Origin of the sequence: Pseudomonas congelans, from assembly GCF_900103225.1 — a bacterium.
GTDB lineage: Bacteria > Pseudomonadota > Gammaproteobacteria > Pseudomonadales > Pseudomonadaceae > Aquipseudomonas > Aquipseudomonas congelans.
This window is the reverse complement of record NZ_FNJH01000002.1, coordinates 845828-902368: the sequence shown is the minus strand read 5'-3', so window position 1 is coordinate 902368 and position 56541 is coordinate 845828. Positions and strand designations below refer to the sequence as shown.

At 59.2% G+C, this 56541-nt stretch carries 53 protein-coding genes, 1 tRNA gene and 4 pseudogenes (2 of these 58 only partly in view); 25 read left to right on the top strand and 33 right to left on the bottom strand.

Features of this window, described 5'->3' with window-relative positions; genetic code table 11:
• The 3 genes in view from mksF to mksB are tightly spaced (each overlapping or abutting the next) and all read right to left on the bottom strand, a layout consistent with a single transcriptional unit that may run on beyond the window.
• A protein-coding gene (gene mksF / locus BLR20_RS11195; protein WP_003391215.1) for an Mks condensin complex protein MksF crosses the window boundary here: on the bottom strand, window positions 1–1185 show its beginning. Its footprint begins 1635 nt before the window's first position; the window shows 1185 of its 2820 coding nt (coding positions 1–1185); the start codon lies at window positions 1183–1185; the stop codon falls past the left edge of the window.
• On the bottom strand, window positions 1182–1889 hold the full coding sequence (gene mksE / locus BLR20_RS11190) for an Mks condensin complex protein MksE (RefSeq protein ID WP_054992789.1): 708 nt from the start codon (window positions 1887–1889) through the stop codon (window positions 1182–1184). The genes mksF and mksE overlap by 4 nt, the downstream gene beginning before the upstream one ends.
• Complete coding sequence (mksB, locus tag BLR20_RS11185; protein WP_010430423.1) at window positions 1879–3156, bottom strand: Mks condensin complex protein MksB; 1278 nt, start codon at window positions 3154–3156, stop codon at window positions 1879–1881. The genes mksE and mksB overlap by 11 nt, the downstream gene beginning before the upstream one ends.
• Window positions 3157–3300: 144 nt before the next feature.
• Here mksB and BLR20_RS11180 point away from each other — a divergent pair, with 144 nt between their 5' ends.
• Both BLR20_RS11180 and rimI read left to right on the top strand, forming a co-directional pair.
• A complete protein-coding gene (locus BLR20_RS11180) occupies window positions 3301–4107 on the top strand; it encodes a hypothetical protein (RefSeq protein WP_032613361.1) in 807 nt (268 codons plus the stop codon).
• The gene (gene rimI / locus BLR20_RS11175) at window positions 4100–4552 is read left to right on the top strand and encodes a ribosomal protein S18-alanine N-acetyltransferase (RefSeq protein ID WP_054992790.1); all 453 of its coding nucleotides are present in this window, start codon (window positions 4100–4102) and stop codon (window positions 4550–4552) included. The genes BLR20_RS11180 and rimI overlap by 8 nt, the downstream gene beginning before the upstream one ends.
• Before the next feature lie 9 nt (window positions 4553–4561).
• On the opposite strand, the gene BLR20_RS11170 is transcribed toward rimI, so the two are convergent.
• Window positions 4562–4969 carry a hypothetical protein gene (locus BLR20_RS11170; RefSeq protein WP_054992791.1) on the bottom strand — a complete coding sequence of 136 codons (408 nt, stop codon included), beginning with the start codon at window positions 4967–4969 and terminating at the stop codon, window positions 4562–4564.
• A gap of 171 nt (window positions 4970–5140) precedes the next feature.
• Here BLR20_RS11170 and can point away from each other — a divergent pair, with 171 nt between their 5' ends.
• A complete protein-coding gene (gene can, locus BLR20_RS11165) occupies window positions 5141–5779 on the top strand; it encodes a carbonate dehydratase (protein WP_003345939.1) in 639 nt (212 codons plus the stop codon).
• Between the two features lie 57 nt (window positions 5780–5836).
• On the opposite strand, the gene BLR20_RS28455 is transcribed toward can, so the two are convergent.
• From BLR20_RS28455 to BLR20_RS11150, 4 genes and pseudogenes are all read right to left on the bottom strand, one after another.
• Window positions 5837–6541: a methyl-accepting chemotaxis protein gene (locus BLR20_RS28455; RefSeq protein WP_420875065.1), complete on the bottom strand. Its 705-nt coding sequence runs from the start codon at window positions 6539–6541 to the stop codon at window positions 5837–5839.
• A 381-nt stretch (window positions 6542–6922) separates the two neighbouring features.
• Window positions 6923–7501 (bottom strand): annotated as a pseudogene (locus tag BLR20_RS28450) (MCP four helix bundle domain-containing protein); the annotation flags it as partial.
• Between the two features lie 119 nt (window positions 7502–7620).
• Window positions 7621–8280 carry an HD domain-containing protein gene (locus BLR20_RS11155; protein WP_054992793.1) on the bottom strand — a complete coding sequence of 220 codons (660 nt, stop codon included), beginning with the start codon at window positions 8278–8280 and terminating at the stop codon, window positions 7621–7623.
• A 64-nt stretch (window positions 8281–8344) separates the two neighbouring features.
• Window positions 8345–10366, bottom strand: coding sequence for an acyltransferase family protein (locus BLR20_RS11150; protein WP_054992794.1), 2022 nt, complete (start codon window positions 10364–10366; stop codon window positions 8345–8347).
• A gap of 258 nt (window positions 10367–10624) precedes the next feature.
• Here BLR20_RS11150 and BLR20_RS11145 point away from each other — a divergent pair, with 258 nt between their 5' ends.
• The 3 genes from BLR20_RS11145 (at window position 10625) to BLR20_RS11135 (ending at window position 12988) form a co-directional block, all read left to right on the top strand.
• Entirely contained in the window at window positions 10625–10969 is a 345-nt protein-coding gene (locus BLR20_RS11145; RefSeq protein WP_032613429.1) for a zinc ribbon domain-containing protein YjdM, read from the top strand.
• 108 nt (window positions 10970–11077) lie between these two features.
• On the top strand, window positions 11078–11509 hold the full coding sequence (locus BLR20_RS11140; RefSeq protein WP_054992795.1) for a thiol-disulfide oxidoreductase DCC family protein: 432 nt from the start codon (window positions 11078–11080) through the stop codon (window positions 11507–11509).
• Window positions 11510–11779: 270 nt separating this feature from the next.
• Window positions 11780–12988, top strand: a complete 1209-nt coding sequence (locus BLR20_RS11135; RefSeq protein WP_054992796.1) for a sugar transporter — start codon at window positions 11780–11782, stop codon at window positions 12986–12988.
• A 66-nt stretch (window positions 12989–13054) separates the two neighbouring features.
• Here BLR20_RS11135 and pcsA read toward each other — a convergent pair whose 3' ends face one another.
• Window positions 13055–13774, bottom strand: coding sequence for a phosphatidylcholine synthase (pcsA, locus tag BLR20_RS11130; protein WP_003421621.1), 720 nt, complete (start codon window positions 13772–13774; stop codon window positions 13055–13057).
• Between the two features lie 87 nt (window positions 13775–13861).
• A complete protein-coding gene (locus BLR20_RS11125) occupies window positions 13862–15874 on the bottom strand; it encodes an alkaline phosphatase D family protein (protein WP_054992797.1) in 2013 nt (670 codons plus the stop codon).
• 228 nt (window positions 15875–16102) lie between these two features.
• Here BLR20_RS11125 and BLR20_RS11120 point away from each other — a divergent pair, with 228 nt between their 5' ends.
• The gene (locus BLR20_RS11120) at window positions 16103–17773 is read left to right on the top strand and encodes a methyl-accepting chemotaxis protein (RefSeq protein WP_420875064.1); all 1671 of its coding nucleotides are present in this window, start codon (window positions 16103–16105) and stop codon (window positions 17771–17773) included.
• An 8-nt stretch (window positions 17774–17781) separates the two neighbouring features.
• Here BLR20_RS11120 and BLR20_RS11115 read toward each other — a convergent pair whose 3' ends face one another.
• Together BLR20_RS11115 and BLR20_RS11110 are read right to left on the bottom strand one after the other, a co-directional pair.
• Entirely contained in the window at window positions 17782–18219 is a 438-nt protein-coding gene (locus tag BLR20_RS11115) for a GNAT family N-acetyltransferase (RefSeq protein WP_054992798.1), read from the bottom strand.
• 81 nt (window positions 18220–18300) lie between these two features.
• Window positions 18301–19494, bottom strand: coding sequence for a GGDEF domain-containing protein (locus tag BLR20_RS11110; RefSeq protein ID WP_010430389.1), 1194 nt, complete (start codon window positions 19492–19494; stop codon window positions 18301–18303).
• Window positions 19495–19883: 389 nt separating this feature from the next.
• On the opposite strand from BLR20_RS11110, the gene gmd reads away from it, so the two are divergent.
• On the top strand, window positions 19884–20930 hold the full coding sequence (gene gmd / locus BLR20_RS11105; protein ID WP_010430387.1) for a GDP-mannose 4,6-dehydratase: 1047 nt from the start codon (window positions 19884–19886) through the stop codon (window positions 20928–20930).
• Window positions 20931–21008: 78 nt separating this feature from the next.
• On the opposite strand, the gene BLR20_RS11100 is transcribed toward gmd, so the two are convergent.
• Window positions 21009–21968 carry a GDP-mannose 4,6-dehydratase gene (locus tag BLR20_RS11100; protein ID WP_054992799.1) on the bottom strand — a complete coding sequence of 320 codons (960 nt, stop codon included), beginning with the start codon at window positions 21966–21968 and terminating at the stop codon, window positions 21009–21011.
• 244 nt (window positions 21969–22212) lie between these two features.
• Between BLR20_RS11100 and BLR20_RS28610 the strand changes: the two are divergent.
• Both BLR20_RS28610 and BLR20_RS28605 read left to right on the top strand, forming a co-directional pair.
• Window positions 22213–22953, top strand: a pseudogene (locus BLR20_RS28610) (PAS domain-containing protein); the annotation flags it as partial.
• A 27-nt stretch (window positions 22954–22980) separates the two neighbouring features.
• Window positions 22981–23538 carry a methyl-accepting chemotaxis protein gene (locus BLR20_RS28605; protein ID WP_477749717.1) on the top strand — a complete coding sequence of 186 codons (558 nt, stop codon included), beginning with the start codon at window positions 22981–22983 and terminating at the stop codon, window positions 23536–23538.
• Window positions 23539–23626: 88 nt separating this feature from the next.
• On the opposite strand, the gene BLR20_RS11090 is transcribed toward BLR20_RS28605, so the two are convergent.
• Together BLR20_RS11090 and BLR20_RS11085 are read right to left on the bottom strand one after the other, a co-directional pair.
• Window positions 23627–25198, bottom strand: a complete 1572-nt coding sequence (locus tag BLR20_RS11090) for an alkaline phosphatase D family protein (protein WP_054992800.1) — start codon at window positions 25196–25198, stop codon at window positions 23627–23629.
• The gene (locus tag BLR20_RS11085) at window positions 25195–25758 is read right to left on the bottom strand and encodes a GNAT family N-acetyltransferase (RefSeq protein WP_054992801.1); all 564 of its coding nucleotides are present in this window, start codon (window positions 25756–25758) and stop codon (window positions 25195–25197) included. The genes BLR20_RS11090 and BLR20_RS11085 overlap by 4 nt, the downstream gene beginning before the upstream one ends.
• Window positions 25759–25959: 201 nt before the next feature.
• Between BLR20_RS11085 and BLR20_RS11080 the strand changes: the two genes are divergently transcribed.
• The 7 genes from BLR20_RS11080 (at window position 25960) to mltA (ending at window position 33417) form a co-directional block, all read left to right on the top strand.
• Window positions 25960–26367, top strand: coding sequence for an ExbD/TolR family protein (locus BLR20_RS11080; protein ID WP_003380333.1), 408 nt, complete (start codon window positions 25960–25962; stop codon window positions 26365–26367).
• 2 nt (window positions 26368–26369) lie between these two features.
• On the top strand, window positions 26370–27137 hold the full coding sequence (locus BLR20_RS11075; RefSeq protein WP_054992802.1) for an energy transducer TonB family protein: 768 nt from the start codon (window positions 26370–26372) through the stop codon (window positions 27135–27137).
• Between the two features lie 20 nt (window positions 27138–27157).
• Entirely contained in the window at window positions 27158–29440 is a 2283-nt protein-coding gene (locus tag BLR20_RS11070; RefSeq protein WP_054992803.1) for a TonB-dependent receptor, read from the top strand.
• A 25-nt stretch (window positions 29441–29465) separates the two neighbouring features.
• Window positions 29466–30116 carry a MotA/TolQ/ExbB proton channel family protein gene (locus BLR20_RS11065; RefSeq protein ID WP_054992804.1) on the top strand — a complete coding sequence of 217 codons (651 nt, stop codon included), beginning with the start codon at window positions 29466–29468 and terminating at the stop codon, window positions 30114–30116.
• A 64-nt stretch (window positions 30117–30180) separates the two neighbouring features.
• Window positions 30181–31422, top strand: coding sequence for a phospholipase D-like domain-containing protein (locus BLR20_RS11060; protein ID WP_054992805.1), 1242 nt, complete (start codon window positions 30181–30183; stop codon window positions 31420–31422).
• Between the two features lie 54 nt (window positions 31423–31476).
• On the top strand, window positions 31477–31962 hold the full coding sequence (locus BLR20_RS11055) for a GNAT family N-acetyltransferase (protein ID WP_054992806.1): 486 nt from the start codon (window positions 31477–31479) through the stop codon (window positions 31960–31962).
• A gap of 252 nt (window positions 31963–32214) precedes the next feature.
• The gene (gene mltA / locus BLR20_RS11050) at window positions 32215–33417 is read left to right on the top strand and encodes a murein transglycosylase A (protein ID WP_010430353.1); all 1203 of its coding nucleotides are present in this window, start codon (window positions 32215–32217) and stop codon (window positions 33415–33417) included.
• 333 nt (window positions 33418–33750) lie between these two features.
• Here the strand turns inward: mltA and BLR20_RS11040 are convergent, their stop codons facing one another.
• Together BLR20_RS11040 and BLR20_RS11035 are read right to left on the bottom strand one after the other, a co-directional pair.
• Window positions 33751–34212 carry an RES family NAD+ phosphorylase gene (locus BLR20_RS11040; RefSeq protein WP_054992807.1) on the bottom strand — a complete coding sequence of 154 codons (462 nt, stop codon included), beginning with the start codon at window positions 34210–34212 and terminating at the stop codon, window positions 33751–33753.
• Entirely contained in the window at window positions 34209–34658 is a 450-nt protein-coding gene (locus BLR20_RS11035; RefSeq protein WP_003408523.1) for a DUF2384 domain-containing protein, read from the bottom strand. The genes BLR20_RS11040 and BLR20_RS11035 overlap by 4 nt, the downstream gene beginning before the upstream one ends.
• A gap of 265 nt (window positions 34659–34923) precedes the next feature.
• On the opposite strand from BLR20_RS11035, the gene BLR20_RS11030 reads away from it, so the two are divergent.
• The 3 genes from BLR20_RS11030 (at window position 34924) to aroA (ending at window position 37767) form a co-directional block, all read left to right on the top strand.
• Complete coding sequence (locus tag BLR20_RS11030; RefSeq protein WP_003433765.1) at window positions 34924–35928, top strand: response regulator; 1005 nt, start codon at window positions 34924–34926, stop codon at window positions 35926–35928.
• 3 nt (window positions 35929–35931) lie between these two features.
• Window positions 35932–36414: a PAS domain-containing protein gene (locus BLR20_RS11025; RefSeq protein WP_010430341.1), complete on the top strand. Its 483-nt coding sequence runs from the start codon at window positions 35932–35934 to the stop codon at window positions 36412–36414.
• A gap of 96 nt (window positions 36415–36510) precedes the next feature.
• Window positions 36511–37767, top strand: a complete 1257-nt coding sequence (aroA, locus tag BLR20_RS11020; RefSeq protein ID WP_010430339.1) for a 3-phosphoshikimate 1-carboxyvinyltransferase — start codon at window positions 36511–36513, stop codon at window positions 37765–37767.
• A gap of 22 nt (window positions 37768–37789) precedes the next feature.
• Here aroA and BLR20_RS11015 read toward each other — a convergent pair whose 3' ends face one another.
• From BLR20_RS11015 to BLR20_RS28230, 11 genes are all read right to left on the bottom strand, one after another.
• Window positions 37790–38452: a ChrR family anti-sigma-E factor gene (locus tag BLR20_RS11015; protein WP_025990921.1), complete on the bottom strand. Its 663-nt coding sequence runs from the start codon at window positions 38450–38452 to the stop codon at window positions 37790–37792.
• A gap of 2 nt (window positions 38453–38454) precedes the next feature.
• Window positions 38455–38964 carry a sigma-70 family RNA polymerase sigma factor gene (locus tag BLR20_RS11010; protein WP_032613391.1) on the bottom strand — a complete coding sequence of 170 codons (510 nt, stop codon included), beginning with the start codon at window positions 38962–38964 and terminating at the stop codon, window positions 38455–38457.
• A 248-nt stretch (window positions 38965–39212) separates the two neighbouring features.
• Window positions 39213–40094 (bottom strand): aldose 1-epimerase, encoded by an 882-nt coding sequence (locus BLR20_RS11005; RefSeq protein WP_054992452.1) that lies wholly within the window; start codon window positions 40092–40094, stop codon window positions 39213–39215.
• Window positions 40069–41040 (bottom strand): EamA family transporter, encoded by a 972-nt coding sequence (locus BLR20_RS11000; RefSeq protein ID WP_054992451.1) that lies wholly within the window; start codon window positions 41038–41040, stop codon window positions 40069–40071. Before BLR20_RS11000 ends, BLR20_RS11005 begins: the two co-directional genes overlap by 26 nt.
• An 83-nt stretch (window positions 41041–41123) precedes the next feature.
• Window positions 41124–42404 (bottom strand): TRAP transporter large permease, encoded by a 1281-nt coding sequence (locus tag BLR20_RS10995; RefSeq protein ID WP_054992450.1) that lies wholly within the window; start codon window positions 42402–42404, stop codon window positions 41124–41126.
• Window positions 42405–42932, bottom strand: coding sequence for a TRAP transporter small permease (locus BLR20_RS10990; protein WP_054992449.1), 528 nt, complete (start codon window positions 42930–42932; stop codon window positions 42405–42407).
• Window positions 42933–42995: 63 nt separating this feature from the next.
• A complete protein-coding gene (locus tag BLR20_RS10985; RefSeq protein ID WP_054992448.1) occupies window positions 42996–44021 on the bottom strand; it encodes a TRAP transporter substrate-binding protein in 1026 nt (341 codons plus the stop codon).
• Between the two features lie 57 nt (window positions 44022–44078).
• Entirely contained in the window at window positions 44079–44963 is an 885-nt protein-coding gene (locus BLR20_RS10980; protein WP_054992447.1) for a glucurono-1,5-lactonase, read from the bottom strand.
• Window positions 44964–45005: 42 nt separating this feature from the next.
• Window positions 45006–45833, bottom strand: a complete 828-nt coding sequence (locus BLR20_RS10975; protein ID WP_010430315.1) for an NAD-dependent epimerase/dehydratase family protein — start codon at window positions 45831–45833, stop codon at window positions 45006–45008.
• Window positions 45834–46012: 179 nt separating this feature from the next.
• Window positions 46013–47281 carry an OprD family porin gene (locus tag BLR20_RS10970; RefSeq protein WP_054992446.1) on the bottom strand — a complete coding sequence of 423 codons (1269 nt, stop codon included), beginning with the start codon at window positions 47279–47281 and terminating at the stop codon, window positions 46013–46015.
• A 142-nt stretch (window positions 47282–47423) separates the two neighbouring features.
• Window positions 47424–47552 (bottom strand): hypothetical protein, encoded by a 129-nt coding sequence (locus BLR20_RS28230; RefSeq protein WP_010430311.1) that lies wholly within the window; start codon window positions 47550–47552, stop codon window positions 47424–47426.
• A gap of 227 nt (window positions 47553–47779) precedes the next feature.
• Here BLR20_RS28230 and budC point away from each other — a divergent pair, with 227 nt between their 5' ends.
• Window positions 47780–48544 (top strand): meso-2,3-butanediol dehydrogenase, encoded by a 765-nt coding sequence (gene budC, locus BLR20_RS10960; protein WP_054992445.1) that lies wholly within the window; start codon window positions 47780–47782, stop codon window positions 48542–48544.
• A 59-nt stretch (window positions 48545–48603) separates the two neighbouring features.
• Here budC and BLR20_RS28445 read toward each other — a convergent pair whose 3' ends face one another.
• Complete coding sequence (locus BLR20_RS28445; protein WP_412778612.1) at window positions 48604–49308, bottom strand: methyl-accepting chemotaxis protein; 705 nt, start codon at window positions 49306–49308, stop codon at window positions 48604–48606.
• Window positions 49309–49506: 198 nt separating this feature from the next.
• Window positions 49507–50391, bottom strand: a pseudogene (locus tag BLR20_RS28440) (methyl-accepting chemotaxis protein); the annotation flags it as partial.
• A 514-nt stretch (window positions 50392–50905) separates the two neighbouring features.
• Here BLR20_RS28440 and BLR20_RS28435 point away from each other — a divergent pair.
• A pseudogene (locus BLR20_RS28435) lies at window positions 50906–51880 on the top strand (cache domain-containing protein); the annotation flags it as partial.
• A 45-nt stretch (window positions 51881–51925) separates the two neighbouring features.
• Window positions 51926–52786, top strand: coding sequence for a methyl-accepting chemotaxis protein (locus tag BLR20_RS28430; RefSeq protein ID WP_411378467.1), 861 nt, complete (start codon window positions 51926–51928; stop codon window positions 52784–52786).
• Window positions 52787–52940: 154 nt separating this feature from the next.
• Here the strand turns inward: BLR20_RS28430 and BLR20_RS10945 are convergent, their stop codons facing one another.
• Entirely contained in the window at window positions 52941–53204 is a 264-nt protein-coding gene (locus BLR20_RS10945) for a hypothetical protein (RefSeq protein ID WP_010430304.1), read from the bottom strand.
• A 131-nt stretch (window positions 53205–53335) separates the two neighbouring features.
• Window positions 53336–54478, bottom strand: coding sequence for an FMN-dependent L-lactate dehydrogenase LldD (gene lldD / locus BLR20_RS10940; RefSeq protein ID WP_054992442.1), 1143 nt, complete (start codon window positions 54476–54478; stop codon window positions 53336–53338).
• 131 nt (window positions 54479–54609) lie between these two features.
• Here lldD and BLR20_RS10935 point away from each other — a divergent pair, with 131 nt between their 5' ends.
• Complete coding sequence (locus BLR20_RS10935; RefSeq protein ID WP_054992441.1) at window positions 54610–55506, top strand: LysR family transcriptional regulator; 897 nt, start codon at window positions 54610–54612, stop codon at window positions 55504–55506.
• Between the two features lie 172 nt (window positions 55507–55678).
• Here the strand turns inward: BLR20_RS10935 and BLR20_RS10930 are convergent.
• Window positions 55679–55755: transfer RNA gene (locus BLR20_RS10930), tRNA-Met, on the bottom strand.
• Between the two features lie 404 nt (window positions 55756–56159).
• On the opposite strand from BLR20_RS10930, the gene BLR20_RS10925 reads away from it, so the two are divergent.
• Window positions 56160–56541: the 5' end (the start) of a methyl-accepting chemotaxis protein gene (locus BLR20_RS10925; RefSeq protein WP_054992440.1), read on the top strand. It continues 1676 nt past the right edge of the window; the window shows 382 of its 2058 coding nt (coding positions 1–382); it begins with the start codon at window positions 56160–56162; its stop codon lies beyond the right edge, outside the window.

The window sequence follows — 56541 nt, the reverse complement described above, 5'->3', positions numbered from 1 at the left end:
ATCGAGCTGTTGCTTGACCGACTTGAGGCGTTTTTCCAGATCGCGCAAACGCTCGTCCAGGTCTTCGGCGCTGAACTGCCGGGACTGGGCCAGCGCACCGGCCAGCTCATCGTGAGCGTCCTTGGCGGCGAGCAGTTGTTGCTCCAGCACCTTGACGTCATCGACCAGCGCAAAACGATTCTTCAGCACCGACAGCTCGCCCACCCAGCGCTGGATGCTGCTGATTTCGCGCTCCAGTCGCATCAGTTCCTGAGTGCTGCTGCGCTGATCGTTCTGCATCTCATCCTGCTGAGCACGATAATGCTCGGCCTGAATGACCAGTTCTTCCTTGCGTGCACCGGAGTAATCCGACCAGGTGCCGAGCAGTGAGTCGAGGATCGGTGACAGACGATGCAGCTTGCCGCGCAACACATCGCGCTGCTTGACGCCAGCGGCCAGCGCCTCGACCAGTGGACCCGCCAGCACCAGCGAGTTGTAGTCCTGTTCCATACGCCGCACATCGCGGAAGGCTTCTTCGCAGGCGGCAATGTAGTCGACGCTGCCCGAACGCAGGCTGTGCTCGAAGGCATCCAGAAACAGCTGCTTGAGTTTGGCGGCCGTGATTTCACGCATGTGCAGCAGGTTGATGAACAGTGCGCGGAAGGTCTTGAGGCTCTGCTCGCTGGTGGAGCGCAGCGGGATCAAGGTCAGGTCCAGCGGGATCGACGTGTGGCCGCCGACCAGCAGACGGCGCAGTTCGTCAGGTTTCAGTTCGTAGGCTTTCAGGCCCTGGCTTTCCAGGTTGCTGAACAGCTCTTTCTGACGCAGGCAGGTGTCGTTCTTCTGGTAATGACCCAGATCCAGCTCGCCGGCATAGGCGAAGAACTGATGGCCGAAGCCGCCGCCCGGACCGCGACCCACGACGCCGATGACATGCGGGCCGTGAGGCAGGGAAACTTCCACCAGAATGTAGCTGGTGTCGGAGGCGAAGTAGAAGCGCCGCGATTGTTCCAGGCTGTATTTGCCGAAGCTCATGTCCGACATGCGCGCCAGAATCGGGAACTGCAGGGCGTTGATCGAGGCGCTTTTGCCGAGGTTGTTCGCGCCATATACCGACAACGGGTTTTCCAGCGGGAACAGGCCGAGGCTGTAGCCGGCAGTGTTCAACAGGGCAAAGCGGCGGATGCCATAACGTTCCTGGCTCATGTGTCCATCTCCTGTTGTTGCTCATCGGCGATTGCCCGGGCCAGTGCCTCTTCTTCGGTCTCTTCGCCGAATTCAGCCAGGTCCAGCGGGTCATCGGTTTCCAGCAGCTTCTCGTCGCTGTCGTCATCGATGAGCACTGGCGTCGGCAGGGGCAGGGCGCTATGCAGGCTGGCTGCCAGATCGCGGTCCTGTTGCACCGACAGGCACACATCGAGAAAACGATGCATCGGTGGCAGGAAGCGGTAAATACCCACTTCCTCACTGGCGAAGCCCAACTGCGTCATGCGGCGCATGATCTTTTCTTCAAGCTCTTCCGGGGTCTGTACTTCAGCCTGGAGAAACAGGTCGCGGTACTTTTCCAGCATCGAAGGCAGCTCGTCGCGGCCCAGGCTGCCACCGTCGAGCACGGACATGGGATCACGGCCCTGATCTGCCAGATGTTCCACGAGGATGAAGGTAAACAGTGCCAGGCGCTGGGCGGTCTTGTTCACCTGCGCGGCAGCCAGTTCCGGTACGAAGTAATAAAAGCCACGCGTGTCGCAGACCAGTTCGAAGCCCAGCGCCTTGAACAGTGTGCGGTACTGGTCCTGGCAGTTGGAGAGCTGGGTGTACAGCTCCGGGTCGCGGCGGCTGATGTGATAGCCCTTGAACAGCTCGCGAAAGATCGGCGCGAGCTGGGACATTTCGGATAGATCAAGATGCATGAACGGTGCTCTCGGAAGGCTCGGCCTGCTCGTCTTTTGCAGCGAGCAGGGCAAAGGAGCGCAGGCTGACGCGGTGCTCCCGGGTGAAATATTCGCGACGCTCGAGGCGTTCACGGGCGAAGCGCTTGTCGCGCGACAGGCGTGAGAACCAGTAGAGCAGCTCGTCGGTCTCGCCGGTCGGCTCCTGCTCCAGCAACCAGACCATCAGGTCAGGCATCGGCAAGGCGTCTTCGCAGCGCTCGAGCATCTCCTTGACGGTGCGCGGTGCGCGTGGCGCCTGGCCCTTGCGGGTGCCGCTGGCCTTGGGGAATCTCGCGGGCTTGGGTTCAAAGCGCGCCAAGGCATACACGTAGGCCTCGACCTGACTTGCACTGCCCAGGAACGTACTTTGCGGACGGGTAAACAACGGCATGGCCGCCTGAGGCACTGCATCCAGCCCCTTGCGGCGAATGGCAGACAAGGCCAGCGCTGCACCGCGTGTCACCGCGTTGTGGCGACGCGCTTCTTCACGCAGTGGCAGCAGCAGTTCGCGCGCATGGCGCAAGGTCAGCTGGGCACTGGTCTGCATTTCGAGGATGCGCGCGTGGGTGCGCAGCAGCATGTCGTCGTCGACCAGATGACCGAGACGTTGTTGCTCGGTCAACAGACGCAGCAGGACGTTCTCGACCTTGCGGACACCCTGCTCGAACGCACCGTCGGCGTTGACCAGCTGAATCATCGGCTCGACGTATTCGTCCCACGTCGCCAGGACTTCGGCATAGCGCTGGCGCAACGGGATCTGCCGGTCACTGGTCTTGGCCCGGTCGGCTACGGCGACCAGCGCCTGTTCATCGTTGGCAAGTTTCTTGAGTACGTCGCGCACACGCATGTCCAGCAGCCGCAGCTGTCTGGCCAGGTCGTTGGCGTCGCGAACATCGAACGCGTCCTGAATGTAGCCGGCCAGTCGCTCAAGGTGGCGCAGGTAGGCCTCGATTTCCAGGCACAGACCCAGGCGGTGCTCGCGGCGCAGGTACGACAGGAAGTCATGGATCTGTGCATTGAGCTCGAAACGGTTCGGGCTTTTCGCGACGGGCACCAGAATGTCCAGACGGATCCACACGTCCAGCAGATTGGTGATGTCTTGCGGAGTGCTGTCCTGCTGCTGAGCGCCCAATTGCAGGCGCAGCTCGCTCAGGCTCAACGTACCCTGGTCGAAATGTTCGCATAAGGGCTCAAGGAGCGCCCAGTGCTCGGCAAGGGCGCGCAGAACGCGCTTGGGTTCGATCATCGTTAGGCCGACTGTTGGCAAGTGAAAAGCGGCAATTGTACTGCATCAGCCGACTGATATTTCACCTGCGGGCGATATGCTGCAGCGCAAAAAGGCGAACAACGCTAGAATTGCGCGCTTAACTTATCCACAGGTGGCCGACCCTTGCTCAACGAGTCCCGTCGCCGCGCTTATTTGACTGCCATGCAGGTGGTCAACTGGCTGCCGCGCACAGAACTGCCATTCGCCGCGCCGTCGCGTCCGCAACTGCTTGTACCGTTGCCGCCGCCGGTCGAGGTGCAGCGTGTCGCGCCTGCTGCTTCGCCAGCGGAGCACGCTGCGCCTGCCGAAACGTCGAACGTCGAGCCGGTGGCACGGCAGCCCGAGCGCCCGAAGGTCGAGGTGCCGCGCCCTTCATTGGCCAGCACGCGCACAGCCACCCCTGCCGCCGAAGAAGCCGAGCCGGCGCCACCCAAGGCGCCGGTGGTACCGCCACCGCGCTTTGCCCTGCAATTGTTGCGCGCCGGACGCTGCCTGTTACTGGTCGAACTCACCACCGGTCAGCCGTTTCAGAGCCGCGACCCTTCTTATCTGCTGCTCAAGGACATGCTGCGCGCCGCCGGTCTGCCCGACAGCCCGCAGATCATCGGCGAGCCCGTGCGCTGGCCGTTGCTGGTCCGCGGCCAGATGGACCAGGGCCCGGAGGCCGCGCGCGACTTCGTGCAGGGCTTCGTCGGTGCTCGGCTTGAGGACGAGCCCTGCGCCTGCCTGTGGCTGATCGGTCTGCCGTCGATGAAGTACGCCGGTGAAGCGGATGCCGAGTCTTACCACCGTGAACTGCAGATCGAGGGTCTGGGCACTGCCTGGGCGCTGCCCGGTCTTGAATTACTGATGGACGAGCCTGAGCGCAAGGCAGACGTCTGGAAAGCCATGCGTCGGCTGATGACGCGCTGGAAATCGATCGATGAGTGATGCCGTAACCTTCCGCCGGATGACCGAAGCCGACATGGACGCGGTGCTGAAAATCGAATACGCGGCGTTCAGTCATCCCTGGACACGCGGCATCTTTCTCGACGGGCTCAAGTCCTACGAGATCTGGCTGATGTTCGAGGGCGCGCAGCAGGTCGGGCATGGCGTCATTCAGGTCATCATCGATGAGGCACACCTGCTCAACATCACCGTCAAGCCAGAAAATCAGTGGCGGGGTCTTGGCTTGTTGCTGCTCGACCACCTGATGAAACGCGCTTACCAGCTCAATGCACGGGAATGCTTTCTGGAGCTGCGTGACAGCAACCGCCCAGCCTATCGTCTGTATGAAAACTACGGTTTCAACGAGATAGGCCGGCGTCGCGATTACTACCCGGCGGTCGGCGGCCGTGAAGACGCAGTCGTCATGGCCTGCACGCTTTTCGAGTAGTACAGGCTGTCAACGCTGGGTGTTGCCGTCCAGCGGGTCGATGATTGCCAGTTCTTCTTCGTCCAGGCCGTTGCCACCGCCAATGTCATCTTCATCGACGACCGTCACATCCAGGTCGGCCGCGGTGTCTGCGCCTGGTTCGTGCGGTGAACGGGCACCGTCTTCATGGATCAGGGTTTCCGGAGACAAATCATCGTCAGTCGAATGGTGATCATCCGTGGAAGCCCCCGTCAGGCCTGCTTCGCGCACTCTTTGCTCCGGAATTTCATGTTGCAGTTCGTCTTCAGGGATAAGATCACCAATACGGCCCGGTTCTTCCTCGTCGAAATCGAGCGTCTCCATGGAGCCCATGCGGTCTTCGTTATCGTCGATGGGTTCCGGCTCGGTGGCACCGAACGGGCGGCGTGAATCATTCATGGGGAAATCCTCATTTCAGGTGGTCGTAAAAAGTGGACCGGCCATGACTTTGAAGATTCCTTTTTGTTGACCGACGAGCCTTGGTGAATTTTGCCAGTAGTGGCAAACAGGCGTGACTTGAAGGATCGGACACCAGTCCAAGGCTGGGCATCATTATCGAGGCGTCAAAGCATGAACGAGCTACAAGACCTGATTGATAACAATGCACGCTGGGCCGATGCGATAAAGCAGGAAGACCCAGAGTTCTTCGCCAAACTGGCCCGCCAGCAAACGCCTGAGTTCCTGTGGATCGGTTGCTCCGATGCACGCGTTCCGGCCAACGAAATCGTCGGTATGCTGCCGGGTGATCTGTTCGTTCACCGTAACGTGGCCAATGTCGTGCTGCACACCGATCTTAACTGCCTGTCAGTGATTCAGTACGCCGTGGACGTGTTGAAGGTCAAACACATTCTGGTCACAGGCCACTACGGTTGCGGCGGCGTACGGGCGTCCATGCAGGACCGCCAGTTCGGCCTGATCGACGGCTGGTTGCGCACGATTCGTGACCTGTATTACGAAAACCGCGAGTTGCTGGCCAAGCTGCCGACCGAGGAAGAGCGCGTCGACCGCCTGTGTGAATTGAACGTGATTCAACAAGTGGCCAACGTCGGTCACACCAGCATTGTGCAGAACGCCTGGCACCGTGGGCAGAGCCTGTCTGTGCATGGCTGCATCTACGGCATCAAGGATGGCCGCTGGAAAAGCCTCGACGTGACTATCAGCGGTTTCGAGCAACTGCCGCCGCAGTACCGTCTGCGCCCGCAGGACTGACAGCCGCTCATCGCCGGCCAGCCTGTTGTTGAAGGCTGGCTGGCGAGTTTCGACCCATCACAGCACGAAACGCTGCACCATCAGGTTCAGATCATTCGCCAGCATCGACAGTGCGTTGCTCGCGACGGTGGTCTGCTGCGCGCCTGATGCGGTCTGGCTGGACAGGTCGCGAATACTGCTCAGGTTGCGATCCACTTCAGTCGCCACCTGGGCCTGCTGCTCTGCGGCACTGGCAATCAGCAGGTTGCGGTCGTTGATGGTGGCGGTTGAATGAATGATCACTTGCAAGGCTTCGCCGGTCGAGGCTGCCTGTTGCATGGTCAGGTTGGCCTGCGTTGCCGTGTGGCGCAGCGAACTGGCGGTTTGCTGGGTGCTTTGCTGCACACCGCTGATCAGCCCTTCGATTTCCGCGGTGGAAGCACTGGTGCGTTGCGCCAGTGAACGAACTTCATCGGCCACCACGGCAAAGCCGCGCCCGGCTTCGCCTGCACGAGCCGCTTCGATAGCCGCGTTCAGCGCCAGTAAATTGGTCTGATTGGCAATTGCGCGAATCACATCGAGGATGCTGCTGATGCTCTGGGTACGTTCAGCGAGCCCTTCAGCCTGATGCGATGAATCCAGCACATTCTCGGTCAGTTCCTTGATCGACAGAATGGTTGCCGACAGCTTGTCCTGCCCTTGTGCTGCCGCCTGGGTCGACGCCTCCGATTCGGTCACGGTATTGCTGGCGTTGCCTGCCACTTCGATGGCCGCCTGGCTCATCTGATTGACCGCGACAGCGGCTTGTTCGATTTCATTGTTCTGCAGTTGCAGATTGAGCGCACTGGCTTCGGCGATGCTGCCCATTTCCTGAACCGACTGCGACAACTGCGTCGCCGCTGCGTAGATCTGGTCAATCGTACTGTGCAGGTTGGTGCGCATGCGTCCGAGGGTCATCAGCAACTGAGCAGTCTCGTCCTTGCCGTCCGGTATCTGGTGTTCGCTCAGGTCACCATCGGCAATGGTGCTGGCGATGTGCAAAGCCTGCTGCACCGGATGGATAATGCTGACGCTCAGGCGCCAAGCCAGCAACAGGGTCAGTGCCAGAACCAGGCCGATCGCGCTCAGCGCAATGATCCGTGTCTGTTCATAGCTGGCACCTGCTGCCTCTACGGCGGCGGCCGCACTCTGTTTGTTCAGCTCCCGCAACAGCTGCACCTGCATGTCCATCAGATCGCCTTGCAGCGAGAGCATGGTGTTGGCCAGCATCCTGGCCTCGTCCAGCTTGTTCTGCTCGATCAGCGCGATCTGATCCTGCAAGCCGGGCATGAAGGCCTTGTAGGCGTCCTGCAACGCCACAATCGAGTCGTGCTCAGTGCCCGACTGAACGCGCGCGAGGTACTCCGAGAAGCCTTTCTCGACCTCGTTCCTGAGTTGTTCGACATTGATCTTGCTGTTGATGACAGCACCCGGATCGTCGGCGTTGGCGATCAGACGGGTGGTCTCGCTGCGCAGTTTGACCAGGCCGATGGCGATGGCATCGGCGGTGGCGATACTGGGCAGGGCGCCGCTTTCGACCGCCTCGCCCTGGGTGCGGATAGCCTGCATCTGCAACAGGCAGAACGCGCCAAGCGCGATCATCAGCAGGGAGGTTGCGGCGAAGCAGATCACCAGGCGCAGGGTGATTTTGAAGCGGCGCAGGAATGTTGTCGTTGTGGCTTGCCGACGTAGGAAACGAGGCATAAATCTTTTCACGGCACACAACCCCTATAAACACACGGACCTTCTCGGAGAGCCGTTTATAGGGCAATTGTGTGATGTCTTTATGACATCTTATGAATGATTGGTATGCAGCCGGGGATTCATGGCTGCGGGGGCGCAACTTCTTCCATCAGTTCATCCAGAAAGCGCTTGAGCCGGTGGTGCCGGATTTTCGCCAGCAGTGCGCCGGTGTCGGTCTGAAAACCTTCAGCCAGGTGCAGCAGCTTGGTGTGAAAGTGATCGACGGCAAAGTTCATGTCGTCGTAGGGGCGCTGGCTGGCATACGGATCATTCGGGTCGTAGAGCGCCTTGCCGAGCCGCCCTGATACGTAGAAGGTACGTGCTACACCGACCATGCCCAGCGAGTCGAGACGATCGGCGTCCTGCAGTATTCTGGCCTCAAGGGTCAAGGGCGTGATTGCCGCCGAGAAGCTGTGCGCTTCGATGGCGTGGGCGACCGAGGCGATGCTCTGGTCATCCCAACCCATCTCGGTGAGCAGTTCGCTGGCCCGCGCCGCCGCCAGTCGCGATGCGCTGGCGCGAAACGGCGAGTCTTTCTCGACCGCAACGCAGTCATGCAGCAGCGTGGCAGCAATCAGGACGCGGGCATCGCCGCCTTCGCGGTCACGAATGGCGCAAACGTTCTTCCAGACTCGCAGCAAGTGCGAGACATCGTGCGAGCCGTCGATTTGCTCTGCGTGGGTGTGGGGTATCAGCAGGTTGGCCAGATCCTCATAGGGGGCGAAGCTGGCAGCGATCATGCGGTGGTCCTCGGCTTCTGCGCAGGCATCAGCATTACAGACAATGGCGCCCGATAAAACCCTGTCACTGCTCAAGAATATGGCTGATCTGGCCGACAAGCAGCCCCGCGCCCCTGGCGTTGAGGTGGTTGAAGTCCTTGTAGTACGAATGCAGGTCGCCGATCAGGCATTGCCTTTCCTTGCAGAAAACGTCATCCAGCGTGACCAGGCTGATGTGTTTCGATTGGCTGGCATGCAGGAACAGCTGGCGGGTGAAACGCTGCAACAAGTCGTGTTTTTCGACGGGCACCGACAGTTCGCTGACCCGCTGCAAGGCTTGCGCATCGCTGTCCGAAGCGTCCCGCGCCAGGCGGTAATAGAGGCTTTCAGGATTGATCATTTGCTGCGGCACCTGCGCGACGATGAACACCTCGGCGCCAATACTGCGGTAGGACTCGATCGTGTGCTCAAGGGCCTGGCTGAATACCTTGCGTGAGGTTTCCCGGCTTTCCTCCGGATCGGTGCGCGAGGTCAGGAAATACCTGCTCATCGTCTTATTGCTGTAATCGTCGCCGGTATACAGCGTCCAGCGCGCCACCAGCACGACCTTTTTGATCTGTTGCTGCTTCACGTATTCGAATTCCCGATCAGCCAGCGCTTCGCAGATCCCGGCAGCGTAGTTGCCGTTGGCCACGTCCACGCCGAGCAGGGGCGGGCAGCCGCCCAGACCGATATGCACGAGGGTTCTGCCCTGATCCCGGGCGGCGGCGTCAAACGTCGACAGCAGCGCTTCGGAATGGCTGTCGCCGAACAGCGCCATGTCCGGCACTGCCTGCTTGTCAGAGAGCCCGAACAGGCAAAAATCGACGTTGCCGCTCTTGCTGTCCAGGGGCTGGTCGCATTTGTCGCGTACCAGCGGGTCGGCGAATGCCTGGTGCAGGTCCGGGCCGACAGCGAAACGCTGGGGAAAGCCGTCATTCACATAGCCGACCAGCCCCAGTGCGACAAACAGCGTAGAGGCAGCGCCAGCCGTGGTGAAGATCTGACGGCGATTGAAGGTGCCCGCCTTGCGAAAGGGCTGCTCGACGAAGCGCCAGCTCAGCCACGCCAGCATCAGCGACACAAGGGTAAGCGCCAGCATGAGCGGCAGGCCCGGCTCATTCAGGTTGTACTGGCGGGCAAAGGCAAAGACCGGCTGATGCCACAGGTAGGCGCTGTAGCTGAGCATGCCGATCGCGACGGGCACACGTGAACTCAATGCTTTTCCAACCCAGGTCTTGCCATGGGCGAAGACGATGATCAACACGGCGCCCAGTACCGGCACCAGCGCATTGAGGCCGGGGAAGGGCGTGCTGCTGTCGAAACCGACCACGGCGTAACCGATCAGAAAAATGCCCAGTAAAGTCGCCGCCTGATCGACAACGCTCGCGCGCTCGGTACTGCGCGGTCGCCACGCAAAGTAGAAAGCGATGAACGAGCCCGCCAGCAATTCCCAGGCTCGTGCCGGCAACAGATAAAACGCGTTGCTGGTGTTTTGATGGGCGCCCAGTTGCGCCAGCGCCAGGCTGGCCAGGGCGACGACCGTCAACAGCACGATCAGCCGCTTACGGCCCAGTCCCCAGGCCAGCATCAAGAGCAGCGGGAAGAACAGGTAATACTGTTCCTCCACCGCGAGCGTCCAGGTGTGCAACAACGGTTTGAGTTCTGCCGTGGCGTCGAAATAGCCGCTTTCCAGCCAGAACAGCACGTTGGATGAAAAGGTCGGCACCGCCACCAGACTCTTGGCGAAGTACTTCAGGTCAGACGGATCGAGCGTCAACCAGGCGACCGGCAGGCAGATCAGCATCACCACGAACAGCGCAGGCAGGATGCGCCGCGCGCGTCGCTCGTAAAAATTGATCAGCGAGAACCGGCCTCTGATCTTCTCCGCGATGATGATCGAAGTGATCAGATAGCCGGAGATCACGAAAAAGATGTCGACGCCCACGAATCCGCCGCTGAACAGCGGCAAGCCTGCGTGGAACAGAATGACCGGGATGACCGCGAGCGCGCGCAGGCCATCGATCTCGGCGCGATAGCCAAGTGCCGCGTTATGAGGAATGCCCATGTGATGTGCTCGATGCAGTAAGTGGCAAGAGGCGGTAAATGCACGCTGCAATAGCTACCGCCAACGCGAGGCGCAGGGGGCGTGATGGGAAAGGACGAAGAGGAGTTGCCGGACAGAGAGTGCTGTATTTTTTAGTTCAGGTCTTCGCTTCTGTCCAATGACTGAAGCAGGTTTATGACAACAGATCAGTCTCTTCCCACCTGAAACAGGAAAAGCCCTTTATAATGCATGGTTTTACCCCTCCTCGATGCGAGAACCATTGTGAGCTTACCGTCCTGCCCGAAATGCAATTCCGAATACACCTACGAAGACGGCAGCCTGCTGATCTGCCCGGAATGCGCCCATGAATGGTCTGCCGACGCCGCTGGCGCCGATGCGGCCGACGACGTGAAAGTCATCAAGGACTCAACGGGCAACGTGCTGCAGGACGGCGACACCATCACCGTGATCAAGGACTTGAAAGTCAAAGGCTCTTCGCTGGTGGTCAAGGTCGGCACCAAGGTCAAGAACATCCGCCTGGTGGATGGCGACCATGACATCGATTGCAAGATCGACGGCATCGGCGCGATGAAGCTGAAGTCGGAGTTCGTCCGCAAGGTTTGATTCTGCCGGGTAATGGCTTTAGCCTGAACGCCTCGCCGGTCCTTCGACTGGCGAGGCGTTTATGTTTCCGGGCGCGCCAGGGCTGTTTTTCCTGAACAGGTGAATACCGTGCCGATTACCCCCGCCCCGTATCTGAAACCCGATGAATGTGTCGTGCTGTTCGATGGCGTCTGCAAGCTGTGCAACGGCGTGGTGAATTTTCTGATTCGCCATGATCCGCACCGGCGTCTGCGCTTGGCCGCAGTGCAGTCGGAGCAAGGGCAGGCATTACTGAAGTGGGCCGGGCTGCCGCTGGACGATTTTCATACCATTGCGGTCATCGTCAACAATCGGGTGTTCGTGCGCTCGGATGCCTTTCTGCACATCATGGGGCTGTTGCCTGCGCCGTGGCCGCTGCTCAAAGTGCTGGGAATTTTTCCACGCTTTCTACGGGACTGGGCCTACAACCGTATCGCTCTCAATCGATATCGCCTGTTCGGGCGCTATGATCACTGCCAGTTGCCGTCGCCCGAGCACCGGCAGCGCTTCCTTGACGGCTAACGACCGGCGGTCAATTGCAAAGTCGGTTACGTGCGCACGGGTTGTGATCCACTCTGGCGGTCCGTAGAATTCGTGTCATCTGGCTTCACTCCCCATATCCACAATAATCCACTGTGCACACTGCGCCCGATCCGGAAGGTCGAGCGGAGCGTTTTTGCGTTGGTTTTTTCAGTGGGGCGGGCCGCGGTTTTCATACAGGTGTCAGGCGTGCGTGTGCACGCGTGGCGGTCGGCCTTCGGGTCGGAACATTTTTTCAGGGCGTTGTGATTCTTGATAACTTCACCTCCAAACGAGCAGGCAGGTAGCTGGCTTGGCGTATTCGCGCTGGCCTTGGCGGCCTTCATTTTCAATACCACCGAGTTCGTGCCGATCGGTCTGCTGAGTAACATCGGTCAGAGCTTCGAGATGACCCCGGCCCAGGTCGGGCTGATGCTCACGATCTATGCCTGGGTCGTGTCGCTGATGTCGTTGCCGATGATGCTGGCGACGCGCAACATCGAGCGCCGCAAGTTGCTGATGTTCGTGTTCGGCCTGTTTGTGGTCAGCCACGTCCTCTCCGCGATCGCCCCCAGCTTCGCGATTCTTCTAGTGAGTCGGGTCGGTATCGCGTTTGCACATGCGGTGTTCTGGTCGGTCACCGCGTCGCTGGCCGTGCGCATCGCGCCGCCCGGCAAGCAGGTTCAGGCACTGGGCCTGCTGGCCACCGGTACTTCGCTGGCCATGGTGCTGGGTATTCCGCTGGGCCGCGTGCTGGGTGAAGCCCTGGGCTGGCGGACCACCTTTCTGGGCATCGCCGGCATTGCTGCACTGGTAGTCTTCCTGCTGGTTCGCGCGCTGCCTTTGCTGCCCAGTCAGAACTCCGGCTCGTTGCGCAGCCTGCCGATCCTGTTCAAGCGCCCGCGGCTGATGGCGATCTATCTGCTGACCGCCATCGTGGTGACCGCTCATTTCACCGCCTACAGCTACATCGAACCGTTCACACAGACCGTGTCACAGCTCAGCGGCGAAATGACCACAATTCTGCTGCTGGTCTTTGGCGGCGCCGGGATCATGGGCTCGATCATCTTCAGCCTGTTCAGCGACCGTTTCCCGAACGGGCTGTTGATCACCGCCATTGGTACGCTGACCCTTTGCCTGCTGATGCTCTTGCCGCTCTCCGGTGATGCCGTGACGCTCGGCACGCTGACCATTATCTGGGGCATGGCGATCATGTGCTTCGGCCTGACCTTGCAGGCGCGCGTGCTGTCGCTGGCACCCGATGCGACCGATGTGGCGATGGCGCTGTTCTCGGGCATCTTCAATATCGGTATTGGCGGCGGCGCGCTGCTCGGCAGTGTGGTCAGCAGCCATCTTGGGGTTGCCAATGTCGGCATCGTCGGCGGCCTGCTGGCGCTCGGCGGGTTGGGGTTGTGCTGCTATACCACGCATTATTTCGGCAAGGTCCGGCCTGCTGCCGAGATGCAGGCCGAGCGCAAATAGGACGCGCATAAAAAAGCTCGCTGACCGCGCAATGCGTTCAGCGAGCTTTTTGCTCAGACTTGAGGGTCAGGCTTTAAGCCGGCCCAGCCACTCCAGCGACGTTCTCCAGATACAAATTCCCAGAAAATACGCCGACATCGCCAGCCACAGCCCCATGACCACCGGGCCATTGTGCGGGTGGTTGATGATCAGCAGTGCGCTGGACAGCAACCATACGGTGGTCACCGCGATATTGAGCGGCATGAAGCGGCGCACGCGAAACGGGTGCAGGAACTTCATGCGGGTCATGGTCAGCAGCGCCAGGGCGATGATGGTGATGAACGTCAGCCACGGCGCCGGTGACAGAATGTAGAGGCACAGTGCAACGACGTTCCAGGCGGCGGGGAAGCCCTGAAAGTAGTTGTCCTTGCTTTTCATGTCGACGTTGCAGAAGCAGAACAGCGACGAAACCAGAATGACCGAGATGCTCAGCAGCAGCGTGTAATCCGGCACCGGTATATAGCGGTAGATGAACAGTGCCGGGATGAACACGTAGGTCAGGTAGTCGATGACCAGATCCAGTACCGAGCCGTCGAAGTGCGGCAGTACCGACGTGGTGTTGACCTTGCGGGCCAGCGAGCCGTCGACTCCATCCACGATCAGGGCCGCGCCCAGCCACAACAGGCAGGCTTTGGGTTCGTTGTTGAACAAGGCAATGGTCGCCAGGAACGCAAGGACTACGCCGGTGGCAGTGAAGCCATGCGCCCCCCATGCGTTGAGTCTGGCTATGCGTTGATTGGTTATCACGGGGGCGCTCTCCAGGAAATAATGCTTGCCAGGGTGTGCCGCAAACCTGACCGGTAGCAACTATCGACCCGGCAATTGCCGATAAGTTTAGCGGTGACTATCCCTTGTTTCCCGGTTGTTTTCCAGAAAGCCACGCTCTTCGTCTGATCGCTGGTCTCTGTATTCTTCCGGTTTGACGAAACAGGTAGGCGAGTCACCGTTGGCATTGAGTTGGTTGATCAGGGTCGGCTGGCCCTGTTCATTGAACAGTACCTGCCCGACACCTGCCGAGTTCCATAAGCGTTCACCGGCCTTGCTGTGCTCGGGCGTGCGCGGAACAACCTTCATCAGGCGGCGCTTGGTGAACCAGTTAAGAGGTGAGCGGGGAGAGTATAACCAGCGATTCAGCCGATCAAAAGTGTCGAGTAGACGACGGGGGAATTCATTTTTGATGCCACTGCTGGTGATTTGCCAGATATGAGGCCCGCCGCTGCGCTGGCGAATCAGGATTTCGTAGACGAACGAGTAATGCACATCGCCCGACAGGATGACGTAATTGCCCGGGGTTCTGGAATGACGAAAGATGTTCAGAATCACGTTGGCGGCACCACGGTGCGCCATCCAGTTCTCCGCATCGACCAGCAACGGGTAGCCACACCAGCTGAATATACGTTGTATCGCCTCGATCAACTTGACGCCGAACACGGGGGCAGGTGAGACGATAATCGCCGATTTATGGTCGATCAGCTCCTGTTGCAACTCACTGAGCGCTTCCCAGTCCAGCAGCCCGGACGGGTGATTGAAATTCGACTCGCTGCGCCAGCGCCGGGTGCGGGTATCCAGTACCACCAGTGCCGGGCTGGTCGGTAGCACGTAATGCCATTGCTGAAACTTCAACAACTGATCAATCAGCTGATCCTGAGCCTGGCTGTCCAGCCAGTTGTCGTTCGACACGGCCTCGGTGCTCAGTGCATGAGCCTGTTTGACCAGCCCGTTGAGCGCATCCGGGTTATTGCCCCAGCCCTGGCAAAGCAGATAGGCGAGCAGGGCGTTACCAATGATGCGTTTGGAGAATGGATGGCCGTAAGCCGTTTGCTCCCAGTTCGCGGACAGGTTCCAGTCATCGGTGATGTCGTGGTCGTCAAAAATCATCATGCAAGGCAGATGCGCCATCGCCCGTGCTACGCCGCTAAGGCCCTCGGTAAACGCCTCGACCAGATGCTGCTCCCTGGCGTAGCGCTCGACTTCCCCGTCTTCCAGTTGCGGCCTGCCAGGCTCGATCAGGGTCCAGGACGTGGGTGACCAGACCAGCAGGTACATCGCCATGACTTCCGCCAGGGTAACCAGGTGGTTATCCGCTGTGCTGCTGGTGAATACCGGCTTGCTAGTGCCTCCGAAGAAGCGTTCGCGCAGCGTGTCGTTGCTTTTCAGGGCCGGTAGCAGGTCGGCACGCTGGTAATAGCTGGCCGGATGCGCATAAAGACGCGGGCTGTCATCGACGATGGCACCGTCGAGTCGCTCGTCGAACAACCCCAGCCGTTCGATCAACACATGGATGGCGCGCAGCATCGGCCCGGCGACATCGTCGGCGTAAATCTGATCGCCGCTCATCATCAACAGCGCAGGGCGTTGCAGCGGCTCCTTGATATCGGCCAGCAGGCGGTCCACGCAGAGCAGACCTTCGGCCGCGCTGTGGTGCGGCTTGCGGCACGAGCCATGCAGCAGGTGATCAATGCTGCTGCGCACCACGAAGTTCGGGTAGCGGTTGCCCTCATACAGCAGGTGCGGCGCCCACTCGCCAATGCCGCCTTCGCCTTCCACCCGCAGGTCGTAATCGATCCAGGTGTCACGGGGCAGTTCGGTTTTCAGTTGCAGGTCGATCAGGTGAATGAACGCATGGCGCCCGACTGCGATGACCTGACACTGCCGGTCGTCGAGTACGTAATCATTGAAGTCCGCGGAGGGGGCATCAGTGGCGGCATGGCGCAGGCGCAGTGTCAGACTCAGCGGACGGGACCCCACCAGCCATAACACCAGGCGGTCGGCCTCCTGACGGCGCAACAGCGGGCCGGCAAGGATGGACGGCAGCGAAGTGAGGTGTTCGACGGAAGAAGGGGACATCCTGACTCATGGCTCTGGCGGGACACAGGCGGGGATGTTAACGCAACAGGTCTTGAAAGTTCTTGTTACACCGCGCCAGCGCTTGTTTCCAGACATTGCAGACACTGCGAAACGGTCCGCTCAACCGTGCTCATATGAAGACTTTGTTAACCGTCTGCAGAGTGCTTTGAAAATGCCGATATACACCTATGCAGAGGGCCTCTGAATTCCATAAAGTTTTATGGCGTTATGCCATATTTGCTCATTAGGGTTTCAGCTATGAAATGGTTTTACAACGCAAGGCTGTCCGCCAAGCTTTTCATGTCTTTTGCGCTGTGCGCGCTTTTCACCCTCGGGGTGGGCGTAACAGGTAGTCGTGGCATCAGTGCGCTGTCCAGCAGCCTCGATAACGTGTTTACCAACAGCCTGCTGTCAGTTACAAAAACCGGCGAGGTGAAGGCCTCGGTCATTGCTCAGAACCGTGATCTCTATCGTTTATTGGCCGCCACTGCGGGCAATGCGCCGCAAAGCGTCAAGGACGATATTGTTGCCAGCATGACCGTTAACAGGACTCAAGCTGAAAAAAGCTACGCTGCCTATAGGGCTACGCCGCTTGACGATGACGAGCGCGCTGCAGGTGACCAGATGGACAGAGACTGGCCGGGCTATCAGGCACTCATCGATCAGGCCAGGAGCGTTGCCTTGTCCGGGGATGTTGCAGGGGCCAGAGCGATCATCGACGGCGATGTACGCAGCGGCTACCTAAAGCTCATGGATCAACTGACCACCATCGTCAACTCCAATAATCGTCAGGCGGGCGAGGCGGCTGTAGCTTCTGACCAGACACAGGACTCCGCGCAACGAAATCTTTACATCGGTATAGGTTTGTCATTCTTTGCCGCGTTTGTGATGGGCCTGTTCATCAGTCGCGCCATCAGCACGCCAATCAACACCGCGGTGATCAATGCCCGGCGAATCGCCAGCGGTGACCTGACCCTGCCGATTGCCAGTCAATATCACGACGAAGCGGGCATGATGCTGGTTGCTCTGAGCGATATGCAGGACAACCTGAAAAGCACAATCGGGCAAATATCCAGCGCTGCGGACCAGTTGGCTTCGGCGGCTGAAGAGCTGAATGCCGTGACTGAGGAAAGCAGTCGAGGTCTGATACGCCAGAACGATGAGATTCAGCAGGCCGCTACGGCTGTGAACGAGATGACCGCTGCGGTCGAAGAGGTCGCGCGTAACGCGATGTCAACGTCGGAAGCGTCCCGACAGACCAGCACCGACGCGGCTGCCGGTCGTGATCAGGCCCGCGATGCCGTGAATGCGATCAATACTGTCAGTGCCGAGATCAGCAGTTCGACCACCATGGTCGAAGAACTCGCCGGGCGCGTCCGTGAGATCGGGCAGGTGCTGGACGTGATCCGTGGTATCGCCGAGCAGACCAACCTGCTGGCCCTCAATGCCGCCATCGAGGCCGCGCGTGCAGGTGAGCAGGGTCGCGGCTTTGCTGTGGTGGCGGATGAAGTGCGTGCGCTGGCCGCTCGAACCCAGGCCTCCACCGGCGAAATCGAAACCATGATCGGCAGTGTCCAGGCCAGTGCCGATCAGGCTGTGCGGGCCATGGGTAACAGCCGCACTCTGGCCAGCAACACGCAAACCCTTGCTCAGGCCACAGGTCAGTCGCTGGAGCGCATTGCGCAAAGCATTGCCGAGATCAACGACCGCAATATGTTGATTGCGACGGCCTCGGAAGAGCAGTCCCATGTTGCGCGCGAGGTGGATCGCAACCTGGTCAACATCCAGGACCTCTCCACCCAGACCGCTGCCGGTGCGCACCAGACCAGTGCGTCAAGCCAGGAGCTGTCGCGTCTGGCCATTTCCTTCAACGACCTGGTAGGCAAGTTCAAGGTCTGACGCAAGCGTCAGGCTGTTGTGTTTGGCAGGCGCTTCTGGAAAAAGAAGCGCTTGTTGCCAGGCGGATAGTCGTCAATCTGGCCGAACTCGGTGTAACCGTGGCGACGATAGAAATCAGGAGCCTGGAAGTCGAAGGTATCCAGCCAGATTCCGGTGCAGCCTTTTTCAACCGCCAGATCTTCGGCCATCTGCATCAAACGCGAGCCCATGCCTTGCCCACGGGCTTGTTCGGGCACGACCAAAAGCTCAATGAACAGCCACTCATAAAGAATGCGAGCGTGCAGGCCACCGAGGACTTCCCGGGTCTGGTCATCGCGAATGAACATCGCCACTTTCTCGGACTTGCCGTCGCCCGCCTGCTCGGCATTGAAACGTTTCAGTGGTTCCAGAATCGCCAGACGATCTTCTTCCGTAGGGTTGGTATTGACGTCAATGTGAATGCTCATGCGATGGCTCCCAGCCTTGGTATGCGCCGAGATTAAAGTGGCAGCGGCGCGGCGTAAAGCAGGATCCAGCGGTGTGTTATTTCACGCGAAGCACACGCAATTACGTCCGGCGCGCTTGGCTGCGTAGAGGGCATTGTCCGCCGCGCCAATCAGGTTCTCGGCACTGGTCAGAGGCGCCGTCGCACACGCCACGCCGAGGCTGATGGTGACCAGCGCGTTTTCACCCAGCACCGGGTGCGGCAACTTGAGTTCGGCAACGGCGTTCTGCAGGGCCCCGGCCACTTCTCTGGCCTGCACGGCATTGCCGATCATCAGCACCAGCACCTCTTCGCCACCGAACCGGAACGCCACAGCGCCATGCGCATGCGCGCTTTGCTGGACTTTCTGACAGAGCAGTCTGAGGCAGGTATCCCCTTGCGGATGCCCGTAGTTGTCGTTGTAGGATTTGAAGTGGTCGATATCCAGCAGGATGATGGCCACGTTCGCCGGCTCATTGCGAGCGTGTTCCCAGACGGAGGTCATCACTTCGTCCTGGTAGCGTCGGTTGAACAGCCGGGTCAACCCATCGGTACGCGCGAACTCCACCAATTGCACTTGGAGCAGGCGTCCGCGAAGCGCAAACAGGTAGCTCATGCGGCCAGCCCGCTCCAGAAAGTAGGAGGCCATCAGCAGCAGTGCCACTGTCGAGACGAACAGCACGGCGTTGGCCTGCCAGATCACAAAGTCGGCGAAGTTGGCAATGTAGGTGGTCGCCAGCTGGATGATCAGCATGCAGGACATGGCGACAGCGGCATGGCGCAACGGTAATTGCTGGATCATGGTGCAGTAGACCATGATCAACAGCATGCCGAGTTGATAAAAGATTTGATAAGGGCTGTTGCTGTGAATCATGACCAGCAGTGGCATGAGCGAGCACATTACCGTGGCGAATGCAGCGATCGTTTCAATCGCCCAGCGCGTGGAAACGCGTTGAGCCAGCATCAACAGCGCTATAAACATCGGCGTTATCAGGCACAGCCGGCCCACTGCTACATAGAAAAATACATCACGCAGTATCAACCAGTCGCTGATCAGGAACAGGTTGTAGATCAGACTGCCGCCAATCCCTACCGCCGTCAGGAATTCGCGTCGTGGCAGCCGGGTTTCTTCCTGGTAGCGTTGCTCGAGAACACGGCTGAAGCGTAACGAGCCAACACCTGAAGTGATCGTCTGCTCGACCTCGGCAAGGAGTTGCGCATCTTCAAGGTTGGGACGTTCAAGGGCAGAAACAAGCATGTGACACCGGTACATTAACATCGAGAGACATAGGACATCATGGGTGATGTCTTAGTGCTATCAATGTATCGTGTGACCAACCCAAAGTCGACCGGTGGTGCCGGCTGCCTGTATGAGTAAGGCTTCAACCTTCGTCCTGCCCCTTGGGTCATCGACGTTTTGGCCATTGTCCAGCAGGGCGGTGAGGTTCCCGTAGCAACATCCGTCGGCAGCAGGGCGAGTCAGAGGTATCCAAAAAATGACTGCTTGCACTTCAGATCCCCATCTATAGTGGTCTTATGCCTCGACTCAAACAACGTGGGTTACTTTCGAAGCGGGAGCGCCGGGATTCATGAATTTATCTCGGCATAATAAATGAAGCCAAGCGAACCCGGACCGAGCTCCTATTTATGAATACATCTGAAGACTCTGTAATCATCACAGGTATCACTGGCCAGGATGGCGCGTACCTGACTCAACTTCTGCTGGAGAAAGGTCATAAGGTTTACGGCACCTACCGGCGTACCAGTTCGGTCAATTTCTGGCGTCTTGAAGAGCTTGGCGTAGCCAGCCATCCGAATCTGCACCTGGTTGAACATGACCTGACTGATTTGAGTGCCAGCATCCGCTTGTTGCAAAAAGCCGAACCTACCCAGATTTACAACCTGGCGGCGCAGAGTTTTGTCGGGGTTTCCTTCGATCAACCGATAACGACTGCCGAAATTACCGGCCTGGGTGCCGTCAACCTGCTCGAAGCGATACGCATCGTAAATCCGAAGATACGCTTTTATCAGGCCTCGACTTCCGAAATGTTCGGCAAGGTGCAAGAAGTCCCGCAGATCGAAAGCACGTCGTTCTATCCGCGCAGCCCCTATGGCGTCGCCAAGCTTTATGCGCACTGGATGACGGTCAACTATCGGGAGTCCTACGGGATATTTGGTGCCAGCGGCATTTTGTTCAACCATGAATCCCCGCTGCGCGGCAAAGAGTTCGTCACTCGCAAAATAACCGATTCTGCCGCACGCATTTCACTGGGCATGTCGCAACTTCTGGAGTTAGGCAATCTGGACGCCAAGCGGGACTGGGGGTTTGCCAAAGAATACGTGGAGGGCATGTGGCGCATATTGCAAGCCGACGAGCCCGACTCATTTGTACTGGCGACCCACAGGTCCGAAACGGTTCGTGACTTTGTGGCCATGGCGTTCAAGGCTGTCGACATAGATCTGGAGTGGCAAGGCAATGCGGAGAACGAGCGGGGCATCAATGTGACGACGGGCGAGACACTTGTTCAGGTCAACCCCAGGTTCTACCGCCCCTCTGAAGTTGAATTGCTGATAGGCAATCCTGAAAAAGCCAAGCGGGTGCTTGGTTGGGAGGCAAGCACTAACCTTGAGCAGCTCTGTCGGTTGATGGTGGACGCCGATCTGAAGCGTAATCGGCAAGGGACATCGTTTTGAGCAACCCTTTCCATACGTTCCGGCTCGAGCACTCAGGTGCTACTTATTACAACGCCAGGTGCACCGAGGCCTGATGACTCAGGCCATTTCAGCTACCTTTTCGCGCCAGTCATTCAATAGCGTTGCGAGCGTTTCCTGCAGCTTGATAGCAGGCTCCCAGTCAGTCGCTTTGCGGATAGCGGAGTTATCGCCGAACGCGCTGGGTATGTCGGACGGCCGCATCCGGTCAGGATCGTTGACCACCTCTATCGTGCTTGAGCTCAGTGCCATGAGTTGAGTGAGTATGGCCTCCATACGGATAGGCTCGCCACGGCAAATATTCAGGCACCGAGGATGGGCTTGCTGCGTGTTGGCTATTTTCAACAGGGCGATGTATGCATCGCACACATCACTTACATCGAGAAAGTCTCGCGCTGCTTGCAGGTTGCCGACTTTCAACTGGGGTGCCTGCCGGCCTGCTTCTATCAAGGCAATCTGACGAGCAAATGAGGCGGTTGCGAAGTCGGCTGATTGCCCGGCACCAATATGATTGAAAGGGCGTACGACGATGCCTCTCTGTCCGCGACGAAAGTTCTCATGGAAGGCCGTTTCAGCAGCAAGTTTGCTGGCGGCATACGGATTCATAGGCCTGCATACGCTGTTTTCGTCGAGGGCAATACCTTGCTTGAACGCCTCGCCATAGACCTCCGATGAACTCACAAACAGCACAAATGCCTGCGGACTCCGGCGTTGTAATGCCTGCAGAAGATTCAAACTTCCGATGACATTGGTTTGCCAGGTCTTCAATGGGTCATCGAAACTGGTGGGTACGTGAGTGATTGCAGCCAAATGGACAACATGAGTGGGGTTTGATCGGGACACTGCATGCTCCAGGCCAGCAGCATCGCGAATGTCGCAATGCAGCGATTCGGCAGCATGAGCGGACTCGGGAGACTGAGAGCTCACCAAGGCAATTACATGATGTCCTGCCTGCTGTAGCTTGCGACACAGCATCCGCCCGACGAAACCGTTTGCACCAGTGATCAGAATGCGTTGCATCGTGTGGCTTCCTCATGGTGCATGCTGCGAGTAAGTGAGTTTAGCAGTGGCGGGTCGATCCATCTGACCTGCTGCGCATGCCCTTTGTTTCGCCTTCGAGGCACTCTTCAGCAGTTGGTCTATTCAAGGCTTTTGCATTTGACGCCCGCAGGTGGCGGTACAACGTATACCAATCCGATTTGCCACCAGACGAAATGCCTTAATCCCGTCTACGCTTGTGTCGATATATACGTACAACTTCACTATGGGTGCCGTCATGTTCAACACTCGCTTGAAAAAGGAATTACAGGCACAAAACGCCGAGCTATCCATGTACCGGCAGATGCAGAAAGGGATGGATGCGCAAATGGTCTGTCTGACTCTGGACGCCAACCACCACATCGTCCACGCCAACGAGAACTTTCTCAATACGCTTGGCTACTCGCTCGAGCAATTGCTGGGTAAGGATCTGGACCACTTGGTGCCCACTTACGTCAAACAGCTTGAGTGCTACCGCAGTCTCAAAGTGGCAGTGCAGAAGGGCGAGTCGGTCATCGACAGGTACCGTTTTCTGCATGCCGATGGTCGACTGGTGTGGATTCGCGCCCTCTGGCAACCGGTGCTGGATGAGCAGGGCAGGCTGATGACATTGCAATGCTACGGTTCGGACATCACCCAGGTCGTCGAGACGGCTGCCGAGAACTCTGCGTTCATTCAGGCATTGTTGCGCTCCACCGCCGTGATCGAGTTCGACCTGAGCGGCCAGGTGCTGACTGCCAACGATCAGTTCCTGCGCGGCATGGGTTACAGCCTGGCGCAGATCAAGGGCAAGCATCACAGCATGTTCTGTGATTCGGCAGAAACCTCTCAGGCGTCGTACCGGGAATTCTGGGCGATGCTCAACCGTGGCGAGTTCGTGGCCGGACGCTTCAAGCGTATCGACAGCAGCGGGCGTGAGGTCTGGCTGGAGGCAACCTACAACCCGGTCCACGATGCTCAGGGCAGGCTCTACAAGGTGGTCAAGTTCGCCACGATGGTGACCGACCAGGTGGCCCGCGAAGAAGAAGTCAGCCAGGCCGCCAGCGTGGCGTTTGAAATCTCCCAGCAGACCGACGTCAGTGCCCAGCGCGGCGCGGATGTTGTGCAAAACACTGTAAATACCATGCGCAAGATCTCCGAAGAGATGGAGTCGGCCTCCTCGGGTATCGAGGCGCTGGGCAAACAGTCACTACTGATCAATTCCATCGTGCAGACCATTGGTGGCATTGCCCAGCAGACCAACCTGCTGGCGCTCAACGCCGCCATCGAGGCCGCGCGCGCCGGTGAGCAGGGCCGGGGCTTTGCGGTGGTGGCTGATGAAGTCCGCCAACTGGCAGGCCGCACCAGCGCCGCTACCGAAGAAATCGTCAGCGTCGTGCAGCAAAACCAGGCGCTGGCCGATGAGGCCGTCCGCGGCATGGCCAACAGCCGCACCCAGGCGGAACAGGGCCTGGTGCTGGCCAACGAGGCGGGTGCGGTGATCGTCGAGATTCAGGAGGGGGCCAAACAGGTGGTGGGGGCCGTGGGGCGGTTTGCCAATCAGTTGAAATAATCCTGCTGTGCCTTTGTTGAATGGCGCAAAAGCCTGAAGCCCGTCAATGCGGGCTTTAGGCGTTTCAATGTTGACTCATGTTCAGACTTCACACCGCAACAGCCCCCGCCTTGCCAGCCTCCACCACAAAACGCTTGAGCGTCGACACGCTCGCCGCCGGGTCCAGCACATCCGACACCACTTGAAAGCGGGTCTGCATCTGTTGCTCGCTCAGGTCTACTGCCACATAGCCGCGTTGACGGCTATCGAAGAACTTCACATGTGGGTTGAGGCCGAGAATGCTGTTGAAGGCGTCGAACGGTGGGCCGCTGGAGGTTACCGAGGTGCCGACGAATTCGGTGGCGACGATGGCTGAATCCGGATTGCCTGCGTCGGCGTGCAGGTCGGTGGTCCAGAACGAATGGATATCGCCACCCCAGAACACCGGGTTGCGGGTCTGGTGGCGTTGCAGGGAGGCCAGCACGCGCTCGCGGGTGGTCATGTAGCCGTCCCAGCCGTCGGTCCAGTGGCCTTGCGCCTGGGTCTTGAGATCGCGCTGTTCCAGTGGCGCGACCAGCAAATCCTGGGCAATGACATTCCACTGCCCCGGAGACTCGGCGACGCTGCGGTCCAGCCAGGTTTCCTGTTCCCAACCGAGCATGGTGCGTTTCGGGTCGCGTAGATCCGGGCAGTCGCTGGGCGCGACATGACCTCGACGGCTGCCGTTGGCCTGGATGCAGGGTTGCTCTGAGCGGTACTGTCGACCGTCCAGCACGTGAAAACGTGCCAGACGCCCATAGTCGAGGTTGCGGTAAATACGCATTTCCTGTCCTTTGGGCAGGCTGCTGGCGCGCAACGGCATATGTTCGTAAAAGGCCTGATAAGCGGCGGCCCTGCGGCGCAGAAAGCTGTCCACCGGCACGTCGGGGTCCTGGGACCACTGGGCGGCGTAGTCATTTTGCACTTCATGGTCGTCCCAGGTGGCGACGCTCGGCGCACAGGCATGCAGCGCCTGCAGGTCGGGGTCGGTCTTGTACTGCGCGTATCGGTTGCGATAGCCCGCCAGGTCCATGGGGTCTGGTGTAGCGTGGTGACGCGGGAACCGAGGGTTTTCCGCGGACACGTTCATCTCATAGATGTAGTCGCCAAGAAAGAACACCAGGTCCGGGCGCTCCGCGGCCAGGTGTCGATAGGCGCTGAAGTACCCGGCCTCCCAGTGCGAACACGACACGAAGCCGAACCGCGCCGAGACCATCGAGCTTGCCAGCGGTGCAGTACAGGCCTGACCGACAGCGCTTTGCGCCCCCAGGCTCTCGAACTGATACCAATACGGACGTCCGGGCTGCAAGCCGCTTACTTCGACATGCACCGAATGGGCAAGGCGCGGGTGGGCGGTGGCCTGTCCTGTGCGGACTACGTGAACCATGGCTGCATCGCTGGCGATCTTCCAGCGCACCTCAACGGGTTTTTTCAGCCCGCCATCACCCGAGGGCGTCATCACCTTGGGCGCCAGACGTGTCCATATCACGAAGCCGTCCGGCAACGGATCGCCAGACGCCACGCCGAGCGTGAATGGATAATCGACCCCCGCGCTGCGCGCAAACGGGCTGAGGATCGACAGCAGCGTCGCACCGGCGACTCCGGTAATGATGCGTCGACGGTCCGGGTTGAAATCTGTCATGACGTGGCCTCCGACGATTCGTATTCCGAGCGCAACAGGCTGAACAGCAACATGTTCTTGAACACACCGTTTTTCAGAAATGCCTCTCTGGTACAGCCCTCATAGGATAGCCCGCACTTCTCCAGAACCCTGGCGCTGGCCGGGTTGTCGCTGAAGCACTGGCCGGCGATGCGGTTGAGGTTCATCTCAGTGAAACCATGCCTCAGCAAGCCTTTAGCCGCTTCGCAGGCATAACCCCGATTTTGGTGTTGGAGTCCTGTCCAGTAACCCAGATTGCCGCTGCGGTGCGACATCGAAAGGCGCAGCGACACGATCCCGGTCAACTCTCCGGTTGCCTGGATGTGAACCCCGAGGCTCACCGTCTGACCGGCGGCGTATTGGTCATGGGTCTCGGCGATGAATGCCTGCGCATGCTCAAAGGTGTAGGGGCTGGGCAGGGCAGCGGTCATGTCCGCAATCGTCGGCTCGTCGGCCAGGCGTGCAAGGGTAAGTGCCTGTTCAGGCTGCAGTGCGGCGAGCAGCAGACGTGAGGTTCTGAGGGTAGGCAGCGGGTGACTCATCCGTATTTTCCACAGGGTTGAATGCCCAAACGCTGCCGCGTTGTTATGGCATTTCCGTGACGTCCTCAAGAATCATTTAAGTGCCATGAGATGTACAGGTAACAGCCATGTAACGGTCATGTATCGGTCTTGTAAAACCAGCCGATCGGTCATGTTCGGTTGCTAGATTCTCGGCCTCTAACAAGAAAGCGAGAGGCTGGCATGAGAACGTGGGACGAACCTAAAAAGCGCAAGGCGCACATCGAACTGATCCCCATGATCGACGTGATGATGTTCCTGCTGGTCTTTTTCGTATTGGTAAGCCTGAACGTGATTCCGGCGTTGGGGATGAAAACCCAGTTGCCGAGTGCCAGCAGTTCACAGCAGCTCAAGCCGCAGAACAAATCGATCCTGACGCTGGGGCTCAACGGCGAATTACAGCTTGATGGCAAGGCGACCACGGTCGACGCTCTGGTGCCTGCCTTGAAAGCGCTGGAAAAACCCGACACTAAAACCACGATCATCGTTAACAGTGACAAGGGCGTGGAAGTTGCCCGTCTGGTCGAGATCATGGACACCCTGCGTCTGGGTGGTTTCACGTCAGTCTCCATCGCCACGCGCAAATCCTGATCATGTATTTCCTGTTTCGTGTACGTCAGTGGCTCGGCGGCCTGCCCGCGCTGGTGGCGCTCATCGCAATCGTGATCGGTGTGCAGACCCGTCCGCTGAAAATGGAGCCGGTCTACGACGAATCTGCCGTGGAACTGGCGCTGATCGAGCCCGAGCCGCCTGCGCCCGAGCCCGTCGTGCAGCCCGAGGCGCCTGCGGTACAACCTGACGAGCCGCCACCTCCGCCGCCTGTAGTCGAAAGCGAAGAAGCTGAGCCGGCGCCACCACCACCGCCGCCGCCCAAGCCCGCCCCCAAGCCAAAACCCAGGCCGGAGATCAAGCCAGAGCCACGGCCTAAGCCCTTGCCCAAACCGGCAGTGGCAAAACCTGTCGAGCCGGTTCAGGCACCCAGCAAGCCGATCGCCAGCGCCCCGATTGCGCCGCCGTCACCGCCTGCGCCACCCGCAGCGCCGAAGGTCGACACCCAGGGTATGGAAGGTGGCTACCTCAAAGGGCTGCGCAGCGAACTGGACGGTTACAAACAATACCCGACTGGCCGCCAGGCCTCACTGGAGCGTCCGAGTGGCGAGGTTGTGGTGTGGTTATTGGTCGACCGCCAAGGGCGAGTGCTGGACTCCGGCATTCAGACCCAGGCCTCCAGCATGCTGCTCAACCGCGCAGCCGCCAACAGTCTGCGCCGCATAAAGCAGGTCAAGCCGTTTCCCGAGCAAGCCTTTAGTGGACGCAACGAACAGCGCTTCACCGCCACCTTCAACTACAGCGTGCAATAGCACTGACAAGGAACAAAGTGATGAAGTTTTCCAGAATTCACCTTGCGTTGGTCGCCGCCGGCATGAGTCACGGCATGGTTATGGCCGACTCGAGTGCCAGTGATGTCGGCACCATTGGTGTGCAAGGCAGGGCGACGGTTGGGGGTGGCTACATGGTGCAGGAGGAGAGCATCAAGGCGCGTTCCACTGTCACCAAAGAAGCGCTCGACAAGCAGACCGCGACCGGGAATGCGATCGACAAGCTCAAGTACACACCGGGCCTGAACATCTCCAGCGAAGACGCCACCGGTCTTTCTGGCTTCAAGTTCACCATGCGCGGGCTCAACTCCGATCAGGTCGGCATGTCGGTAGACGGGATGCCGATCAACGACTCCGGCAACTACGCGCTGTATTCCAACCTGCTGGGGGATCCGGAAAACATCGATCAGATTTTCGTGACCCAAGGCTCTGCCGAAAGTGACGGCCCGCATATCGGTTCCAGCGGCGGCAACATCGGTATTGTCACCATCCGGCCTACTAAGGAAACCGGCGCATTCGTCAAGCAGGTGGCGGGCAGCAACGGCACTTACAAGACCTTCGCGCGACTCAACACCGGAGAAATCAACGGGCTGAGCAACTGGCTGTCGATGTCTCATACCGAAGGTCAGAAATGGCGCGGCGATGGCGCGGTGCGCGCCGACAAGGTGGAGTGGAACAGCTTCTTCGACATGGGCTCGGGCAATACCGCCAACCTGATCCTCAAGTACCACGAGCAGGACAACAACAGTTACAGCCAGCTCACCAAGAGTCAGTTCCAGCAGAACGGGCGCAAGTTTGACCCTTATCCTTCGACGCCTGCGCTGGGCAGCAACGGCAAATTGTCCAGCTACTACGAGCTGGCGCAGAACCCGTTCCAGACGTTCACCGGCGTGCTCAATACGCAATTCAAACTGGCCGACAATCTGTCTCTTTCCGTCGTCCCCTATTATTTCTGGGGCAACGGCAGCGGCGTGAACAGTTCTTCCTATGCGCTCAATCGCGGCTCGAATCAGAACGGTGTATTCGACCTGAGCAACCTGCCGACGGCGGCGGCTTATAACGCAGACGGGTCATCGACCACTGGCGTTTATTACCGGCCTTCGCGCACCCAGACCTGGCGTCCGGGGATCACCACCAAGTTGAACTGGGACGTCAACGACGAACACAGCGTACAGGTCGGCTACTGGTATGAACGCGCGCGCCAGTCGCAGACTCAGCCCTTCATACGTCTGAAGAGCAATGGCAAGCCCGAAAGCATCCAGCCGGACTCGGATTACATGGTCGATGCCAACGGCAATGAGATCCAGGGCCGTGACCGCTATACCGTGACGCCTGCACAAAAAGTCTGGGCTCAGGACACCTGGTATTTCGCCCCGGACTGGACGCTGGTCGGCGGCCTGGCCTTTATGAACGTCGAACGCGAAGGCAACAACCACGGCAGCCTGACCGAGCGGCCGGAAAAACGCGACCAGACCTACAACAAGCTGTTGCCGAACGTCGGCCTCAAATATCAGCTGGATGAGCGCGACCAGTTGTTCTACAGCCTGTCCCGCAACATGCGCGTGCCGCAGAACTACGTCCTCTATGACCCGGGCACCGGCTCCATCGACAGCAAGCCGGAAACCAGCTGGAACCATGAACTGGGCTGGCGCTACACCGAACAGGACATGACGCTGGCGGCCACACTGTTTTACCTGCAGTTCAAGGACCGTCAGGTGTCATCAAAAGACATCAACGGCGACTTTGCCGATATCAACGCCGGTGCAGTCGACAACAGCGGGCTGGAACTGGAATGGAGTGGCCTGCTGCCGCACCATTTCAATTACTACACCTCGTACACCTACACCCGCGCCAAACAGAAAGATGACCTGACCGTCTTCAATAACGGCACCGCCATCGAGCTGCCCACCAGTGGCAAGCAATTTACCAACGTGCCGAAGAACATGCTGGCCGCCAACATAGGCTACGACGACGGCAGTTATTACGGGACCTTTGGAGCCAAGCTCACCAGCAAGCTGTATGGCGACCTGACCAACGACGAAAGTATTCCAGGGCGCACCATCTTCAATCTGGGCGCGGGGATTTACCTCCCGGTGGACAAGAAAATCGTCAAGGACGCCACCCTGCGTCTGAACGTCGACAACCTGTTCGACAAGGAATACCTGGACGGCGTTTACACCACCAAAACCAACGCGGGCACTTACAGCGGTTTCCGCGATGGCGACCCGGCCTACATCGTCGGTGTCGAGCGTACCGTTACCGTTTCTCTTGAAGCCAATTTCTAATCTTCATTGACCAGAGGTCCTTGCCATGGACATGAATCAGCTTCACGACATCACTTTCTATGTGATGTACGCCGCCATTGCGATAGCGATCTTTGTCGCGATCGAACGAGGCATCTACTTTGCTTACGTACGTCGCCAGTCGCGGGCGCTGCAAACGGCACTCGGTGCTTCGGTGCACAGTGAAAAGGATCTACCGGAAACGCTGACACGCCGGACCAGTCTGCCCCTGGAAATGGTCCTGCCAGTGCTTGCGCAAAAAAACGCGCAGGGCTCGCGCAGGGATCTGGATGATGTCATCGAAACCCAGTACCTGAGCACTCGTGCACCGCTGGCCCGCAGCCTCTGGCTGATCGAAACCATCACTACCGCCGCGCCACTGTTGGGCTTGCTGGGAACGATTCTGGGCATCATCGATACCTTCAAGGCCCTGGCCAGTGCCGGGGTGTCCGATCCCGGGCAGATTTCCGCCGGTATCGGTACGGCGCTGTTCGCGACCGGGCTGGGTATTGCCATTGCCTTGTTCTGCGTGGTCTTTCACAACTACTTTCAGGAAAGCCTGGAACGCATCAACGACCAACTCAAGATCCTGCTGATCCGCGCTTCCAGCGGAGCACGTGTGCATGATGAAGCCGAACATCCGGCTGCTTCGGCTCAACCGAAATACCGGACGGCCTGATCTACCTAACGGCGCGTGCCTTTGGCATGCGCTATCTTGTCTGTGTCTGGCGATGAGGCTCGCAATGCCCTTTTACCTTTCGTATCGTCGACTGTCCCTGAGCTACCGTGCCTTGATCGCAGCGTTACTGCTGGGCAGTTCGTGCGCCCAGGCAGACTTCGCCATCCCGGGTTTCGAGCTGGTACATACCTCGCCGGTCGGGGCTGACCTGCAGACGCCTGACCTGCGAGCACCCGGCGAGGTCTGGCGCGAGCTGTTTGACGGGGCTCGCGAGCGTATCGATATCGAACAGTTCTATGTCGCCGACCACGCAGGCTCGGTCATGGACAAGGTGCTTGAAAGCCTGACGGCAGCCGGGCAGCGCGGAGTGAAAATCCGTTTTCTGCTGGAAGAAAAAGGCCTGAAACTTTCCGACCTGCAGACCCTTGAGCGACTGCGCGCCATCCCCAACCTCACCCTGCGCGTACTGCCCTACGCAAAGCTCACCGGCAACGGCATCATTCACGCCAAATTTCTGGTTGTGGATGGCCGACAGGCGTTCATCGGCAGTCAGAACTTCGATTGGCGCTCACTGGAGCATATCCACGAAACCGGCCTGCGCATTGACGAGCCGACCGTCGTGGGGCAGACGCAAGCCATATTCGAGCAGGACTGGCTGGCCCAGGCTGCCATTACTGAAGGCAAACCGGTTCCTGTACCGCGCCCCGTTGATAGCACATTGCCCAGCGGCAACTACCTGATCGCCAGTCCGCAGCGCTATAACCCGCCAGGGGTCGTCGACTCCCAGGCCGAACTGCCCCGTTTGCTGGCGCAAGCCAAAAGCGAGGTGCGTGTCCAGTTGCTGGATTACGCACCGCTGTCCTACGGCCCCGACAAAACCCGGCCTTACTATGCGGTCATCGATAACGCTCTGCGCAGCGCAGCCGCCCGCGGCGTGTCGATAAAACTCATGGTGTCCGACTGGAACACCGGCATGCCCGAAGTCGCCTACCTCAAGAGTCTGGCCCTGGTGCCCAACGTGCAGGTGCGTATCGTCACACTGCCGATGGCTGCTCAGGGTTTTATCCCCTATGCACGCGTGATCCACAGCAAGACCATGGATATCGATGGTCAGGTTGCCTGGGTAGGCACCAGCAACTGGCTGGGCGGCTACCTCGACAACTCGCGCAATCTGGAAGTGGTGATGCACGACAGCTCGATGGCCAAACGCATTGGCCAACTGCACGAGCAGCTTTGGGACGGGCCGTACGCCAAGCCCGTCGACATCAATCGCGACTATCCGGAACCGCATCCGGGCCAGCCTTGACAGCAGGCAGGTGGGTAGCCGAAAGGGCAGGACAGCTTTGGTGAGGTCTCTGAAATGAGCTTGATCGTCCGTGCGATGGCAGACAGTGACTGGTCTTCGCTGGCTGATATGTTTGAACAGCCGGTATTCCGTTGGTGGACGCTTCGTATGCCGCACCAGTCGAGCAATGACATAAAAAAGCTTGTTGAAAGTCGAAGCGCTTCCGGACTGTCGCTGGTTGCCGAGCGGGATGGCATGGTTGTCGGCTGCGCCATGCTCTATCGTTTTCAGGGGCGAAGGCAGCACGTAGCGGATTTCTGGATGGGGGTCGCAGACAGTCATCATCGCCAGGGCATTGGTGACTCGTTATTAAAAGAGCTCACTGCCACTGCCTGTCGATGGATGAATTTAAAGCGCCTGGAGCTTACTGTTTTCGTCGATAACAAGCCTGCTATCGCACTGTATGAAAAGAATGGCTTTGTCATCGAGGGCACGCACAGAAAGTTTGCCTATCGAGATGGCGAGTACATAGACGCTTTCAGCATGGCAGCAGTCTACTGACGTATTTTAGAAAGACCCTCTGGCTGCAGCCTGTCTGTTATCAGGTACAAAGTCGGGTCCATGCAGCACCGGCCCAACGCGTATCACTCATGAGCGCTGACTGGCTCGATTGCATCTTTCTCTTTAAGCCGCATCGCCACATTGTCCAGACTGACTTTGCAGACACCCCCTAGGCCCCTCTGCCCGCTTAAGCCACAATGACACCTTTCACCCACCAGCCTGCTGCGGGCTGTAAAAGGATTGGTGCTACTGATGATGCTCTCTTTCAAGCCATGGTTGCGGGGCCTGGCGCTGGTTTTGCCACTGGCTGCGTTGCTGACCGCGTGTGACAAGTCCGACAAGCCTGTGACGCCGTCTGCGCCGCCGCATACCACTTATAGCCAGGCTGGCTGGGACGCATTGCCGGCGGTGTCTGACGCGGATTTACAGGCCGGCTTTGCCTCGTGGCGCAGCGCGTGTGTTCGTTTGAAAGCCGATGCGGTGTGGGGGCCGACATGTGCGGCGGCTGCGAGTCTTGCGGCTGCGCCGGATGCTGCGCAGATCCGGACCTTTTTGCAGGAGCAGTTGCAGGTCTATAGCCTGCGCGCCGACGGGGGCAGTGCCGATGGCTTGATCACCGGCTATTACGAGCCTGTTTATCCGGGCAGCCTGACCCAGACTGCCACGGCCAATGTGCCGGTGTACGGCATTCCTGACGATCTGATCGTGGTCAATCTGGACAGCATTTACCCCGAGCTCAAAGGCAAGCGTCTGCGCGGTCGGCTCGAGGGGAGGGTGCTCAAGCCTTACGACGACGCCGCGACGATCAGTGCGCAAGGCTTGAACGCGCCGGTGATTGCCTGGCTGACCGACCCGATGGATCTGCAATTCCTGCAAATTCAGGGTTCGGGGCGCGTGAGTCTGGAGGATGGCTCACAGCTGCGTCTGGGCTATGCCGATCAGAACGGTCGTCCGTATCGCGCGATTGGTCGCTGGCTGGTTGAGCAGGGACAGTTGAAGAAGGAAGACGTGACCATGGGCAGCATCGCGGCCTGGGCCAAGGCGCATCCGGAGCGGATCAGCGAGCTGCTGGCGAGCAATCCCAGCTACGTGTTTTTTGCCCGTAATCCCGACAGCAACGAAGGCCCGCGCGGCTCGCTGAATGTGCCGCTGACTCCGGGCTACAGCGTGGCCATTGATCGCAAGGTGATTCCGCTGGGCAGTCTGCTCTGGCTCTCCACGACGCGGCCGGATGGCAGCAGCGTGGTGCGTCCGGTCGCTGCCCAGGACACCGGTGGTGCGATTGCCGGTGAAGTACGCGCCGACCTGTTCTGGGGGACCGGCGATGAGGCGGGCAAGCTGGCTGGCGACATGAAGCAGAAAGGCAATATCTGGCTGTTGTGGCCCAAAGGCATGCCGTTGCCTCAGTCCGCAGAAACAGTTCCTGCAACAACCTCGGCTGCCGCTAGTAACTGAAATCCCTTCACCTCGATAGCTACCGTCCTGCTTAATGGACAGGTAGCTATCTTCTTAATATTCCCGTTTTCCTTCCAAATACGCCTGAGATAGCGAAATGCAATGGGGCGAGAGTGCTGCCAACAGCGCCGCCAGAGCCATCGGTTGGATATACGTCCCGGGCTTCGTATTACTCATTATCGCAAGCGTGCCGTAATAGCCTTCGCTGTGGATGCCGCGCAGGTATCAATCCTGGGTATTTTCTACGATGGACAGGACTTTGAGGCTGTCTTTCAAGCTGATCTGGATGAGTGATAACACGTGGGGCAGGCAGTGGACTGACCTTTAGCCAGCTCACCCCAAACGCGGATCGACCACAAACTCCAGCTCTTTCGCGGTCGCCACAACGGCCCTGAATTCCGTGTGCTGTACGTTGAGCAGGTAGTTGGACTCGCGCGGGATGATCACGCTGGGCACCGCCAGTGCCAGGCTCTGAGTGGAGGCCAGCCAGTCGTCGCCGAACGAGGCGGTTGCCGGTGGCGCGGGCTCTTCGCGCCAGTCGCGGGGCAGGGTGTCCGGGCGCGCATTGAGGACGTGCTCTTCGGCAATCTGCAGTTCAAGCATCGTGTAGTGCTGAGCCACAGTGGCGTTGTTCAGGTGCACCAGCACTTCCAGCAGGGCCAGTGACTCGCTGCCCGCGCAGTACACGCAGGCGTTGCCCTTGCTGTTCCAGCGTCCGCCGTAGAGTTTGGCGCCTTCGCCGTCAAAGGCCTGCGCCAGCCATTTGCGCTTGACCAGCCGATAGACCGCTATCACGCCACAACTCCGTGCTCCAGCCGGCCGATCAGGTCGAGTACTGCCTGAGCCTCCGCCGAGGTCGCGAGCATTTCCAGCGGCCTGCGATTGCCCAGCCCGTAGACCGGATTGGCCAGCCACAGACGAGTCGCTTCGGCGTCGTTTTCGAACAGGTCCAGCGCCGCCTTGTAAACCGCTGCCAGGCGGAACAGCCGATCGCTTTCCTCGGCATTGAAGCGGCGTACCTTGAGACGTCGCTGCAAGGTCGCCGGAGCGATGCCCAGATGCTCGGCCAGGGTCGAGCGGTTCAGGTCTGTGTAATGTGCCAGACGCTCGAAGACTTCATACGGCAAGCCGTCATGCAGCGCCGAGTACAGCCGCGCGCCGCGTGCGGGGATACCCAGGTGTTGCCAGAAATCGTCCTGCCGGGGCAGGGCCGGATGGTAGTCGCTGATGGGCAAGGACATGGCACACCTGTCTATCGAGTGATTGCTATTAAATCTATCAATTGATAATAGGCAGGTTTCAGACATCGCGATAGTGATTTACAGCAATCAATAGCGAATAAAACTACAGAAACTTCAAAAATCACCGACTTAGGCTATAGGTTTAGTTTGAATGTTACTGATCTCGCGTTATAGGCTCGAAGTCAGTCGCTTCCGATGGTGCCGTCAAACGTATACGTGCTGCCCGCCGTGGTCAGCCTGATTTTCCTGCAGTGAGAACCACACGATGTCCACGCTTGCGCTATTGATATGCGATGACTCGAACATGGCGCGAAAGCAGCTGTTGCGCGCGCTACCTGAAGACTGGGATGTGTCGGTCACGCTGGCCACCCAGGGGCAGGAAGGCCTGGAAGCGATTCGTAAAGGTCAGGGCCAAGTGGTCCTGCTCGACCTGACCATGCCGGTGATGGACGGTTACCAGACGCTGACGGCGATTCGTGCCGAAAACCTCGACGCCAAGGTGATTGTGGTGTCGGGCGACGTGCAGGACGAAGCCGTACGTCGGGTCATGGAGCTGGGCGCGCTGGCGTTTCTGAAAAAACCTGCCGACCCGGACGAACTCAAAAGCACACTCGAGCGCCTTGGCCTGCTGGGCAAGCCTGCGGCGTCGCCAGTTGCACTGCCAGCGCTCAACAACAAGGGCGGGGTGATCAGCTTTCAGGATGCTTTCCGCGAAACCATCAACGTCGCCATGGGCCGTGCAGCGGCGTTGCTGGCCAAGGTACTGGGTGTGTTCGTGCAGTTGCCGGTGCCCAACGTCAACATGCTTGAAGTCGGCGAGTTGCACATGGCGCTGGCCGATGCGCACAGTGACCAGCGTCTGACCGCAGTGTGTCAAGGCTATATCGGTGGCGGTATCTCTGGTGAGGCGCTGCTGATTTTTCATGATTCGGAAATCTCCGGAATCTCGCAGCTGATGGGCGGCGATCACTCCGACAGTTCCGACATGGAGATGCTGCTCGATCTGTCCACGATCCTGATCGGTGCCTGCCTGAGCGGCATTGCCGAACAGATCGACATCGCCTTTTCGCAGGGCCATCCCCAGTTGCTGGGTGCGCAGGGCGGCATCGACGAGCTTATCCGCATCAATCAACAGCGCTGGAAAAAGACCCTGGCGGTCGAAATCAGTTACAGCGTGGAAGGCCACAATCTGCATTTCGATCTGCTGATGCTGTTCACCGAAGATTCGGTCGAGCTGCTTACCAAAAAACTCGCCTACATGATGAGCTGACCCATGAGCAACGCTATTGAAATCAACGAGCTTCATTGGTTGCTGGCCGTCACGCAGAACATTGACGTAGGCATCGTGGTGCTGGACCTGAACTATCGCGTGACGGTCTGGAATACCTTCATGGAAAACCGCTCTGGCGTAGTGCCCTACGTGGCAGTCGACAAGACCTTTTTCGAGATTTTTCCGGAGGTCAACGCGAAGTGGTTCAGCAAGAAAATCGATAACGTCGTGACTCTCGGCACACCGGCGTTCACCATCTGGGAGCAGCGGCCGTATCTGGTGCGCTTCAAGAACTATCAGCCGATTACCGGGCAGGAGGAGTTCATGTATCAGAACACCACACTGTTCCCGCTGCGTTCGACCACCGGGGCGATCAGCCATGTGTGTCTGGTGATCTATGACGTCACCGACGTCGCGGCCAACCGCAATCAGTTGCTGGCGGCCAACGACAAGCTGCAGCAACTGTCGGGTTCAGTGAAAAGCTGACCCTTCCCCTGGCGTGGCGATGAATGAAACCTGCACTGCGGGCTTGATCCCGCTCGTGCTAGGATCGCGATTTTTCCGCTGACGCTCAGGGACATCATGCGACCTCAAGCCACCCTCACTGTTTTGCCTGTCGAGCGCCCGCTGGTCGGGCGTGTCAGCCCGCCGGGCTCCAAGTCGATCACCAACCGTGCATTGTTGCTGGCCGGGCTCGCCAAAGGCACCAGCCGCCTGACCGGCGCGCTGAAGAGTGACGACACGCGCGTGATGTCCGAAGCCTTGCGTCTGATGGGCGTGCAGGTCGACGAGCCGGATGACAGCACCTTTGTGGTCACCAGCAGCGGGCATTGGCAGGCGCCACAGCAGGCGCTGTTCCTCGGCAATGCCGGGACTGCGACACGCTTTCTGACCGCTGCACTGGCCAACTTCGAAGGCGACTTCGTGGTGGATGGCGACGAATACATGCGCAAGCGCCCGATCGGCCCGCTGGTCGATGCCTTGCAGCGCATGGGCGTGGAGGTCAGCGCCCCCAGTGGTTGCCCGCCAGTGGCGATCAAGGGCAAGGGCGGTCTTGAGGCCGGTCGTATCGAAATCGACGGCAACCTGTCCAGCCAGTATGTGTCGGCACTGCTGATGGCCGGTGCCTGTGGCAAGGGGCCTTTGGAAGTTGCACTGACCGGCAGCGAGATCGGCGCGCGTGGTTACCTCGACCTCACGCTGGCGGCCATGCAGGCGTTCGGTGCCGAGGTTCAGGCCATCGGCGACGCCGCCTGGAAAGTCTCGGCTACCGGTTATCGCGCTACGGATTTCCACATCGAGCCGGATGCCTCGGCGGCCACTTATCTGTGGGCTGCGCAAGCCCTGACCAAGGGCACTATCGACCTCGGCGTGGCCAGCGATGCATTCACTCAGCCTGATGCGCTGGCCAGCCAGATCATCGCCAGCTTCCCGGACATGCCGGCCGTGATCGACGGCTCGCAGATGCAGGATGCTATTCCGACCCTGGCCGTACTGGCCGCCTTCAATCGTCAGCCGGTACGCTTTGTCGGCATCGCCAACCTGCGGGTCAAGGAGTGCGACCGTATCTCGGCGCTGTCCCACGGTCTGTGTGCCATCGCACCCGGTCTGGCGGTCGAAGAGGGTGACGACCTGATCGTCAAGGCCAACCCGGCGCTGGCAGGCACTACGGTCGATGCATTGATCGATACTCACTCCGACCATCGTATCGCCATGTGCTTTGCGCTGGCGGGCCTGAAGATCGCCGGTATCCGCATCCTCGACCCTGATTGCGTCGGCAAGACCTACCCTGGGTACTGGGATGCGCTGGCTTCATTGGGTGTAACCGTCCAGCGCTGACCGCAGGCGCAGCGGCCGTTTTTCAAATCCCGAAAAACGGCTGCATCATCCGCGCCAGCAGCCCATGGAAACGCAGCTTCGATTCAGTGGCCAGCACGCAAATGCATTCCCGGTCAGGGTAGGCGATGGGCTGGTGCTGGATATGACTGTCCAGATCGGCCACATCGTTGAGTCCGAACTCTCCCTGTACGTCGTAATACGCGCCCTTGAGGACCATGGTCATCTCGCCGCTTTCGTGGCTGTGGACCGGCATGCTCACGCCTGGGGCGATTTTCAGCAGCATCAGGTTGCCCTGTTCGATACCTTCAGCGCGTACACGCTGTACGCCGGGAACCAGCGTCTTCCATTTCAATGTGCTCAGGTGTCGACCAAAATGCGCCTGCATGCAGGCGGGCATCAGGTCCGGGTCCTGATTGGCCGCCGGCATCGCATGCAGGGCAGGCACAAGTCCAGCTTGCTGCTCGTTCAGCCGCGCCAGAATGGCCGATCTGCCCTTGAGTGGCACCACACTGCTGGTGTGCTGCTGCATCAACACACCGCCAATCGCTTCGGCCTGCCTGAGCCGCGCCCGGCACTCGGCGCAGCGCTCCAGGTGCGCGGCAGTGACCAACGAGATGACCTGCGACAGCGCTCCTGCGGCATAGCTGACCAGCGTGGCGTCGTCCGGATGATGTTGTGGGCCCATCATTATTCCTCTATCCGCGAGCGCAATTTTTGAAACGCCAGGCGCAGGCAGGACTTCACCGTGCCGAGCGGCATACCAAGGCGTTCGGAAATCTCCCGGTGGCTGAGCGCTTCGAAATACGACATTCGCAACACTCGGGCCTGATCGGCGGGCAGGTTCTGGATGGCGCTGTTCAGTTGTTGCTCCTGGCGCTGGCTGTAGTCGAGTGTTCGATCTACCGGAGCCTCCAGGCGCTCGAGTTGTTCCAGCGAGTTCTGCACCTGCACCCAGCCACGGTCCTTGCGCACACTGTCGATGTAAAGATTGCGTGCGATGCGAAACAACCACGTCCCCAGGCTGGCCTTGGCCGGGTCGAACGAGTCAGCCTTGTGCCACAGTTTGAGCAGCACTTCCTGCACCAACTCTTCGGCCTGACCTTCTGGCACATTCAGCCCGGTGAGGTAGCGCAACAAGCGCGGAGCGAAGTGATCGTAAATGCGCATAAAGCTGTCGCGGTCCCTCTGGCGGGCCACGGCGGTGACTTCATCGATCCAAAGTCGTGTGATTGTCGATTCGCTGTGAGAGGGGGACAAGTGACAGAAGGTCCTGAGACTGGCAGTTATGCGCATGATCCACCTTCTGATCACCATTGTGTGGGTTTGGTTCGCGACGCATAGGTGTTACGTAACGGGGTGGGGAGTGGATCACAGTGCATCAAGAGAAGCGGCAGCGGTCGTTCAGCGTTGATGATGGCCCCTCGATGAATGACCGAGAGACGTATTCATGCCTGCCGCTTCAGCTCTTTGTAGCGAAGACTGAACCTCAAAGTCACTGACTCTCCCTGCCGCAACAGCCTCAATCCTGGCCGCCCCGGTAAATGATGCGCGTTGACCGGATGGCTGACCGGTTCGAAGCAAAAGAAGTCCAGGCCCGGTGGGCAGAACACCAGGAAGTATTCGCTGCCGGTGGCCTGGCAGTGCAGTTCATAGCCCAGGTCCGGCTGGCTGATGATGCTCTGGCCATCCCAGCCGGTGAAACCGTTGTCCAGACGTGTGTCGGGCAGCGCGTTGCCGTGCCGGAAGTTCCACTCGGCGGGCAGGTCCTGCAAGGCGCTGGGCAGACCGGCTTCGTCGCACAGCCAGACCTGCGCGGCCTTGGCCTGCAGGCGAGTGTGGGCCGTGCGCGGCAAGTACGGGTGCAGGCCCAGTCCGTGCCAGACCGCGCGGCTATCCTGATGGGTGGTGCTCAGTTCGATGCTCAGCGTGCCGTCGTGCAGGGTGTAGCGCAGGTGCGCGCGGTAGGCGAATGGCGTCTGGCTGTCGAGTTGCAGGCAGATCTGCTCAGCGCTCTGCTCGATGACGGTCCATGCCTGCTGCCAGGCGCTGCCATGGATCGGCAGCGGGTCGTTGGCACTGTTTGGCTCCAGGGCCAGCCAGCCGTCCGCTGTGTCAAAACCGCCGTTGCCGATCCGGTTCGACCACGGCGCCAGCGGATAGCAGGCCAGCCGACGGGGCGTCCCGGCCGCCAGAGCCTGTTCGTCGCTCGGGCGCAGCAGGTGTTGCCCGCTGGCCAGGACACTCCAGTTGACGATACTGCCGCCGATATCGGGAGCCAGTGTCAGGCGGGTCAGGCCATCTTCAAGGATCAGTACGTTCGCGGGCATGCTTCAAAGCCTTCCTGGATGATTGAGGGTCGGGCGACTGGGCGCGCCGCCAGGTCAGCAGCACGATGCCGCTGACCACGATCAGCCCGCCGACCACCTGACCGCTGCTGAGTAATTGATCGAGAATCAGCCAGCCAAACAGCAGGCTGGCCACCGGCTCGATGTTCATCACCGGCGCGTTGCGGGCGATGTCCAGTCGTGCCATGCAGATGAACAGCAGGGAGAAGCCCAGTCCGTACAAGACCACCAGACTGGCCAGTGCGGTCCAGCCGACAGAGCTCGTCGGCAGACCCACGCCACCGGGCAGCACGCCGCTGCTGCCGGCGATGGCCGCGACGACAAACACCACGGCCATGGTCAGCATGCTGCGCACGCTGCCGCGCATGCCCGCCAGTTTGTTATCGGTAATCCACAGCGCAAAGGCGAACACCACCGCCGCAGTCGACGCGTAGGCGACGCCCTCCAGCCATTGCGGGTCGCTGCTGCCGGGAGTCGACAGGCGCTGTGGCACGTCCAGCGCCAGCGTCAGGCCAAACAGAATCAGAGCCATCAGGCCTGCTGCGCGCCGGGTTGGCCTGGCGCCGCCCAGCGCCCAGGTCAGCAACGCCAGCAGGATCGGCGAGACATTGACCACCAGCAATGCCAGGGCCACCGGAATACGCGCCACCGCCGAGTAGATGCAAAAGCTCTGAGTGGCGATCAGCAGCCCCAGAAGCAACTGCCAGCGCCAGGTGCTGGCGGGCAGACTGAGCCTTTCGCGTTGCCAGAGCACCAGACTGGTCAGTACCAGCAAGGTCACGCCGGAGCGACAGAGAATGGCCAGCAGCAGGCCGGTGTCATGATCGAAAGCAATACGTGCGGCAATGTGATTGCCGGCAAACGAACAGGCCAGCAGCGCCAGGATCAGCACGGCGATGTGGCGCGGAAACAGGGCAGGGGCAGACATACGCAACCAGCCTCCTTGGCTGGACAACAGGAGTGCATGCCGGAGCCCTTTCAAGCGCTCCGGCAGCCTTGCAACTGAAGGCTTTAGAGCACGACGCTCGGCAGCCACAACGAGATGGCGGGAACGTAGGTCACCAGCATCAGCACCAGCAAAAGCGCGACGTAGAACGGCACCAGTGCTTTTACCGTCGCTTCAATGGTGACCTTGCCCACGGCAGCACCGACGAACAGCACCGCGCCCACCGGCGGGGTAATCAGCCCGATCCCCAGATTGACCAGCATGATCATGCCGAAGTGCACAGGATCGATACCGACACCGACGATGACCGGCAGCAGAATCGGGGTCAGGATCAGAATCAGCGGTGCCATGTCCATGACCGTGCCGAGCAGCAGCAACATCACGTTGATGCACATCAGGATCACGTAGCGGTTGTCCGACAGGGTCAGGAACGCGGTGGTGATCTTCATCGGGATTTCCATCAGCGTCAGGATGTAACCGAAGCTGGCGGCAAAGCCGATCAGGATCATCACGATGGAAATGGTGCGTGCCGCCCGGTGCATCAGTTTCGGCAGATCGCGCCATTTGTAGTCGCGGTAGATGAACATGGTGACGAAGAACGACCAGAGTACGGCAATGGCCGCCGACTCGGTGGCAGTGAAAATCCCCGACAGAATACCGCCGAGAATAATGACCATGGCCATCATGCCCCAAAGCGCTTCACCGGCAATTTTCAGTGCCTGGCGCAGGGGGATCACTTCACCCTTGGGGTAATTGCGCTTGCGCGCGAAGATCATGCACAGGCCCATCATCACTGCGCTGAGCAGCAGCCCCGGCAAGATGCCGGCCATGAACAGCGACGCGATCGACACCGTGCCGCCTGCTGCCAGCGAATAAAGCACCGAGTTGTGGCTGGGCGGTGTCAGCAGCGCCTGCACCGAGCCGCTGACGGTCACTGCCGTCGAGAAGTCCCGCGGGTAGCCGTTGCGTTCCATTTCCGGGATCAGCACCGAGCCCACCGAGGCCGTGTCGGCCACCGAGGAACCTGAAATGGCGCCGAAGAAGGTCGAGGCCACGATGTTGACCAGCGACAGGCCGCCACGCACGAAGCCCACCAGCACTGCGGCAAACGCGACCAGGCGTCGCGACATGCCGCCTTCGGCCATGATTGCTCCGGCCAGCACGAAGAACGGAATCGCCAACAGCGAGAATTTGTTCACCCCGCCCGCGATCTGGATCATCAGTGCATCGGCCGGAATGTCGATCCACCAGGCGCCGATCAGGGCTGAAAGGCCCAGCGCGTAGGCCACCGGCATGCCGATCAGGATCAGCGCGATAAAGCTGCCCAACAGTATAAAAGCGTCCATTTATGCGGCACCTTCGCTTTCTTCAATGACGTCGAACCGCATGACCGCGCGATGACTCTGGTCACCCAGCAACAACCTTTCCAGGACGAATACCAGGGTCACGAGGCCGCCAAGGGGGATCGGCAGATAAGAGATACCGACGCGCAGAAACGGCAGTTCGCCGACGAATTGATTCCAGGTGGTGGCGCACAGCTTGAAGCCCTTGAAGATCATGAACAGGGCGACGATCGCCATCAGCATCTGCACCACCACGCTGGCGACTCTGCGCACCTGCAGCGGCATGCGGTCCACGGCCATCGACACGGCCATGTGCGCACCGGCCCGGTAACTGGCCGCTGCGCCGAAAAAGGTAAACACCACCATCAGCAGGATGGCGGTGGGTTCAGGCCAGCTGGAACCGCTGCCGAGGATGTAGCGGGCAAAGATGCCCCAGGGAATGATCAGGGTCATGATCAACACCGACAGACCGGCAATGCCGATGCAGACCCGATAAAGCGTGTCGTTGATGCGCAATAGCGTATTTTTCATGAGGCTCACCACTGCGGCGGCGAACGAGCTGGTGCTCGTTCCCGCTGCTTGATCGGGACAGGCTTATTGGGCCGCTTGGGGATTGCTAGCGGCCAGTGCAGGATTGGTCTGAACCGCTTCGATGCGGCTGATCAGATCCTTGTAAGGCGCACCGAATTTGTCGCGCACCGGCTGGGTGGCGTCGTAGAAGGCTTTCTTCTGCTCTGGCGTCAGCGTGATGAATTCCACACCTGCTGCCTTGAGTTTGGTCTCGGCATCGGCTGACGACTTGTCCCACAGCGCGCGCTCTTCCATCTGCGCTTCACGTGCGAGCTTTTTCACCAGCGCCTGCTGCTCGGGGTTGAGCTTTTCCCACGTGGTTTTCGACATCACGATGGGCTCGGGCAGGATCAGGTGTTCGGTCATGGTGAAGAACTTGGCGTTCTGGTAGTGGTTATGCTGGAAATACGTCGGCGGGTTGTTTTCCGCACCATCGATGACGCCGGTCTGCAGGGCGCTGAAGATCTCGCCAGTGGCCATGGCGATGCCGTTGCCGCCCATGTCGTTGATGGTTTCGATGAACACCGGATTGCCCTGGACACGGATTTTCATGCCTTTGAGGTCGGAAATCTGCCGTACCGGTTTCTTGGTGTACAGGTTGCGGGTGCCGCCATCCATCCAGGCCAGGGCGACCATGTTGAATTGCGAATTGGTGATCTTGTCGAGGATTTCCTGACCGATCTCGCCATCGATGATGGTGCGCATATGCGCCTGATCACGGAACACAAACGGCAGGTTGAAGACGTTGACGTCCGGCACCACCGGGCCGACGATGCCGAGGCTGACGCGGGTCATCTGCACGGCACCGCTCTGGACCTGCTCGACGACCTCCTTCTCGGAGCCGAGCACGCCGCCCGCGTACATCTTGAAACTGATCTCGCCCTTGGACTGTTCTTCGAGTTTCTTGCCCATGTTCTGCTCTGCCACGACCGGCGCGTAGCCTGCCGGGTGAACTTCGGCGAACTTGATTTTGACCTCGGCGTGGGCCATGCCTGACACACAGAAGGCCAGCGGAAGTGCTGCGATGAGAAGCGTGCGTTTGAAATCCATGGATATCTCCGATTTTGTTATTTTTGGTCGAGCTACGGGATTTTCGGTAGGGCGCTGTCAGCCCTGAAACGTGGGTTCCTCCAGGCCTTTGACGCCAGGTCGCAGTGCGAACACACCTCCGGCCAGCGGCTGATCGCCGAGATCGCCACCCGGGCGAATGGACGTCACGAACAGGGTGTCCAGATTGGGGCCGCCAAAGGCACACATGGCTGGCTTTTTCACCGGCACGACCAGCGAGCGGTCGAGTTTGCCGGTGGGGGTGAAGCGGTGAACCAGGCCTGCGTCGTTACCGCAGATCCAGTAGCAGCCGTCGGTATCGATCGCCGCACCGTCGGGGCGACCCAGGTGATGGTTCATGTCGACAAACAGGCGGCGATTGTGCGGCGTGCCGCTGTCGGTGTCGTAATCGAAAGCCCAGATCTTCTGCACGCTGGGGTGCGAGTCGGACAGGTACATGATCTTGCCGTCGGGGCTGAACGCCAGGCCATTGGGAACGATGAAGTCTTCGAGCTGAGCGTCCAGTGTCGTCTGGCCTGCGCTGTAGCGATACAGCGCACCCACCCTCGCACTGGCGGCCATGTCCATGAACATGGTGCCCGCCCAGAACCGACCCTGTCGGTCGCAGCGGCCATCATTGAAGCGCATGCCTGTCTGCGCGTGTTCGACGCTGGCCAGAAGCGTGCTGATCAGGCTGCCGTCTTCGCAGGGCTGCAAATGAAAGATTCCGTTCTCCATCCCTGCAACCCAGCCACCCCGGCTGTCAGCGGCGATACAGGCCAGCATCTGCGGCGCCTTCCAGCTGCGCGTGCTGTCCTGATTGAAGTCCCAGCGATGCAACTCGCCCTTGGGAATATCCACCCAGTACAACGCTTGATCACGCACGCTCCAGACCGGGCTTTCGCCGGTGGCGTTCTGTGCATCGACAATCAGTTCGGCATCCATGGCAGTTCGTGTCTCCAGAGTGTTGCGAGAGGAAAGCGCTGCTTATTGGTCGCCGAACGGTCCTGAAGCGACAAAGGCACCGCCCTGGTAGAGCATTGCCGGGTCATCGGCTGCCGGCAGCGGCTGGGCTTCGACCTTCTCGCGGAACACTTCCGAGCTGTCTTTCGGGGTGTAATCCAGTTTGCTGGCCAGGCGGTTGTCCCACCAGACGGTCTTGTTGTCCGAGACGCCGTAGACCACGGTATGGCCCACGTCTGGCGTATACAGAGAGCGTTCGATCAACTGGGTCAGGTCAGCAAAGCTCAGCCAGGTGCTCATCATTCGGCGGTTTTGCGGTTCGGCAAACGACGAGCCGATGCGGATGCTCACGGTTTCGATGCCGTAGCGATCGAAGTAGAAGCTGGCCATGTCTTCGCCGTAGGACTTGGACAGACCGTAGTAGCTGTCCGGGCGGCGAGGGGAGTGCGCGTCGATGGTTTCGCTCTGCTTGTAGAAACCGATCACGTGGTTGGAACTGGCGAAGATCACGCGTTTTACGCCGTGCCGGCGGGCGGCTTCGTAGATGTGGAACACACCGCAGATATTGGCGCCGAGGATTTCTTCGAACGGTCGCTCGACCGATACACCGCCGAAATGCACGATCGCGTCGACGCCTTCGACCAGTTGGTGTACGGCGTCCTTGTTGGCCAGATCGCAGACGTGCACTTCTTCACGGTCGTTGGTGGCGGGTGCCATCTCGGCAATGTCGGAGAGCCGCAGCACTTTTGTGTAAGGGCGCAGTGTTTCGCGCAATACCTTGCCCAGGCCACCTGCCGCGCCGGTCAGCAGGAGGCGATTGAAGGGAGTTTGAGTGGTATGAGCCGATGCCATGAGAGAAGTCCCGATTGTTATTTTTGTCATCTGTTGTCGTATGACTTGCCGGATTATCGGCACCGCATACGTTGATTGTCAACGCGGCCAAGGTCTAAAAACGAGCTGTGCTCGCACTTGGCCGGATACATTTGTAACAAGGCAAAACCTGCCGTTGCCGACAGGCTCTGCCACCGGTTTCAGAGCAACGAAATAGGGTAGCTGACGAACACGCGGTTTTCGTCGAATTCGTTGGTACTGAAATCTCGACGCAGGCTGGAGTTACGCCATTTGACGTTCAGATTCTTCAGCGCACCGCTCTGTACGGTGTAGGCCAGCTCAGACTCTCGGCCCCATTCCTTGCCGTCAGTGATGTTGCCGGTGTGCACATTTTCGCCGCTGATGTAGCGATTCATCAGGGTCAGGCCGGGCACGCCCAGCGTTGCGAAGTTGTAGTCGTGGCGCAGCTGCCAGGATTTCTCCTTGGCGTTGTCGTAGCTGGAGTTGTAACTGTCGTTGGCCAGCGTACCGCCGCTGGTGCCGTTGACGCGCATCCACGCCGTGTCGCCAGTCAGCTTCTGCAGACCGACATAGAAGGTACTGCCACCGTAGCGGGCCGAGAGCAGCGCGTAGGCCGTCTTGTTATCCAGGTCGCCGGCCAGTTTGTTGCCGTCTTCCTTGCCGATGAAATAACCCAGGTTCGCGCCCAGGGTCCAGTCGCCGAGCGGCTGGCTGTGCAGCAGGTTGAAGAATTGCTGCTGATAGATGTCCTGCAGCTCCGAGTACCAGACACCTACCTGAGTGCGCTTGTCGTTGAAGACGTACTCACCGCCGCCGAAGTTGAAGCGGTCCGAGGTGAATGCGCCTCGCCCGTTCAGCGACATGTCTTCCATGCTCGCATCGTTGCGCGGGCTGTTACCGCGGAACTGCCCGCCATACAGCGTCAGGCCGTCGATCTCCTTGGACGTGACCTGGCCACCGCGAAACGTCTGCGGCAACGAACGACCGTCATCGGAGCGCAGGATCGGCAGCACCGGCATCCACTCGCCGACCTTCAGTTCGGTCTTGGAAATCCGCGCCTTGCCTGCCACGCCCAGACGCCCGAAATCATCGGCCGGACGACCGTCGCTGTGGATCGGCAGCAACTGGGTGCCGCCCGTGCCCTTACCGCCATCGAGCTTGAGCGAATACAGGCCCAGCACGTCAACCCCGAAACCCACCACGCCCTGAGTGAAGCCCGACTTGGCGTCGAGAATGAAGCTTTGCGTCCACTCTTCGGCCTTGTTCTGCGGCGCCGCACTGTTCGGGAAAGCCGGGTTGGTGAAGTTGCGGTTGAAGTAGGCATTACGCAGGGTGAGCGTGGCTTTGGTGTCGTCGACGAAACCCTCGGCCATGCCGAGCATCGGGAAAATCAGCGTCATGCCGCCGACGCCCAGCAGGATGCGTGAGCGGGTAGTGTGAGATGTCATTATTGTTGTGCTCCCTTGTTTAGTGAAACCGTCCCCTTTCCTGGCTGCGCGCAAGCGGCGGCCGACACCTTCGAGGATTACGTGATGCCTGTCGCCAGGCATGGCCTCGACCTGCAGGCGGCCGAGTACCGTTCGCTGAGTTTCAGCGAATGTTGTGAATCGAGAAGGGTGTCTGGTAGTGCGGGTTTTCAGTAAACGAGGTGTCACTGATCAAGGCGTCGATGATTGAGCCCTTGCTGATCGAGCGGGCAGACGCGGTGTGAGTGTTCATGATGGAAAGGCCTCGGTGTTGTTTTTATTTTTTGGCGTTATAGGTTGTCGTACAACTACGAGGATTATTTGCAGACCGTTGCCGCGTTGTCAACGCACCCATGGTCGAGGTTTAACGATTCACCGGTCATTTGCAGTGCCACTGTAAGCAAAATTAAATGCGAGTGAACGCTGCGGGCGGGTGTGCAGTCCACCCGGTAATCCCGTTCATTTTTTGGAGACTGCCGAATGAATCGTTTCACCCAAAAAGTCATCGTCGTCACAGGTGCCGGTTCCGGAATCGGCGAAGCGACCGCCAAACGTTTTGCCGAGGAAGGCGCAAGCGTCGTACTGGTCGGGCGCAATCGCGACAAGCTGGCCAAAGTGGCCGCCCAACTGAAAGGCGAAGGGCACTTGGTCAGAGCCACGGATGTGGCCGACCCGAGCGACGTTGAAGCGCTGTTCAAGGAAGTCGCGACCCGCTTCGGGCGTCTGGATGTGCTGGTCAACAATGCCGGCATCGTCAAGTCCGGCAAAGTGACCGAGCTGGGCATAGAAGACTGGAAAGAGCTGATGTCTGTGGACCTGGACGGTGTGTTCTATTGCACCCGCACCGCCATGCCGGCACTGATCGCCAGCAAAGGCAACATCATCAATGTCTCGTCGGTGTCCGGCCTGGGCGGCGACTGGGGCATGAGCTTCTATAACGCGGCCAAGGGCGCCATCACCAACTTCACCCGTTCGCTGGCCATGGACCATGGTGCTGACGGCGTACGCGTGAATGCCGTCTGCCCCTCTCTGACCCGCAGCGAGCTGACCGAAGACATGCTGGGTGACAAAGCATTGATGGCCAAATTCATGGAGCGCATCCCTTTGGGGCGCCCGGGCGAAGCCGAAGACGTCGGCGACGTGATCGCCTTTCTGGCCAGTGACGACGCGCGCTTCGTGACCGGCGTCAACCTGCCGGTGGACGGTGGCCTGTCGGCTTCCAACGGGCAGCCGCCGCAGGCGTGACGTTTACGCAGAAACAATCAAGCCCGGTAAAGACCGGGCTTGATGTCAACGCCGGGTGATCAGATCCGGAAGTGGCTGACCATCGTCTGCAACTGCCCGCCCAGGCGCGCCAGTTCGACGCTGGACGCAGCGGTCTCTTCGCTGGCCGAAGCGGTCTGCTCGGACACATCGCGCACGTTGACGATGCTGCGGCTGATTTCTTCAGCGACCGCGCTTTGCTCTTCAGCGGCGGCAGCAATCTGCTGGTTCATCGCCTGAATGCTCGACACCGTTTGTGTGATGCTGCCCAGCGACGTGCCAGCCTTACGGCTTAGGGTCACGCTGCTGACAGTCAGTTCACGGCTGTTGAGCATGATGCTGGACACCTGGCGCGTACCGCTCTGCAACGCAGCGACCAGTGTTTCGATCTCTACGGTGGATTGCTGCGTACGTTGGGCCAGGCCGCGGACTTCGTCGGCGACCACCGCAAAACCACGTCCGGCTTCACCCGCACGGGCCGCTTCGATAGCAGCGTTGAGCGCCAGCAGGTTGGTCTGTTCGGCTACCGCCTTGATGACGTCCATGACCTTGCCGATCTTGTCGCTTTCCTGCTCCAGCTGAGTCATGGCATCAGCGGAGCGACCCACTTCAGTGGCCAGACGCTCGATCTGCGCGATCGCTTCACCCACCACCTTGTCACCGTCACGTGCTTCGCGGTCGGCGTTGGAAGCGGCCTGCGAGGCCTGTTCGGCGTTACGTGCCACTTCTGCAACCGTCGCCGACATCTCGTGCATGGCGGTGGCGACCTGATCGGTTTCGACTTTCTGGTTGTTGACGCCAGCACTGGTCTGTTCTGTAACCGCCGACAGCTCTTCGGCGGCACTGGCGATCTGTACGACGCTGTCGCGAATACCGCCAATCAGCTCGCGCAGGGTGGTGCCCATGCGCTGGATGCCTTGCTGCAGAACACCCAGTTCATCACGGCGCGTCACCTCCAGGGTCTGGGTCAGGTCACCGGATGCAATACGGTCGACCACCGCCAGGGTTTCCTGCAGGGGACGGGTAATCTGCCGGGTGATGATCACGGCGGCGATGATGCCCAGAATGATAGCCAACAGTGTGCAGGTGATCTGCGTGGTACGTGCCTGTGCGCTTTCCTGATCGCGGCGATCCAGTTGCAGCTTGTACATGTCCTCGCTGATCTTGACGATATCCTGCCCTTGCGTGGTCATTTCCTTACGCGCCTGGACGATTGTGCCCGTGGCGGCCTTGAAGTTTTGCAAGGTCGTGCGGTACGCCATCAATGAGGTTTCCAGCTGCCTGAGCTGATCGGCCTGAGTGCCGCTGAAGGTCGCCTTGAGCGCGTCCAGATCCTTGATGGCCGCATCCAGTTTCGAGACAGCTGCCTGCTCGTTCTCGGGCGTGGCATTGGTGGTGTAGCCGCGCACTTCATAGCGCGCGAGTCTCAAGTCATCTTTGGCATCGGTGACGAGCCGGTACTGCTCGAAGCGGTTGGTGTCAGCCGGGTCCATGTTTCTGACTTCAGTCACAAGCTGCTCGAACACCGCGAGGCTTTTGCTCGCGTGAGTCGTCAGTTCATCACGAGCAGCGGTGCTGGACCTGTAGCCACTGCGCATGTTGTTGAGGGACTTCTGGTAGTCAGCGATCACGACGCCCAACTGCTCGAGCATTTTCACGTTTTCAGGACTTTTGAACGAGGCCTGCAGTTTTTCCTGGTAGGCCTTGAAGCTGTCCAGAGAAACCTGCACGGTTTCAGCGACCTTCTCGTCGCCGTCGGCCACCATGTATTGCAGGCGTGTCACGCGCAGTTTGGTCAACTGTGCATTGAGTGACGTAATGTCACTCATCCAGTTGCTGCGCTTGATCAGTCCGCCCATGCTGGTCCAGCCAGTCAGTGCAAGAATGGCTGTAAAAACAAGTACCAGACCGAAGCCAAGGGCAAGTTTCATATTCACGCTGATGTTTGCAAACCAGCTACTCATTAAATTCTCCAACAACTGCCATTGAAACGGTCTTATCCCTGAAAGGTATGGCTTACAGGTCAGGGGTGGGTTTAGGTATACAGACGCTATCGGCAGGGACTGGCCAAGCTGAAATAAAAAATAAAGAAAGTTCCGCGACGCCCCGGATATTTTTTTCCAGGCATATCATTTGCGCCTGCACATCGTTATAAAGCACCGCCGAAGTCATTCAAACAGAGCGCCGCATTTCCTGTGAGACGGCACACTGTCGGCTGTGTTTGCGAGATTAAAACCCTATCCGTTGCAGGTTCATTGTGTGTGCAGGGCATGACATTTTTTATGTCGCAAGTTGCTCTGGCATCCGAACCTGCTTCCAGCAGTCCTGTTGAGATGCCTTGTCATGAATTTGAAGTTTCGTCATAAGATTCTGCTGGCCGCGGCCGGTGTAGTGGTGCTGGCATTCGCCTTGTTCACCTTGTACAACGATTACCTGCAACGCAAGACGATCAACCAGAACCTTGAGTCCTCTGTCGCTCAGGCAGGTCAGTTGACTGCCAGCAGCGTCCAGAACTGGCTGAGCGGGCGCATTCTGGTGCTGGAAAACCTCACCCAGAACGTAGCCTTTCAGGGCGTCAATTCTGACCTCGGCGGGCTGGTGTCGCAGTCTGCGCTGGTATCGACCTTTCAGTTCACCTATGTCGGTGACAGCAAAGGCGTGTTCACTCAGCGACCCAATGTGGATATGCCAGCGGGCTACGACCCTCGCCAGCGGCCCTGGTACAAGTCCACCGTCGACGCAGGCAAGACCATTCTCAGCGCGCCTTATCTGGCTTCCGTGGGTGGTCTGGTGGTAACGATCGCCAGCCCGGTCAAGGCCGCAGGCCAGGTTACGGGTGTCGTCGGCGGCGATCTGAGCCTCGACACACTGGTCAAGATCATCAACTCGGTCGAATTCGGCGGGCTGGGTTATGCCTTTCTGGTCAGTGGGGACGGACAGATCATTGTCAGTCCGGACAAGGAACAGGTGATGAAAAACCTCAAGGATATCTACCCCGGACAGACCATCAGCCTGGATGCCCGCTTGCGTGAGGTGACCCTCAATGGTCAGCAGCGGCTGCTGTCCTTTACCCCGATCACCGGGCTGCCTTCGGCTGACTGGTACATTGGTCTGTCGATCGACAAGGACAAGGCCTATGCGCCGTTGAGCCAGTTTCGCAGTTCGGCGATGGTTGCCGTGCTGATTGCAGTGGCCGTGATTGCGTTGCTGTTGAGCCTGCTCATTCGTGCGCTGATGCGCCCGTTGACCGACATGGGCCGCGCGATGCAGGACATCGCCCAGGGCGAGGGTGATTTGACCCGGCGCCTGAGCATTCAGGGCAAGGACGAGTTCGCCGCGCTGGGTGGCTCGTTCAATCAGTTCGTGGAGCGCGTTCATGCGTCCATCGTTGAAGTCTCCTCCGCGACGCTTCAGGTGCATGACCTGTCGCAACGGGTGGTCAACTCCTCCAATTCGTCCATCGTCGGTTTCGATGAGCAGAGCGCCCGAACCAACAACGTCGCTGCAGCGATCAACGAGCTGGGGGCCGCAACCCAGGAGATTGCCCGCAACGCATCGGACGCTTCGATCCAGGCCAGTGAGGCCCGCAATCAGGCAGAAGACGGTCAGGTAGTGGTCGAGAAGACAATCCACGCAATGAGCGCACTGTCGGCCAAGATCAGTGATTCCTGCACGCAGATCGAGCAGCTCAACGCCAGCACCGAAAACATCGGCCACATTCTGGATGTCATCAAAGGCATCTCGCAGCAGACCAACCTGCTGGCCCTCAACGCGGCCATCGAAGCCGCTCGCGCGGGTGAGGCCGGACGCGGTTTTGCGGTGGTTGCCGACGAGGTGCGCAACCTTGCGCATCGTACCCAGACATCGGCCGACGAGATCCACAAGATGATTGGCGGCCTGCAGACCGGCTCTCAGCATGCCGTACTCAACATGAATGAAAGCCAGACGTCGAGTCAGGAAAGTGTCGAAGTTGCCAATCAGGCGGGCAGTCGCCTACGCGATGTAACGCGGCGCATTGGCGATATCGATGGCATGAATCAATCCGTTGCCGCTGCGACAGAAGAGCAGACTGCTGTTGTGGAAACACTCAATATCGATATCAATCAGATCAATACGCTCAATCAACAAGGCGTGGCCAACCTTAATGAAACGCTCAAGGATTGTGCTGCACTTTCGCAACAAGCCGGGCGTTTGAAGCAACTGGTCGACAGCTTCAAGATTTGACCGTACATCCAGTAACAGAGGCCGGCCACTTACAGGTGGCCCGGCCTTTAAGCGTGAGAGATCAAACGCACCAGCGCGTGGTGTTTCAGCAAACCCGCTGGATCGCCCGGCGTCATCCGCCCATTAAAAAGCCTGCTCGATGGCAGGCTTTTTGTCAGAGATCCTTTTTAACCTCTTTATCGATGTGCTTGTCAGCCTTGTGACGCTCCTTGTCGTCATGCTTCGCACCTTTGTCGACCTCGTCGGCGTCGTGCTTCATACCCTTGTCCACTTCCTTGGCGTCATGATCGACACCTTTATCCAGCTCACGATTATCGTGTCGGACACCCTTTTCCAGCTCACTCTCTGCAAGGGCGACGGGCGCTACAGCACCCGCCAGGAAGAGGGCGGCAGTCATTGAGAGTACGAGTTTACGCATGCTTTGCTCCTTCATGAGAAATGCTGGCTCGTCTTGAGCCATCATTTTCGAGCATAGACCAGGCATTCATAGTGAAAAATGCAGTTCGTCGAAAGGCCGCCTCGGGTAATGATCCAGTCCAGTCGCGGCCTTCAAACAGCTGCTTTCACCAGAATGCTTTCGTCGATCTGCTCAATCGACGTCACCCCGGTCAACGTCATGGCGACATGCATTTCCCTGGCAAAAATATCCAGCATATTCTCGACGCCACGCTGCCCATCGGCGCCCAGCGCATAGGCCATCGAGCGCCCGAGCAACACGCCTTTGGCGCCGAGGGCGAGCATGCGCACCACATCAAGCCCCGAGCGAATGCCGGAGTCGACCAGCACTGTCATGTCACTGCCGACAGCCTGGGCAATGGGCGGCAATGCCCTGGCGGTGGACAGCGCCCCATCCAGCTGACGTCCGCCGTGGTTGGATACCACAATGCCGTCCGCGCCAAAGCTCAGCGCATCCCTGGCATCCTGCGGATCAAGAATGCCTTTGATGATCATCGGCCCTTGCCAGAACTCGCGGATCCACTCCAGATCCTTCCAACTGATCGACGGGTCGAAGTTGTTCGCCAGCCAGCCCACGTAGTCCTCCAGCGTGGTGGCTTTACCCAGGTATTTGGAGATATTGCCCAGATCATGAGGGCGACCGAGCAGGCCGACATTCAAGGCCCAGTCAGGCTTGGTCATGGCTTGCAGAATGCGTCGAGGCGCGGCATAGGGCCCGGACATACCCGAGTGTGCATCTCGATAACGCGCGCCGGGCGTCGGCATGTCGACGGTAAAGACCAGTGTCGTGACACCCGCCGCTTTGGCACGCTCCAGAGCGTTTTTCATAAAACCACGGTCTTTGAGCACGTAGAGCTGAAACCAGATCGCCTGTTTGCTCTGCGACGCTACCTCCTCAATCGAACACACAGACACCGTCGACAGACAGAATGGAACCCGCTTGTTCGCCGCCGCCTTGGCTGCCTGCACCTCACCCCGTCGCGCATACATGCCGCTCAGGCCTACGGGGCTGAGGATAATCGGCATGGCCAGGGATTCGCCAAACAGCCTGGTTTCAAGGCTCAGGTTGTCGATATTTTTGAGAACGCGCTGGCGCAGACTGATACCGCTCAGGTCCGAACTGTTGGCGCGCAGCGTGTGTTCTGCATACGCACCACCGTCAATGTAATCAAACAGAAAGCGCGGGAGTTTGCGTTTGGCCGCTACACGGTAATCGGATGCTGAAGAAATAATCATGACGGTTTTCCTGGGCGAATAAATCTGCGAACCGAGGCCGCCAGACGTGAGCGGCAGGTTCAGATTACGAAAAAACCGACTATGATCAAAACAACTAATACAACTTGAATTCAGTCGGAAATCGAATACTTGTGAACCTTCGAACATTGCGCACTTTTGTCGAAGTGGTACGTCAGGGTAGCTTCTCCCAGGCCGCTGACGTTGTATCGCTTACCCAGTCCACCGTCAGCAAAGCCGTCAAGACGCTTGAAGATGAATTGGGTACACCGCTGTTGAGCCGTATTGGCCACCGCAGCGAGCTGACCGCTGCCGGAGAAATCGTCTACCGCCGCGCTCTGACTCTGTTGGCTGAACGCAACGATCTGCTGACCGAGCTCAACGACCTGCGCGGTTTGAAGGGCGGCGTGCTGCGCATCGGTCTGCCACCCGTGGGCAGCGGTGCGCTTTTCGCCACGATGTTCACTCAATACCGCGCCCGCTATCCGGACATCGATATTCAGCTTACGGAACATGGCGCGAGCAAACTGCATGAGTGCCTGGCTTCGGGAGAAGTAGAGCTGGCTGCACTGTTGAAGATGAACTCGTTCAGTGAAGAGTTCGATTACCAGGATGTGCGCATCGAGCCGGTGGTGGTGGTCGTGGCAGAAACCCACCCGTTGGCAAAGCGCAAACGGGTCTTCATTGAAGAATTGGCCGAAACACCGTTTATCCTCTTCGAAGCCGGGTTTGCACTGAACGCCATGATTAAACTGGCATGCGACCGCAAGGGCGTTACGCCCAAAGTGACCGCACGCAGTGGTCAGGTCGACTTTATTGTCGATCTGGTCTCGGCAGGGCTGGGTGTCGCGTTCCTGCCGAGGATGCTGGCGCAGAAGCATTATCACGACGGGATTCGATTGGTTGCGCTGAGCGAGCCGGATACCGATTGGCATATGGTGTTGGCATGGCGCAAGAACGCGCACTTGTCACCTGCGGCCGAGGCCTGGTTGGCGCTCGCCAGGGAAACCCGTCTGCAAATGAAATCCTGATTTGGGCTGATCATTCCAGAGGCGTGCTTTAGCGCGATCGATGCTGAAGCATGTGCACGGAGCCGGGGGCACCAGGAGGGGACAAGACGGGAAAGCCAGAAACAAGAAAGCCCGCACGAGGCGGGCTTCTTGTTGACTCACAGTTATCAGAAGAAAACTGTGAATCGGTACTTGGTGGCTACACAGGGACTTGAACCCCGGACCCCAGCATTATGAATGCTATGCTCTAACCAACTGAGCTATGTAGCCAAGTGGCGCGCATTATTCTCGGAGAACGCATATGTGTCAAGCGTTGTTGTGAAAAATAATTGCGTGCGATCAACCGGTTAGGGCTCAACCCTCGCTGAGGGTGCGTTTTTTCGGGGTTTGAGCGCATCGTCAATGTCTTCCCGTATGGCTTGAGCATGCGGCCATATAAAGAACGTTTCCAGCCTGATCTACGGTCCGGTTCTTGCTTTGTTGTGCATGAAGCGTCAATTACTGCGCCCTTTGCATGAAATACAACGCGGCGCCCGCGCTTTTCGTACCAATGTGAAGCAACACGTATCGCCATTGAAACAAGAACATGGCATTTTGCTGCTAGCGTTTTTTAAAAAAAAGGCATCGCCTCTGTTTGTGCAGATCTGGCAGGTGTTCACGGGGAGTCGCAGGACATGAACAGTCTTTTGTCACCAGGCATGCGCCTGATGGGAAATTTTGGTTTTGCTCGCAAGTTTCAGGTCTTGTTCCTGCTGTTCGTGTTGCCGCTGGTGGGGTGCGCGTGGGTCATCACCAAGGAGTACAGCAACAAGCTCGATGTCATTTCCGGAGAGCAATCAGGCGTGCGTCAACTGCTCGCGCTCGATGATCTGAACGTCGAGTTGTCCGCCCAGCGCGACCATGCCGCCCGCTGGAAAGCGGCCGACATCCTGCGCGAGCCGACTCCGGCTGCAAAAGCTGCCATGGCCAGCGTCGATGCGGGCATCCCTCGTATTGCCAAGGCGCTGGAGGGCGTTCAGGCCGTATTGGTCGAGGAGAAAGCGCCGGTTGATACCA

Excerpts from the sequence above, each read along its gene's own strand:
- mksE (WP_054992789.1), bottom strand. The coding sequence starts at position 1,889 with ATGCATCTTGATCTATCCGAAATGTCCCAGCTCGCGCCGATCTTTCGC.
- mksB (WP_010430423.1), bottom strand. The coding sequence starts at position 3,156 with ATGATCGAACCCAAGCGCGTTCTGCGCGCCCTTGCCGAGCACTGGGCG.
- rimI (WP_054992790.1), top strand. The coding sequence starts at position 4,100 with ATGAGTGATGCCGTAACCTTCCGCCGGATGACCGAAGCCGACATGGAC.
- BLR20_RS11170 (WP_054992791.1), bottom strand. The coding sequence starts at position 4,969 with ATGAATGATTCACGCCGCCCGTTCGGTGCCACCGAGCCGGAACCCATC.
- can (WP_003345939.1), top strand. The coding sequence starts at position 5,141 with ATGAACGAGCTACAAGACCTGATTGATAACAATGCACGCTGGGCCGAT.
- BLR20_RS28455 (WP_420875065.1), bottom strand. The coding sequence starts at position 6,541 with ATGAGCCAGGCGGCCATCGAAGTGGCAGGCAACGCCAGCAATACCGTG.
- BLR20_RS11155 (WP_054992793.1), bottom strand. The coding sequence starts at position 8,280 with ATGATCGCTGCCAGCTTCGCCCCCTATGAGGATCTGGCCAACCTGCTG.
- BLR20_RS11150 (WP_054992794.1), bottom strand. The coding sequence starts at position 10,366 with ATGGGCATTCCTCATAACGCGGCACTTGGCTATCGCGCCGAGATCGAT.
- BLR20_RS11125 (WP_054992797.1), bottom strand. The coding sequence starts at position 15,874 with ATGTCCCCTTCTTCCGTCGAACACCTCACTTCGCTGCCGTCCATCCTT.
- BLR20_RS11120 (WP_420875064.1), top strand. The coding sequence starts at position 16,103 with ATGCCATATTTGCTCATTAGGGTTTCAGCTATGAAATGGTTTTACAAC.
- BLR20_RS11115 (WP_054992798.1), bottom strand. The coding sequence starts at position 18,219 with ATGAGCATTCACATTGACGTCAATACCAACCCTACGGAAGAAGATCGT.
- BLR20_RS11110 (WP_010430389.1), bottom strand. The coding sequence starts at position 19,494 with ATGCTTGTTTCTGCCCTTGAACGTCCCAACCTTGAAGATGCGCAACTC.
- gmd (WP_010430387.1), top strand. The coding sequence starts at position 19,884 with ATGAATACATCTGAAGACTCTGTAATCATCACAGGTATCACTGGCCAG.
- BLR20_RS11100 (WP_054992799.1), bottom strand. The coding sequence starts at position 21,968 with ATGCAACGCATTCTGATCACTGGTGCAAACGGTTTCGTCGGGCGGATG.
- BLR20_RS28605 (WP_477749717.1), top strand. The coding sequence starts at position 22,981 with ATGGTGACCGACCAGGTGGCCCGCGAAGAAGAAGTCAGCCAGGCCGCC.
- BLR20_RS11090 (WP_054992800.1), bottom strand. The coding sequence starts at position 25,198 with ATGACAGATTTCAACCCGGACCGTCGACGCATCATTACCGGAGTCGCC.
- BLR20_RS11085 (WP_054992801.1), bottom strand. The coding sequence starts at position 25,758 with ATGAGTCACCCGCTGCCTACCCTCAGAACCTCACGTCTGCTGCTCGCC.
- BLR20_RS11080 (WP_003380333.1), top strand. The coding sequence starts at position 25,960 with ATGAGAACGTGGGACGAACCTAAAAAGCGCAAGGCGCACATCGAACTG.
- BLR20_RS11075 (WP_054992802.1), top strand. The coding sequence starts at position 26,370 with ATGTATTTCCTGTTTCGTGTACGTCAGTGGCTCGGCGGCCTGCCCGCG.
- BLR20_RS11070 (WP_054992803.1), top strand. The coding sequence starts at position 27,158 with ATGAAGTTTTCCAGAATTCACCTTGCGTTGGTCGCCGCCGGCATGAGT.
- BLR20_RS11065 (WP_054992804.1), top strand. The coding sequence starts at position 29,466 with ATGGACATGAATCAGCTTCACGACATCACTTTCTATGTGATGTACGCC.
- BLR20_RS11060 (WP_054992805.1), top strand. The coding sequence starts at position 30,181 with ATGCCCTTTTACCTTTCGTATCGTCGACTGTCCCTGAGCTACCGTGCC.
- BLR20_RS11055 (WP_054992806.1), top strand. The coding sequence starts at position 31,477 with ATGAGCTTGATCGTCCGTGCGATGGCAGACAGTGACTGGTCTTCGCTG.
- mltA (WP_010430353.1), top strand. The coding sequence starts at position 32,215 with ATGATGCTCTCTTTCAAGCCATGGTTGCGGGGCCTGGCGCTGGTTTTG.
- BLR20_RS11035 (WP_003408523.1), bottom strand. The coding sequence starts at position 34,658 with ATGTCCTTGCCCATCAGCGACTACCATCCGGCCCTGCCCCGGCAGGAC.
- BLR20_RS11030 (WP_003433765.1), top strand. The coding sequence starts at position 34,924 with ATGTCCACGCTTGCGCTATTGATATGCGATGACTCGAACATGGCGCGA.
- BLR20_RS11025 (WP_010430341.1), top strand. The coding sequence starts at position 35,932 with ATGAGCAACGCTATTGAAATCAACGAGCTTCATTGGTTGCTGGCCGTC.
- aroA (WP_010430339.1), top strand. The coding sequence starts at position 36,511 with ATGCGACCTCAAGCCACCCTCACTGTTTTGCCTGTCGAGCGCCCGCTG.
- BLR20_RS11015 (WP_025990921.1), bottom strand. The coding sequence starts at position 38,452 with ATGGGCCCACAACATCATCCGGACGACGCCACGCTGGTCAGCTATGCC.
- BLR20_RS11005 (WP_054992452.1), bottom strand. The coding sequence starts at position 40,094 with ATGCCCGCGAACGTACTGATCCTTGAAGATGGCCTGACCCGCCTGACA.
- BLR20_RS11000 (WP_054992451.1), bottom strand. The coding sequence starts at position 41,040 with ATGTCTGCCCCTGCCCTGTTTCCGCGCCACATCGCCGTGCTGATCCTG.
- BLR20_RS10995 (WP_054992450.1), bottom strand. The coding sequence starts at position 42,404 with ATGGACGCTTTTATACTGTTGGGCAGCTTTATCGCGCTGATCCTGATC.
- BLR20_RS10990 (WP_054992449.1), bottom strand. The coding sequence starts at position 42,932 with ATGAAAAATACGCTATTGCGCATCAACGACACGCTTTATCGGGTCTGC.
- BLR20_RS10985 (WP_054992448.1), bottom strand. The coding sequence starts at position 44,021 with ATGGATTTCAAACGCACGCTTCTCATCGCAGCACTTCCGCTGGCCTTC.
- BLR20_RS10980 (WP_054992447.1), bottom strand. The coding sequence starts at position 44,963 with ATGGATGCCGAACTGATTGTCGATGCACAGAACGCCACCGGCGAAAGC.
- BLR20_RS10975 (WP_010430315.1), bottom strand. The coding sequence starts at position 45,833 with ATGGCATCGGCTCATACCACTCAAACTCCCTTCAATCGCCTCCTGCTG.
- BLR20_RS10970 (WP_054992446.1), bottom strand. The coding sequence starts at position 47,281 with ATGACATCTCACACTACCCGCTCACGCATCCTGCTGGGCGTCGGCGGC.
- BLR20_RS28230 (WP_010430311.1), bottom strand. The coding sequence starts at position 47,552 with ATGAACACTCACACCGCGTCTGCCCGCTCGATCAGCAAGGGCTCAATC.
- budC (WP_054992445.1), top strand. The coding sequence starts at position 47,780 with ATGAATCGTTTCACCCAAAAAGTCATCGTCGTCACAGGTGCCGGTTCC.
- BLR20_RS28445 (WP_412778612.1), bottom strand. The coding sequence starts at position 49,308 with ATGTCGGCGACGGTTGCAGAAGTGGCACGTAACGCCGAACAGGCCTCG.
- BLR20_RS10945 (WP_010430304.1), bottom strand. The coding sequence starts at position 53,204 with ATGCGTAAACTCGTACTCTCAATGACTGCCGCCCTCTTCCTGGCGGGT.
- lldD (WP_054992442.1), bottom strand. The coding sequence starts at position 54,478 with ATGATTATTTCTTCAGCATCCGATTACCGTGTAGCGGCCAAACGCAAA.